Below are 51,288 nucleotides of genomic sequence, written 5' to 3' on the forward strand. Positions count from 1 at the left end.
CGGGGCCGCGGCGTTCCCGGGGACGGGCACGTACGGGAACGCCGGTCGGCCCTCGGGGCGAGGATCAGCGCCTGGCGCGATGACCGGTCGTCTCGGAACCGGCGTCGGCCAGGGACGCGGCGAGGAACCGACCCGTGACCGAGTGCTCGGCCTTCGCCAGGTCGGCGGGGGTGCCCTCGAAGATCACCCGGCCGCCCTCGCTGCCGCCCCCGGGACCGAGGTCGACGACCCAGTCCGCGTGCTTGACGACGTCGAGATTGTGCTCGATGACGATGACCGAGTTGCCCTTCTCGACCAGGTCGTCGACCAGGTGGACGAGGCTGTCGACGTCGGACATGTGGAGCCCGGTGGTGGGCTCGTCCATGACGTAGACGCTGCCCTTCTTCCCGAGCTCCGTGGCGAGCTTGATGCGCTGGCACTCGCCGCCGGAGAGCGTGTTCAGCGGCTGGCCGAGCTGGAGATAGCCGAGGCCGACCCGGTTGATGGAACGGAGGGTCGTGGCAACCTTGGGTTCGGTGAAGAACTCGGCCGCCTCGGCGGCGCTCATCGACAGTACGTCGTGGATGTTCTGCCCGCGCAGGGTCAGACGCAGGACGTCTTCGGTGAAACGCATCCCCGCGCACACCTCGCAGGTCGTGATCATCGGATCCATGAAGGCGAGGTCGGTGTAGATGATGCCGTGTCCCTGGCAGGTGGGGCAGGCGCCCTCGGAGTTGAAGCTGAACAGTGAGGGGCTGACCTGGTTCTCGCGGGCGAACAGCCTGCGGATCTCATCCATGATGCCGGTGTAGGTCGCCGGGTTCGAACGCCGGTTGGTGGTGACCGCGGACTGGTCGATGACGACCGCCGAGGGGTGTTGCCGCAACAGCACGTCGTGAATGAGCGTGCTCTTGCCGGAGCCGGCCGGCCCGGTGACGGCGGTCAGTACGCCGAGCGGAATCCGTACGCTGATGTCCTTGAGGTTGTGGGCCCGGGCTCCCGTCACCTCCAGGTGCCCCCTGGCCTCGCGGAACCGGTCCTTGATCGGGGTGATCCTGCGGAGGTACCGTCCCGTCGGCGTGTCCGCCTCGGTGAGGCCCCGGACGTCGCCCTGGTAGACGATCTCGCCTCCGTGGCGCCCGGCCCCGGGCCCGATGTCGATGACGTGTTCAGCCATCTCGATGATGTCGCGGTCGTGCTCGACCACCAGCACCGTGTTGCCCTTCCCGGCCAGTTCCATCAGGAGCCGGCTGAGCCGCTGCACGTCGCTGGGGTGCAGGCCGATCGTGGGCTCGTCGAAGATGTAGACCATGTCGACGAGCGAACTGTTGAGGTGCCGCACCATCTTGATGCGCTGCGACTCGCCGCCGGAGAGCGTGGACGTCTCGCGGTTGAGGCTGAGATATCCCAGCCCCAGTTCGACGAGGTGCTGGAGCCGCTCGATCAGACTGGCCGTCAGAGTGGAGACGGACGACCCGTCGACCTTCTTGACGGCGTCCATCAAGTCGGCGATCTCCAGGGCGGCGAGTTCGGCGATGTTCCGGCCGTTGATGCGGCACCCGAGCGCCTGCCGGCTGAGCCGCTGCCCCTGACAGGTGTCGCAGGGCCCCCGGGTGACGACTCGCTCCAGTGCCACCCGGTTCTTGGCGCTCATCTCGTCCGGCTCCTTGCGCAGGTAGAGCCGGTTGAACTTGTCCATCAGCCCTTCGTACTTGGAGTTGATCTTTCCGCCCTGCCACTCCAGAGCGATGGACCCCTGGGTCCCGTACAGGAACGCCTGCCACTCGCTCTCGGTGTAGTCACGGAGCTTCTTGTCGTTGTCGAAAAGGCCGGAATTGGCGTACAGCTTCCAGAACCACCCCCCCACATTGAAGGCGGGGTGCCGGATGGCGCCCTCGTTCAGCGACTTGGACCTGTCGAGCAGCTTGTCGAGGTCGACCTGCACCCGGTGGCCAAGGCCCTCGCAATCGGGGCACATTCCGGAGGGGTCATTGAACGAGAAGGCGTTCGAATGGCCGATCCAGGGCTTGCCCACCCGGGAATAGAGCAGCCGGAGCAACGCGTAGATGTCGGTGATCGTCCCGACGGTGGACCGCGCGTTCCCCCCGATCCGCTTCTGATCGATGATCACCGCAGTCGAGAGGTTCGCGATGTCGTCCACGTCGGGCTGGCCGTACTTGGGCAGGCGGTTGCGCACGAACGCGGTGAACGTCTCGTTGAGCTGCCGCTGGGATTCCGCCGCGATGGTGTCGAACACCAAGGACGACTTTCCGGATCCAGATACCCCCGTGAAGACGGTGACCATGTGTTTCGGCACCTCCACGGAGATGCCCTTGAGGTTGTTCTCACGGGCACCGATGATCTGAATAGCCTTCTGCTGCATGAGCGTCCTCACATCGACGGAAGCGAGCGGCCTCTCACGCTAGCGGCGATTGAGGTCAGATCCCGGCCGCAATGTCGACCAAGCCCGTCCCGGACGGCGCGATGGGACAGCGGACCGGTTGTGTTCCGTGACGCAGGGCCGGGGACGTCACCGGAATGCGCGGCGCGTTCCGGGTCAGGGCTCACGTGTCGATCGACGTACGCCGGAGGTCGGTCTCGATCCGTGAGGCCGTCGGCCTTGTCCGGCAGGAGCGGCCACGGACGCATCGACCAGCCGGCTCCCCCCGGGCTGCGTGAGATGCCCGTGAGACGTGAGAGGGCCTGGGGCGTGAGCGAGACACCACCGAACACCCTGCAATACCGCTTTGACGGGCCGGAAGACGCACCGGTCCTGATCCTGGGTCCCTCACTGGGTACCACATGGCACAGGTTGTAGAGACCGTCTATGGGCGTCCACGCCAGTCCATGGTGTGTGCGTTGTAGCAGGTCAGGGCATCGCCGTCCGGGGGCGTCGGTGTAGTTGGTGACAGACGCGTGATAGCGCCGGTGATAGACCGAGGCCCACCGGGGAGCAACCATTGGCGGGGCCTCTGCCCGGAGCCGTGAGACGAAGCCTCACCGGAGCGCTCCGGTGAGGCTTCGCCGTGAGATCGGCTGCGCTGGGCGCGCACGATGCGCTCGGCGCCACATGCGGTCGCGTTCCTGTGACGCTTTCGAGGCACCTCATTTGCGATCGCACCCGCCCAACCGTCCGGATTAGGAATCCGTGCCCCTCACGGCGCGCCTTGGTCGGACGTGGCTGGAGCGTGGACGGCAGGATCGCCTTCAGCTACGCGGATCTGCACCTCCAGCAGGGCGTTGTCCTCCCACTGGTTAATCGTTTGCAGCCGACGAAGCGAGCCGAGTTCGTAGTCAAGGACCAAGTCCGGTTCGTTGAAGCACATCGGCGTTGAAGCGACCACCACTTCGGCCTCGATGGCCTCGGGGCATTGAGTGGTCGGGTGAGGTAGATCAGAACTCCACGCGGGGTCGTTCGCTGATATCCCGACTGAGCAGGGTTCGAACGTCGGCTTCCGGAAGGCCGGAACGATTGATGAAATCGGCGAATGAGATACCCGTTGTTTCCATAAGTTCTAGTGCGCGCTGCAGGAGTACGGGGGCCTCTGGGTTTCCCAGCGGGCCTGGCTCTACTTTTCTCCACCCTCGAACGGACAACGCTTTCCATCCTTGAGCGTAGGTGTGTTCGCTCATGACGCCGAGCGTTTTTGCCCTGACCAAAAGGGCGGCTAGTGAGACATGCCATTTTGCCTTCAAGCGGAGAAATGCGGGCCAGTCGAGCCGCTCCGGAAGTTCGGATCTGACGTCGTCGGCTGGCATGAGGAACGCGGCAGCGAACTCGTGGGCTTGACTCTCAGTGACCTTGTCGCCAATTTTTCCAGAGTGGCCATGCAAGACCAGATGTCCTAGTTCGTGGGCCGCGTCGAAGCGGGAGCGGTCGCGCAGGCCCTTGTCGGCCCCCAGGGCAATAACGGGCCTGTCAGGGAAGTCGACACAGAATGCATCAACTTTTTCGACACCGACACGGAAGCGGACGACCACAACTCCGTTCATTTCCAGTAGTCGCACAACATCTTGAACTGGACCGCGTGGGACGTTCCAGTGGTTACGGACTTGGGCTGCCGCTTGTTCGATATCGGCGGACCGAAGGGGCTGTCCTTCGTCGATTGGGACGCGCGGCAGGTTGAGTTCGGGCAATGCGACGTGCTTTTCGAGCTCAAGCGTGATTTCCCGTGCGAGGTGCACGTAGGCGAGAGCTTGTTGACGATCTCGGGGAGAGGTGGATCGAAGACTGCGGAAGAACCCGTTGACCTGATCCTGCGCAGGGGGGCGGGCCGGAGCGGCGAAGAACGAGGGCGGCACCCGCAACGCGACCGCGAGCCGGCGAAGCGTCGATGTGGCGGGCTTGGTGTGTCCGTTCTCGAACTGACTGATCGAAGCCGCAGTGACGGCGCCGACCTCGCGGGCTAGCTGTACCTGGGTGAGCCCACGGAGTTCGCGTGCCATTCGCAGTCTGGCGCGATCGAACAGGGCTGCGATGTCGCCAGGGTCCAGTTGCGGGTCGTTCACGTCGCTCGTCTCCGGGCCAGTCGATGTCCACCGATCAGCGGACGAATCTCGATCTTGAATGTTCCGCTCGTATCTTAGGCATGCCTTTGTTACCGGACGGTCAAATCACGCGGCTTCCAGCAGACACGCCCGAGTGAAGTGTGTCGAGTTGCATCTCCGCCACATGGTGTACTCTCCCTGAAGCACGGAAGATCATGTTCAGATCTGAGGTAACCCATCAAGCGTGGGGGGACGGAGCTGAGGGGATGAGGGTTCAGGAGTGCGTGCTGGCGGATGAGGTGATCACCGCCGACTCGGCGGAGACCGCGCTGTGGGACGCCATCGTGGTGCCGGAAGAGATCAAGGAGCGGCTGCGCAACCAGACTGTGTTGTCGCTGCTCGTGCGACCTGACCTGCCGTTCGCGGTGACGGCGTTGCACGGCTTGTGCACGCTCTACGGCCCTCCCGGCACCGGCAAGACCACCCTGGCACGGGGCCTGCCGGCACAGGTCGCCCGCTATGTCCCCGGAGGCGCGGTCAGGCGGATCGAGATCAACCCGCACGGGCTGATGAGTGCCGAACACGGGCAGTCGCAGCAGCGGGTCAGCGAGTTGCTCGGCGAGTACGTGCCGGGTCTCGCGTCGGACGGCGTGCCGACCGTGGTGATCCTTGACGAGGTCGAATCGATGGCGGTCGCCCGCTCGGCGGCTTCACTGGCCGCCAACCCGGCCGATGTCCACCGCGCCACCGACGCCGTGCTCACTGCCTTGGATCTCAACGCCACCGAGCACCCGCATCTGTTCTTCGTCGCGACCAGCAACTTCACCACCGCCCTGGACGAGGCGTTCCTCTCCCGCTCCGACGCCGCTATCCTCGTCCCGCTTCCCGAGCCGGAGGCACTGCGGAGGATCCTGGCCTCCACACTGCTGACGCTGGCCGACAAGTACCCGGCCTTGGGCGCGCTGGCGCGCTCCTCGGCGATGGACCGCATCGCCGAAGCGGCTCACGGGCTGGACGGTCGCCGTACGCGCAAGGTGGTCTTCGAAGCTCTGGCTCAGCGGCTGGACACGGTGCTGGACCCCGGCAGCCTCACCGAAGACGACCTGGCCGCCGCAGTGCGCAACGCGGTCGCGGAGACGGGCGAGCCGGAGGTGTCCCGTGCGGCGCTCTAGGCAGGTGGCGGCCTCTCCCGTGCGCAGTGCCAGCGGAACCTGGGCGGTGATCATGGACCTCGTGGCGGATACCGTGGCCCAGTCCTCCACGCTGTCCCGCGACGAGGCAGTGCAGGCAATGTCGGCTGCCGAGGCGGTCGGGCGGATGCTGATCGCGGCAGATCACCTTCAGCGGCACCCGATCACCCTGGTCGCCGGCAAGGTGCACTGCGAGATAACGACCGTGTCCGGCATTGCGGCGCTGACGCTGGAGGAGAACCTCAACCCTGTCCCCGGCGCGACGGGCGCAGACGACTTTATGATCTACCTGCCATCCCCGGCCCCGTTCCAGGAGCAGGTGAAGGCAGCCGCTGACGGTCACGCCCGGTTGTCCGACGCTGTCCCGCCCGCTCCAGAGACGAAGGCTGCCCACTCCGGTCCGCTGATCGATCGTGAGGCTCTGCGACGGGCGGTGACTCAGCGATGACCTCCACCTACACCTACAGCTACACCCGTGCACACACCGCCACGCACCTGACCGACGTCATCCTCGGCACCATCACCGGCATCCTCGCCGACCTGAAGATCAGCGTGGACCCGCTGAGCCGGAACTGGGTGCAGAACGAGAACGCGATCAAGGCGTGGATCGAGGAGGGTAGCCTCGACGCGGTTGTCCTGGAGTGCCACCAGCCCTCAGGCGCCGTGGCACCAGTGATCGAGTTCCCGGTGTCCTACACCACCTCCGGCGATGGCAACGCCGAGTTCACCGCATCCCGTGCCCGAGCCGCCCGGTTCCGGGCCAAGCTCGACCGGGTGCCCACGGGCACCACTTACCGGCTGTTCTGCACCTTCAACGGGCCCCGCACTCCACAACCAGGTTGGGGCCCCGGCCAGCGGGCGAGTACCGACGGCTTGAGCGGCATCACCTTCGGCACCCTCGGCTCCGCCCCGCACGCCTCGACCGGTATGCGGTATTACCACAGCTGAGACGACGAGTAGGAGCACACCGCCATGGGATACATCGACGACGCTTTCGCCAACCTCAAGCACAACCTGGAGATCACCCCGACCGAGCAGAAGTTGGCGAAGGCACGGCACGAGGCCATCCGCGACTTCGTCCGGTCGCACTGGGACCTCGCCGACGACTTCCTCACCGGCAGCTATCGGCGCGACACCAAGACGAAGAAGCTCAAGGACATCGACATCTTCGTGGTCCTCGACGCCGACGGCTCCCAGGCCGGCTTCCGTGATCAGGCTCCCATCCAAGTGATCAACGCGCTGGAGACCCTGCTTCGTCAGAAGTGGAGCTCCGCCGCCCGCGACGGCATGGCCATCGTGATCCCCTACGGCCCCGACGACGAGGTCATGTCGATCGATGTAGTCCCCGCCTTCAAGCGAGACGACGGCGGCTACTACATTCCCAATCCCTCGGCAGGCGACTGGATCGCGACCAATCCCAAGCGCCATCACGAGCTGAGCATCGCCAAGAACGCCGACTGTGAAGGCAAGTACGTCCCCTTCGTCAAGATGGTCAAGGGCATCAACCGCGAACTCGGCGAGCCCGTTTCGCCCTCCTTCCTGCTGGAGGTCATGGCTCAGGCACTGGTGAAGCCGCCGATCGGGCGCTATCAGGACGAGATCGTGCTGTTTCTGGCTACCGCCGCCGAACGCATCGGTGACGAGTGGCCCGACCCCGCCGGCCTGGGCGGTAACGTCAACGCCGTCATGAACGCGACCCAGAAGCTCGCCGCGGCCAACGCGCTTAACCAGGCCCGCGCCATCGCGGAACGGGCGGTTGACCTGGAGGACGAGGAGCAGGAACGCGCCGCCTACGACGAGTGGAAGAAGCTGTTCGGGAACCGGATGACCAGGCCATGAACCTCTCTACCGACCCCGGCGGCATCCATGGGATCCCGCCTCGGGCCATCCACGAGCGGCAGCTCGACGACGACATGCTGCTCCTCCAGCGCGCCGCGTCGGCAAGCCACCAACGCGGCCAGCTCCTCGAAGCCGTGCGCGTTACCGCCGCTGTCGTGCTCGCCGCCGCCGGTGTCCTGATCACGCTGCTCGGTCACGGCCGGACAGCCGTCTCGATCGTCGGGTTCTTCTGGTTCGTCGTCTCCGCGTTCCTGCTCAAGGGCCTCGCCGGGAACACCGCCCGCAAGGGCGCCCTGCTCCAAGAGATGTTCGACACCGCCCTGTTCCACTTGCCGTGGCGCGTCACCGTTGCAGGCGACCCCATCCCCGAACCCGACGTCCGCCGTCTCGCGCGCAAGCTCCCCCGAGGCAGCGCGAAGGACAAGCGCATCACCGACGGCTGGTACGACCCCACCAACGGCGTCCACCACCCCTACGACGTGTTCATCGCACAGGAACAGAACCTCGCCTGGGACGCCCGCCTCCGCCGCCGCTACAGCTACCTCATCGCTACCGCCGCGATCCTGTGGGCCACCATCGGCCTTGTCGCCGGCCTAGTGGTTGCGGATGCGTCTCTGGGCGACACGCTTCTCAGCTTCTTTGTGCCGTCCTTGGCGGCTTATCAGATCGCTTATGAGATCTGGTCCGGCCAACGCAAGGTGGCCGACGAACGCGACCGACTCACCAAGGTCGTCAACACCGAGCTACACAACGGGCGCCCCGGCCCCGTCCCCGACGACGAATGGCACCGCCTACGGAACGTCGCACGGGACGTACAGGACGGCGTACTCCGCACCCGTCTGGACACCACCCGAGTACCCGAGTGGTTCTACACACGCTTCCGCGACGACGACGAACGCGACTTCGGCGACACCGCAAAAGGCCACCGTCTCCGTCTCGCCCAAAGTACCCCGCCACCGACATAGTGTGCGGAGTCGTCCAGGATCGCTTCCTGCGGGAACGGCGGACGCAAGGCGCGACCGGACTGGTCTACTGCTGGGCGATGGCCGCGCGAATCCGGTGGTCGACGCGGAGGTCGTGCACCAGGTGACCGAAGTACGTCACGCACTCTGGATGCTGTCGCAGCATCGCCGCCACCGAGCTGGCGGCGTCCGCGCTCAGGGTCGTCCACCAGGAGAAGACCTCGGCCTGGCCGCTTTGGTCGTCCAGGAGAGGGATCCATTCGAACGCGCCACCGCAGCACGCTTCCAGGAGATCGAGTTCCCTCAGTCGGGCCGCCTCCTCGGCGATACCGGCCAGCCACTTGACGGTGGCGTCGAGTTCCTCGAAACCGTGGGAGACGTCGGAACCGAAGAGTGTCGCCATCGCGGACACGACCTCGACCGCGCGAGCGGCGTCGGCCAGCAGATCCGTCATGATCGAGGCGACGGGAATTTTGATCAGCACGTCGAAGTAGAGAGCCGTGTCGTCGGGATGCGTAGCGGCCAGCGTCAGGAGGTCGGTCCCCGCTCCCGTCGACCTGGCGAGCAGTTCCCGCTGAAGGTGCTCGCCGCGTAGGGCAACGGGCTCCGTTGGCGCGTCCAGCTCATGTGCGACGAAGTCGAGGAAGGCGGACACCGTGGCCGGGCGTCGCTCCGGGTCCCTCTGGGTCGCCTCCCGGACGATCGCACGCCAGGGGCCCGACTTGGGGAGCAACGGGACGTTCACAAGGGGCGTCTCGCCCGCCGCGGTGTGCTTTCGAGGAGTGCTTCGGCTCCCCCGGACATCATCGTTGCGCAGTTCACCACGCAGCACGCCGCCCAAGTCCGGGGGACCGACCTGTGCGACGTCCTGCCACCCACGGTGGCAACGGCGCTGACGCGCTGCGACGGCGGCCCTCCAGCCGTGGCCCAAACGATTGGAGGCCCGCCAGGGCAGCGGCGGTCAGGCCGCGGAAGGAACCGTTGACCCGGACGGCGCCGGGGTGGGCAGCATGGTCAGCAGCATGACGCTCGGCTCGGTGGCGCGCACGGTGTGCGGAAGCCGCGCCGGCAGGTGGATCCAGCTCCCCGGCGTCGCCTCAGTCTTGTCCTCGCCCATGACGAGGTCGAGGCGGCCGCTCACGACCTGGATGACCACGGGGAGCGCGGAGGTGTGCTCGGTCAGTTCCTGGCCGGCGGCGAAAGCGAAGCCGACCACGCGCAGCCGGTCGTCGCGGTACAGGACGCGGCTCAGCGTGCCGTCTTCGGGAACGGTCAGTTCGGCGGCCAGGTCGGTGATCACGGTGGCTGTCATGGGGTACTTCCTCAGTGTTCGGTCGGGGTGGGGACGGCGATCAGGCTGATCGCGCCGAGGTGGGTGCGATGGCGGTGGAAGACGCGGCGCATGTGCAGCACGCGGCGCAGGGCGGCCGGGTCCCGCAGTGCGCGGCCGGTGATGCGCAGGGCGGGCAGCAGACCTTCGTCGGCGATGAGCCGGCGTGGCTCGAGCAGCGCCATCGGTGCTGTTCTGTGGGCGGTGACGGTGAAGCCCTCCTCCGCGAGGAGTTCACACCAGCCGGTGGGTGCCAGGGGGCGAGCGCCGACGTGGATGGCCTCCCCGAGGTCAGCGGTGATCCGGTCGGCGAGGGCCGGGTCGAGATCGTCGGGCAGCAGACACAGTTCGTGGATGGCGTACCGGCCGGTGGAGTCGTCGAGAAGACGGCGTGCTTCCCGTACGACGCGCCGCTTGGCCGGTTCCGGCTGCATCGTCAGCATCGCCTCGCCGTACACGACCGTGGCGCCGCCGTCCGGCAGCCCGGTGTCCGCGGCGTCCGAGCGCACGGCCCGCACCACGGTCGGGCCGGGGGTGGCGAGAGCGCTGAGCGCGGCCACGGCGGCCGGGTCGCGGTCGACGGCGGTGTAGGCGGCCGGGTGGCGGGTGAGGGTCAGCCGGGCTGTGGCTCCGAGGCCGGCGGCCAGTTCCACCACCCGCTCTTCCGGGTCCACGCCCAGGGTGTCGAGCATCCACCGGGTCAGCTCCACACCGCCGGGGCGCAGCACCCGTTTGCCCAGGCGGGCCAGCAGCCAGTGGCCGGGCATGCGGGCGGCGGGCAGTCCGTCGCCGGGGAGGGGAATGTGCGTCTGCGGGGCCCCTGGGGCCGTCGATGCCATGTTCGTGCCTCGCTCTCTGCCTGTACCGCTGTCACTTAGGTGAACCTAACTCCGTGTGGTGGCCGGGTGCGGGGGCCGAAGGTCCCGGCTGGGGGCCAGTGGGCCCCACGGCGGGGAGGCGTCGGCACGCTCAGGCATCGGTCCGGACGAGCAGCGGGATCACCCCGTAGCAGGGCGGCGAGAGAGCGGGCTCCTTATGATCCGTGCGGTTCAGCGTGCCTACCACGCCGGTTCTGCGGTCCCTCTACGCCTCGTGAAACAGGTCCGTGCTGAGGTAGCGCTCCCCGGTGTCGGGTAGGACGACGACGATCAGGGCTCCCTCGTGCCGGGGGAGGTGGGCGAGGGTGGTGGCTGCGTGGAGGGCGGCTCCGCCGGAGACTCCGGCGAGGACGCCCTCGGTGCGGGCCAGGCGGCGGGCCTGCGTCTGGGCGTCGGTCAGGGAGACGCGGCAGATGGTGTCGTAGACGTCGGTGTCGAGGAGGTCGGGGACGAAGCCGGCGCCGAGACCCTGGATGCGGTGCGGGCCGGGGGAGCCGCCGGACAGGACGGCCGACTTCGCCGGTTCGACTGCTACCACGGTGATGTCGGGGTTCTTCTCCTTGAGGACCTGTCCTACGCCGGTGACGGTGCCGCCGGTGCCGACGCCGGCCACCAGAACGTCGACCTGTCCGGCGGTGTCCTGCCAGATCTCCTGTGCGGTGGTGCGCCGGTGGGCGTCGGGGTTGGCCGGGTTGCGGAACTGCTGCGGCATGAACCAGCCGTGGCGCTCGGCCAGTTCGGTGGCCCGGGCGACAGCGCCGGTCATACCCTCGGCGGCCGGGGTGAGGATCAGTTCCGCGCCGTAGGCGCGCAGCAGGGCGCGCCGCTCGGTGCTCATGCTCTCGGGCATGGTGAAAGTGACCTGGTAGCCCAGGGCTGCCGCCACCATCGCCAGGCCGATGCCGGTGTTGCTGCTAGTGGGTTCGATGAGGCGGGTGCCGGGCCGGAGCGCGCCGGCGGCCTGGGCGTCCTCGATCATCGCGAGAGCGATGCGGTCCTTGACGCTGCCGCCAGGGTTGGCGGACTCCAGCTTGGCGACCAGGCGCGCGGGCAGGTCCGCGCCGTAGCGGTGCAGCGCCACCAGAGGAGTGCGGCCTATCAGCGCCGTGATCGAGGGCGCGATCGAGGGGTGTATCGCCGTCATGTCGGTCTTTCCTTCTCGTCTGCGGAAGTGAGGATCCTGGCGTTGGTCACCGTTGCTGTGCCGTGAGGGCGGGCAGCGGGGGCCGCCTGTGGGGCGTGGACGCGGGCGTGGGCGGGGACGTCGCGCAGGACGAGGGCATGCGCGCCGATGATCGTGTCGTGGTCGACGTGGACCGGGCCGAGCACGGTGGCGCCGACGCCGAGGACGACCCGGTCGCCGACGGTGGGATGCCGCTTGGCGGCCTTCGTGTCGGTCCACCAGCCGGTACCGCCCAGGGTGACGCGGTGGTACAGCATCACGTCGTCGCCAAGGACGGCGGTCTCGCCGATGACCACGCCCATGCCGTGGTCGATGAAGCGGCGCCGGCCGATGACCGCACCCGGGTGGATCTCGATGTCGGTCAACGCGCGGGCGAGCTGGGACAGCAGCCGGGGCAGCAGCGGCACACCGAGGCGGTACAGCCGGTGGGTGACCCGGTGGGTCCAGATCGCCCACAGGCCGGGATACAGCAGAACCTCGACCACGTGGACACCGTGCAGGGTGGGGTCCTTGCGGCAGGCCGTCCGGAGGTCTTCGAAGATCATGTGCGTCTTCCTGTGGGCTGGTCGCGGCATGGAGCCGGTGGGCGTGGCCGCGGGCACACCGGGCTCGACGGGGAACCGACGGGGGTCTGTCACCGCCATGACGGGCGCACGGGTGCACGGGTGCCGACCGGCGGTCGGTGCAGACCTCCGCAGACCGGAGCGGCCTCAAGACGCAGAGGGAAACGAGGGGACATCCTCCGCGTCGGGGGTGCAGGACGGGCAGTTGAACGCGGGGAACCGACATCGCGCCGATCCCTGCCGCGCAACGAGTCGACGCGCCCTCTCGTCCCGGGCTTTTGAAGCCGCCGCACTGGTGCCGATGTCCATGGCAGTGAATCTACGGTCCGCTCCCGGTGCGGCGCCCGGTCCGAAGCGCCTGGTGTGGGTGGGCCGTACGGCCCGGACCGCAACCCGTGACCCGGGGCCAACAGGCCCCGGCAAAGGGCTGTTCGGCCCGAGCGAACCCTTCTGCGATCCGGTGATGCTCATTCCCGGGATCGAACGGGAGGGAGCCACGGACCACCGCCTCCAATCTGCCGGCTGCACGTTCTCCATACAGAGGCCGCAGTTGGAGGCGGTGTCCTCCCCGCTCGGTCACCGTCCGGCCGCCTGCCACACCCGTCCCGGGCGGCCGGACGAGCCCTCGGCAGGCGCGGCGGCGCTGCGGAGTGCCGTGTTCGCCCGCGCTGGTGCAGCCTTCCCCTGTCGCACCGGCGCCACCGAGAGTGTCCTTAACCCGCCGTCTACCGGTGCCTGGCACGCGCTTGCCCCTCGGGGGACGGCTCCTCGCTGTGGGCCGACTGGGCCGAACTGATGGGGCCGAGAGGCCCATGCCTCAGGGCCGCGAGCCCCAGGCCCTGGCTAGATAGGTAAGGCTAACTTCACCTCGTTGGTGGTCTTTCGCTGGGCGGATTCGCTCGGCGCGATGGGGTTGGAGAGACACATGAGTGGCACTGATGGGGTGTTCGAGGAAACGGACGGCCGGGGGACCACCGTCATCGACACCCCGCCGCGCTCGTTGGCGGACCTGGCTCCCGGCGCCTGTGCCAGGGTGATCGGGGTCGTCGCCGACGGGGAGCCCGCCGTTGTCCGCCGGCTGCACGACCTCGGATTCACCCCTGGCACGGTCGTGGAGGTGGTACGCCGGGCACCACTGCGTGAACCCGTCCTCTATCGGGTCAGGGACTACGAGGTGTGCCTGCGCCGGGCGCAGGCACAGTGCGTGCACGTCAGCGGGGCGGAGCGGTGAGCACGGGCTGCCACGACGCCGGCGGCGCCGACGCGGCTCTGCCCCAGGCGCCGAGGATCGCCCTGGTCGGCGCCCCCAACTCGGGCAAGACCAGCATCTTCAACGCCCTTACGGGCCTGCGTGCCAAGACCGGTAACTACCCTGGCATGACCGTCTCCCGCTATGTCGGGACAGCCCGAACGGACCGCCACCGCCACCTGGTCGAGGATCTGCCGGGCACCTACAGCCTGGAGCCGATCAGCCCCGACGAGCAGATCACCGTCGACGGGCTGGACGGCCGACAAGGTGCCGACCGGCCGGTACGCGCTGCTGCTGGTGGTGGACGCCACCACCTTGCGGCGCTCCCTGGGGTTCGTTGCCCAGGTCCTGGCCCGCGGGCTGCCGGTCTGTGCGGTGGTGACTTTCACCGACGAACTGGCCCGCAGACAGGGCCGATTGGATATCGACGCGTTCGCTCAGGCGCTCGGCGTGCTGGTGCTGCCCGTGGTCGGCCACCGTGGGCTGGGCATCGCGCAGCTGCGTGAGCAGCTCACCACCTGGCGTACGTGGCCCGCCCCGGTCGTGGCTCCGCCCACCGAGGTGGGTGAGCGGGATGCCTGGGCGGAATCGGTTCTGGCTTTCGCCGGCTACCGGCCCCCGGAGCGTCACCGGATCACCCAGCGCGTGGATGGGGTGCTGCTGCATCCGGTGTGGGGAACGGCGGTGTTCTTCGCGGTGATGATGCTGTTCTTCCAGACCGTCTTCACCCTGGCCGCCCCGCTGCAGGGCTGGGTGGAGACGCTGTTCGCGTGGCTGTCGGACCAGGTGGACGCCCATGTCGGCCAGCCGTGGCTGTCCGGACTGCTGGGCGACGCCCTGATCGGCGGGGTCGGCGGCGTGCTGGTGTTCGTCCCGCAGATCGTGCTGCTGTTCCTGCTCCTGGCCCTGCTGGAGGGGGTCGGTTACCTGGCGCGGGCGGCCTTCCTGATGGACCGGGTGGTGGCCCGCTTCGGCCTGGAGGGACGCGCCTTCGTGGCACTGCTGTCGTCGTTCGCCTGCGCGATTCCCGGCATCATGGCCACCCGCACGCTCCCCTCGGCCAAGGACCGCCTGGCCACGATGATGGCTGCCCCGCTGATGACCTGCTCAGCCCGGCTGCCGGTCTACGTGCTGCTCATCGGCCTGCTGGTCGATCCGGCCGCGAAGGCAGGCCCGTTCGGCGCGCAGGGCCTGGTCATGTTCGGCCTGTACCTGCTGGGCGCCGTCTCGGCGATGCTGGCCGCCTGGGGGTTCAAGAAGCTCGGAGACCGCCACGGCCGCCCGGTGCCGTTCTTCATGGAGTTGCCGCCCTACCGGCTGCCCGCCCCGCGCGCGGTGATGGTGGCGATGTGGTCCTCCGCTCGCGCCTTCCTGCGCAAGTGCTCGACCGTCATCGTCGCCACCAGCGTCGTGCTGTGGCTGCTGCTGAACCTGCCGCTGCACACGGACGCGCAGCTGAGTGTGGCCGGTGTCGACAGCACCGACTCCGTCGCCGTGTCCGCCTACACCGTCGACCACAGTTACGCCGCCGGGCTCGGCCAGCTGGTCGCGCCCGTCTTTGACCCGCTTGGCTTCGACTGGCGCATCAACGTCGGTGTGCTGTCGGCCCAGGGCGCCCGGGAGACCTTCGTCGCCACCCTCGGACAGGTGGCCGCCGCGGAAGATCCCGAACGGCCGGAACAGGCGTTGGCGGCCATGACGTACCCCGACGGGCCCCACGCCGGGGAGGCGGTGTTCACCGCGCCCACCATCGCCGCACTGCTGGTCTACTTCGTGTACGCGCTGCAGTGCATGGCCACGGTGGCGGTCCTGCGTCGGGAGACCGGTACCTGGAGATGGCCGGCGATCGCCTTTGCGTATCTGACGGTCCTGGCCTGGCTGATGGCCTACCTGGCCCGGACGGTCACCATCCTGCTGGGCGGGTGAGCCACCGTGACGACGACCCCTCTGCACCCACAGCCGGTACCCGGCCGGCCCGACCGGCTGCGCTGGATCATCCCCGCCGGAATCCTCACCGGCACCGGCCCGCTCGCCGAGGTGCCCGCGCCGTTGGCCGCCCTGCTGACCGACGGCACCCTTGCCCGGATCATGGCGGAAGGCGCAGCCGTCGTCACCTGCCTCGGCCCGGACCGCACCTGGCCTGCGGAAGGCGCCCGGGTGCGCAGCGCACTGCACGCCGCCCTCGACCAACCCGCCGGATGGGTCCCGGTCGCCGGCACCGTCGATGTCGATGACACGCTGCTCTACGACGTGGCACGAGAGGTACTCGCCGGGGAGGTGGGCGACTTCGCCCGATCCCACGGCGGCGTCATCGACCTCGTCGACGTTCACGAGGGCATCGTCACCGTCCGCCTCGGCGGCGCCTGCCACGGCTGCCCCGCCTCCTGGATCACGCTCCACCAGCGCCTGGAACGCCACCTGCGGCGACGCCATCCCGGCCTGCGGGAAGTCCGCAACGCCGTCTCACTGGTGAGCCCGTTCGGTCGATAGTACGTCTCCCACCAGGCGTCCCCCTGACCGAGCCCGGTCTGCTGCTCGTCGAAGGCGGACCGGGGGCGGGCAGGGGCACCGCCGCCGAAGGAAGGCACGAGCACCGACCCCGACTGGTGCGTCACCCGCCGCCAGGCAGATGGCCGCCCCGGAGGCCGACGACAGCACACCGGGTAACCGTGTGCCCCTGCGCTCCTGACCGGGCAGAGAATGGCAGGGCCTGGGACGCAGGGACGTGGGTGTGCCTGGCCTGCGGGTAGAACTTGTCATGCGGCCCCGCCTCCGGGGCCCTGGTGGGACTTGGCCGTCCCCGGGCGGCCAAGTCCCCGAGCGTGTGGTTCACAGCTGTGATGGTGACGAGTGCGCCTGGAGACTGGTCCTTGCCCGTCCGGCTGTGGCGCCGTCGGGCGGGAAGGCGGCCATGGCGTCAGCTGTCGCCATGGCCGCGCAGCATCGCGGGGCCGTTGAAGTCCCGCGGCACTGCGTGCGTCCGGTTCTTCAGGGCCACCGGTATCGTCCGGTGTCGGTCGCGTGGCCGGGCACGTCGGCTGCAGGGACGGCTGTGGCCGTCACGTCCGCCGTCCGGCGTGCGAGGGTGTGCAGCAGCGGTGCGGTCAGGGTGAGGAGGCCGGAGACGGCTGCGAGGGGACTGGCCGGCAGGCCGACCAGGTGTCTGTCTGACGCCAGTTGAGCGAGCCCCGGTCGACTTCGAGGTCGATGCCCAGCTCGGCCTTCACCGCAACGGTCCATTCCCTCAGTACGTCGTCCATGATCGTTCTTCTTTCCTTCACGGAACTGTGCGCGCCTTGACCGGAGCGCTCAGGTCCCCTGCAGCAGGCTGCTCCAGTACGACCAGAAGCGGGTGAGGACGAGCAGTGCGATCACTCCGTACCAGGCGGCGAGCAGCATCCAGTGCGCGTCCCGGACGACCTCCAGCACACCCCGGGGCACGGAAACGATTCCCCGTTCCAGACAGTGCAGGGTCAGGTACCAGAACAGGCCGATGGTGGCGACCCAGACGACGGCGCAGTAGGGGCAGAGTTTGCCCAGCTCGTAGAGCGACTGCCCGATCAGCCAGTGCACGAACACCACCCCCGCCAACGCCCCGGTGTCCAGCCCGAGCCACAGCCGGCGGTGCAGGCGCGCCCCGGAGAGCACGGCGACACCGAGGGCGGTCACGGTGGCGAACGCTCCCAGGCCGAGCAGCATGTTGGGGAAGCCGAACAGGCTGCCCTGCTCGCTGGACATGACGCTGCCGCAGCTGACGACGGGGCTGATGTTGCACGGTGGTTGGTAGGACGGGTCCTTGAGGAGCCGCCAGTCGTCCACGGTGAGCTGGAAGGACGCGAGCCAGCCGACGATCCCGGTCAGGACCATCACCCATCCCGTCCGGTGGCTCGCGCCCACGGCGTACGCGGGCCGGGCGGGCGCGGCGTCCGGTGCGAGCACGGGCCCGGGACTCATGCGGTCCGCCGGGTGTCCGACGCCGACGGGGGCCGACCCGCTGCCGTCGGTGCTGTCGTCGGTGTGGCTCGCCGCCGGTAGACCAGGTAGGGCCGGGCCAGGTAGCCGATGGGGGCGCTCCACACGTGTACCAGCCGGGTGAAGGGCCAGGCCGCGAAGAGCAGGAACGCGGTCAGGGCGTGGAGCTGGAACAGCAGCGGTGCTCCCACGATGGCCTCGGGCTGGGGCTGGAGGACGAACAGGCCCCGGAACCAGACGGACACGGTTGCGCGGTAGTCGTAGCCGGCGCCGAAGACGTTGTGGGCGGCGGTGGCGGTGATGCCGAGCAGGACGGTGGCGGACAGCAGGGGGAAGAGGAGCTTGTCACTGCGGTCCGTGCCGAGGCGGACCTGGCGGGTCAGCAGGCGGCGGGCGCACAGCATGCCCAGGCCGGTGACCATGGCGACGCCGGCGACCGATCCGGCCCAGACGGCCGTGGTGTGGTAGGCGTGCTCGGTGATGCCGACGGCCTCGGTCCACGAGTCGGGAATGGCGAGGCCGACAACGTGCCCGGCGATGACCATGAAGGCGCCAAGGTGGAACAGTGGGCTGCCCCAGCGCAGCCAGCGGTGTTCCAGGAGCTGGCTGGTGCGGGAGGTCCAGCCGAACTGGTCCTGCCGGTAGCGCCAGACATGCCCGACGGTGAACACGGCGAGGCAGATGTAAGGGAGGGCGACCCACAGGAGCAGATCGGCGCCACTCGCCGAGGATGCGGCCAAGGGGGAGAACGCGGCGTTCATCGGGGGCCTCCTGTACGGCTGGTCGGGGCGGGCGGCACACGGGTCGGCGGGGCGGGCACCGGCGGCACGAAGGTGCCCGGTGGCGCGAACTCGCCCTCGCCGTAGGCGCCGTAGGGGTCGAGGCCGACCTCCTCGTTCGGCGGTCCCTCGGCGACGAGCTGGGCCACCGCCGCGCGGTCGGCCTCGGTGGCCGGCGGCAGCAGGGTGAGCAGTGCGGCCAGGACGTGCCGATACGGCGAATCGGCGTCGGTCAGCGCCCGGTGGATCAGTTCCAGCCCACGCCGGTGCTGGCGCAGCGGCGCCTCACCGGTGCGTGGACCGGCCAGGGCGGCGAACTCCAGCACGACCGGGAGGTGGTCGGGCAGTTCGCCGCCGTCGGTGTTCCAGCCGGCGGCGCGATAACGCTGGTTGAGGGTGAGGAGGGCCATGCCGCGGCGGCGGGTGTCGCCGTGCAGGTAGTAGGTGAGGTAGAGGCTGCTCCTGCGGCGCAGGTCGAACATCTCGACGTAGTGCCGCTCCAGCGCCTCGGGATCCTGTGCGGCGAACCAATCGGTGAACAGTGCCAGGTGTTCGGCTGCGGGCGTGGCCGGCAGGGCCTGCACTACGGTTGTCAACTCCGGCCGGGAAGCGGTGAGTTCGGCGTCGGGATATTGCAGGAGCAGCGACACGAGCCGCAGTGTCAGTGCTCGGCCCGCCGTCTCCTCGGGTGTGAGGCGGGGCGGGCGGCGTACGGCTGCCCGGACGCGGGTTCGGACGAGGGCGGGAATGGCTGTGGGCAGCGGGCTCACGGACGTCCTCCGGCAGTGTTGTTGCGGCGCAGGGTGGGGATACCGAGCATGACCTTGCGGGGTTCGGCCTCGCCGGACGTTTCGACGGGGCAGCGGTTCTCCATGGCGGTCAGCGCGGCGGCGTCCTCCTTGTGCGCGGCGGGGACGACGTAGCGGTCCTCGTACTTGGCGACGGCGAGCAGCCGGTGCAGGTCCTCGGCCTCCTGCGCGGTGAGACCGACGGCCTTGACCACGGCCTCGTCGCCCTCCTCGCCGAGGGTGCGCTCACGCATGTACGAGCGCAGCGCGGTGAGCTTCATCAGCACGCCGGCGACGACGTCGGTGTCCCCGGCGCTGAACAGCTCCGCCAGGTACTCCAGCGGGATGCGCAGCCGGGTGACGGCGGCGAAGACGTGGTCCGGGTCGTCCTGGTTGCCGCCCGCCGCGTCGACCGCGTCCAGCACGGGGGAGAGCGGCGGCACGTACCAGACCATCGGCAGGGTGCGGTACTCCGGGTGCAGCGGCAGCGCCACCTTGTACTTCGACACCAGCGCGTGGACCGGGGAGCGGCGGGCCGCGTCCAGCCAGTCCTCGGGTATGCCGGACGCGCGGGCGGCCGCGATCACCTCGGTGTCGGACGGGTCCAGGAAGACGCCGCGCTGGGCGTCCAGCAGGTCCTGCTCGTCGGGGGTGGCCGCCGCCTCACCGACGCGGTCGGCGTCGTACAGCAGCAGACCGAGGTAGCGCAGCCGGCCGACACAGGTCTCGGAGCAGACGGTGGGCTGTCCGGCCTCGATGCGCGGGAAGCAGAAGGTGCACTTCTCGGCCTTGCCGGTGGCGTGGTTGACGTACACCTTCTTGTACGGGCACGCCGTCACGCACATCCGCCAGCCGCGGCACTTGTCCTGGTCGACCAGGACGATGCCGTCCTCGACCCGCTTGTACATCGCTCCCGACGGGCAGGCGGAGACACAGGCGGGGTTGAGGCAGTGCTCGCACAGCCGGGGGAGGTGGAAGAGGAAGGTCTGCTCGAACTCGAACTTGACCTTCCGCGCCCACTCGCCCGACAGGTTGGGGTCGGCGCCGGCGTTCTGGGGGGCGCCGCCGAGGCCGTCCTCCCAGTTGGCGCCCCAGGTGATCTCGGTGGGCTTGCCGGTGAGGACCGAGCGGGGCCGGGCGACGGGCATGTCCGGTCCGGCGGGTGCGCTGATGAGGTTGTCGTAGTCGTAGGTGACCGGCTCGTAGTAGTCCTCGAGGGACGGCAGGTCGGGGTTGGAGAACAGCGACAGCAGCCGCTTGACCCGGCCCCCGGAGCGCAGCACCAGCCGGCCGCGCCTGTCGAGCATCCAGCCGCCCTTCCACTGCTCCTGGTCCTCGTAGCGGCGGGGGTAGCCGACACCGGGTTTGGTCTCGACGTTGTTGAACCAGGCGTACTCGACACCGGTGCGGTTGGTCCACGTCTGCTTGCAGGTGACCGAGCAGGTGTGGCAGCCGATGCACTTGTCGAGGTTCATCACCATCGCGATCTGGGCCATGACCCTCATCAGTAATCAACCTCCTGGGAGCGGCGGCGGATGACGGTGACCTCGTCGCGCTGGTTGCCGGTCGGGCCGTAGTAGTTGAAGGCGTAGGTGAACTGCGCGTAGCCGCCGGCGAGATGGGTCGGCTTGAGCAGCAGTCTTGTCAGAGAGTTGTGCATGCCGCCGCGCTTGCCGCTGACCTCGGTCTTCGGCACGTTCACATTGCGGTCCTGGGCGTGGTACATGTACACGGTGCCCTCGGGCATCCGGTGGGTTACCACGGCCCGGCAGGCGACGACACCGTTGCGGTTGTACGCCTCGATCCACTCGTTGTCCTTGACGCCGATCTTCTCGGCGTCCTGAAGCGACATCCAGATGACCGGGCCGCCGCGGGACAGGTCGAGCATGTACTTGTTGTCCTGGTAGTTGGAGTGGATCGACCACTTCGAGTGCGGGGTCAGATAGCGGACCGTGACCTCGGCCCGCCCGTCCTCGTGCAGCCACTCGTCGCCGTAATGCCGTGGGGTGTTCAACGGCGGTCGGTAGACCGGTAGTTGCTCTCCCAGTTCGGTCATCCAGTCGTGCTGGACGAAGAAGTGCTGGCGGCCGGTGAGAGTGTGCCAGGGCTTCTTGTGCTCGGTGTTGATGACGAACGGGGAGTAGCGGCGCCCGCCGGTCTCCGAGCCCGACCACTCGTAGGAGGTCATCACCGAGCGCGGCTGGGTACGGGTGTCGGCGAAGGTGATCCGCTCCGCCTCGCGTTCGGCGGCGAGTTCCACCAGGCCCTCGCTGCCGGTCTGCCGCTCCAGCTCGCGGAAGCCCTCGGTGGCCAGCCGGCCGTTGGTGGTGCCGGACAGGGCCAGGACCGCCTCGCACATGTCGGAGGCGGTGGCCAGCGACGGCCGGCCGGCGGCGATTCCGTCCCGGACGGTGCCGTTGCGCCGGCGCAGGTCCTCGATCTCCCGGTCGGGGTGGACGGTGACGCCCTTGGTGGTGGTGCCCAGGGTGTCCAGCAGCGGACCGACGGCCCGCATCTTCTGCCCGATCACGGCGTAGTCCCGCTCGATGACGACCAGCTTCGGCATGGTCTTGCCGGGAATCGGTTCGCACTCGCCGGTCTTCCAGTCCCGCACCACCCCGCCGGGCTGGGCGAGTTCGTCGGGGGTGTCGTGCAGCAGTGGCACCGCCAGGACGTCGGTGCGTTTGCCCAGGTGGTCGGCGGCCAGCTCGCTGAATTTGTCGGCGAGGGTGAGGAAGGTGTCGTAGTCGGTACGGGCCTGCCAGGGCGGAGCGATGGCCGGGGTGAAGGCGTGCACGAAGGGGTGCAAGTCCGTGCTGGACAGGTCGTCCTTCTCGTACCAGGTCGCGGCCGGCAGGACGACGTCGGAGAGCAGACCGGTGGAGGTCATCCGGAAGTCCATGGTGATCAGCAGGTCGAGCTTGCCCTCGGGCGCCTCCTCCCGCCACACCACCTCCTTCGGCCGGGACTCCGGCGGGGTCTCCTCGGAGCGGACTGCCGCGTCCGTGCCGAGCAGGTGCCGCAGGAAGTACTCGTTGCCCTTGCCGGAGGAACCCAGCAGGTTCGCCCGCCACACGGTCAGCACGCGCGGGAAGTTGGCCGGGTCGTCGGGGTCCTCGACGGCGAACCGCAGCCGACCGGACTTCAGTTCGTCCACGATGTGCTCGGCGACCGGCCGGCCGGTCCGCGCCGCCTCGTCCGTCAGGTCGAGAGGGTTGCGGTTGAAGCCGGGGTGGCCCGGCGTCCAGCCCAGGCGGACCGCCTGCGCCAGGCAGTCGGCGAAGCCCTTGCCCTTGAACCGCCCGTCCCCGAGCGGGGAGGCCAGCTCGTCAGGGCCGAACGCCTCGTAGCGCCACTGGTCGGAGTTCAGGTACCAGTAGGAGGTGCCCGCCATGTGCCGGGTGGGCCGCTGCCAGTCGAAGGCGAAGGACAGGTGCTGCTGCCCGGTGACCGGGCGGACCTTCTCCTGGCCGACGTAGTGGGCCCAGCCGCCGCCGTTGACGCCCTGGCAGCCGGTCATGGTCGTCAGCGCCAGGAAGGCCCGGTAGATGGTGTCCGAGTGGAACCAGTGATTCGTGCCGGCCCCTAGGGCAATCATCGAGCGGCCTTGCGTCCGCTCCGCGTTGCGGGCGAACTCCCGGGCAATACGAGCGGCCTGTTCGGCCGGGACCGAGGTGATGGATTCCTGCCAGGCCGGGGTGTACGGCTGCGACGGGTCGTCGTAGGCGAGCGGCCAGTTGCCGGGCAGACCGGGCCGGGCCACCCCGTACTGCGCCAGCATCAGGTCGAACACGGTGGTGACCAGCCGCCTGCCGATTCGGCGGACCGGTACACCGCGGATCATCGTCGAGCCGCCTTCGGTGGCTCCCTCGTCGAAGCGAGGCAGCGCCACCCGCACCGTGTCTTCCGCGCTGTTGATCAGGCTCAGCTCGGGCACGGTGTCGCCCAGGTCGAGGTTCCAGCTGCCCGCGCCGGACTTCGCCCAGCGGAAGCCGAGCGAGCCGTTCGGCACGACCGGTTCACCGGTCGCCGAGTCGAGGAGGACGGTCTTGGACTCGGCGTGTTCGGTGTCGTGTCCGAGGTCGGCGGCGGTCAGGAACCCGTCCGGGACGAGACCGCGCTCGTGCTCGCGCAGCGTCACCAGGAACGGTGCGTCGGTGAACTTGCGCAGGTAGTCCTGGAAGTACGGCACTTCCCGCTCGACCAGGAACTCGCGCAGGATCACATGCCCCATGGCCATCGCCAGCGCCCCGTCGGTGCCCGGGTGCGGGGACATCCACTCGTCGGCGTGCTTGACGTTGTCGGCGTAGTCGGGGCTGACGGCGACGACCTTGGTGCCGTTGTAGCGGGTCTCGGTGAGGAAGTGTGCGTCCGGGGTGCGGGTGACCGGGATGTTGGAGCCCCACATGATGAGGTAGCCGGCGTTCCACCAGTCCGCCGCCTCCGGCACGTCCGTCTGGTCGCCGAAGACCTGCGGGGAGGCGACCGGCAGGTCCGCGTACCAGTCGTAGAACGACAGCAGGGTGCCGCCGATCAGCGAGTGGAAGCGGGCGCCGGCCGCGAAGGATGCCATCGACATCGCCGGGATGGGGGAAAAGCCCGCGACGCGATCGGGGCCGTACTGCTTGACGGTGTGGACCTGGGCGGCGGCGACCAGCTCGCTGACCTCGTCCCAGTCGGCGCGCACCAGTCCGCCCTTGCCGCGCGCCCGCTTGTAGGCGCGGGCCTTCGCCGGGTCACCGGTGATCTCCGCCCACGCCGCCACCGGGTCACCGAGCCGCTTGCGGGCCTCGCGCCACAGCTTCAGCAGCGCACCGCGCACGTAGGGGTAACGGACCCGGCTGGGCGAATACGTGTACCAGGAGAACGACGCCCCGCGCGGGCAGCCGCGCGGCTCGTACTCGGGGCAGTCGGTGCCGATCGACGGGTAGTCGGTGGCCTGGTGCTCCCAGGTGATGATGCCGTCCTTGACGTACACCATCCAGGAGCAGGAACCGGTGCAGTTGACGCCGTGGGTGGAGCGCACCACCTTGTCGTGGGACCAGCGGTCCCGGTAGAAGCCTTCCCACTTGCCGTCGTTCTCGCCGAACACGGCGCGCCCGTCGTCCGACACCTCGCTGCGCGTGAGCAACCGCCGGGTGGCCAGCGGCCAGCCTTCACCGGCTCGCGGCGCCTGACGCCGTGCGTTCTGATCGTTCTCCATGACCCGGAACGCTAGGCGGCGCGGACCTCGGTGCACCTGGGGCATGCGGTCCCTGCTGGTTGACCTTCCGGCCCCGTACGGGCAGCCGCAATAGGGCCGAATGGCGTGGCGATGAGGCCCGGTCGGCCAGGGAGCTGGTGGGGACTGGCGTTGCATGCTGGGCACTGATCGAACCGCAGATGCCCCTCTGTACGACCGCATTCCGTGCCCGCCAGGCGGCCGATTCCCCCGTCCCCGGCTGCCGTGGGTGTAGCGCGTACGGCGCGTGGCGCCCGGTTCGGTCGGCCGTCCGGCCGCCGTCCGCGGCCGGACGCAGCATCAGCCTCCTGGCGCCAACACCCCGGAATGCTCTACACCCGCACCGGTCGGCCGAGCTGACCGTCACCTGCTGGAGACACCGTCATGAGCATGCTTACCCTCGCCTCGGCTCCTGAGGACGCCACGGCCCTTGAAAGCGCCGAGGCGCATCACGCTCGCCTGGCCGGGGAGCTGGCCGGCCGGGTGCAGATGCTGCTCACCGCCGTGGACCGAGACCCGATCGCCGCGGAGAAGATCCACGCCGGGCTCGTGTCCTTCTGTGACCGCTCGCTGCTGGCGCACGCCGCCGCCGATGAGGCCGCGCTCTATCCCGCTGCTCATGGCATGCCCGAGGCCCGGCTGCTGATCGAGAGCCTCATCGGCGAACATCGCTGCCTCACCTCCCTCGTCGCCACACTGCGCTCATCGGCAGGCCCGGCGGATGCGGCGGCCGACGCCCGGGCCCTTCAGGTGCTCTTCGAAGAACACGTGGCCAAGGAGAACGGCTTCGTGCTGCCCCTGCTCGCGATGACGCCGGAGGTTTCCCTGGCCGCGCTGCTGGCGGACATGCACCACCGGCTCGCGAACGACACCGACGACAAGAACGCCCAAGAAGACCAGGACATTGAGGAAGTACAGGACATGCGAGAAGGGCAGGCCGAGGAGACCGGCGGCTGCGGCGGGGTCTGCGGTTGCGGCGGCGCGGAGGAGATAGTGGAGCCCGAACTGGATGTGCGGGAGGTTCCGCACGCCCTGCGTCACGCGACGGTCTTCGGTGCCCTGGACGCTGTCCCGGCGGGCACCGCCATGGTGCTCATCGCCCCGCACGACCCGCTGCCGCTGCTCGCGCAGATCGAGCAGCGCAGCCCGGGAGCCTTCGCCGTGGAGTACCTGGAGCGTGGCCCCGAAGCCTGGCGGCTGCGACTCAGCCACCGCTGACCCCAGCCCCCGTACAAGTCGAATCCCAAGTTCAACAAGAAAGAAGGACAACACGCCATGGACGGATCACACGCCCGGGCGGGGGCCCTGCTCGCCACGGTCGGAATAGCCCTGTGCGTGGCCGGACCGGTCATGGTGCTGCGTGGTCGCAGCGGCAGGAAGGAGATCCGCACCGAGCTGGCCGCCCAGAAGATCACCTTCCCCGAACGCGGTCTGCCCGCCGAGCTCGCCACCCACGCCGGCCGACGCGTGGAAACCGGCCCCGAGGCGCACGCCTACGCCGAGTTGATCAAGGGTAATCTCGCCCATGCCACCGGCGGCCGTACCTACGCCGAGATCAGCACCGAGTGCAACGCCACCGGCGGTGAGGACGAGAAGCTCTCCGAGCTGCGCCAGACCGCGTTCATGGGCCAGTCCCTGCGCGCCTCACTGATGTCCGCCTACCAGGCATGGCACCTCACCACCCTGGTCACGGGCCTGGGCGCCGCACTGACCGGCCTGGGTGCCGCCCTGGTGGCCACCGCGGACGCGCTGACCTTCCGCTCCCCGAACCGCTCCTGAACCTGCGGCGGCCGACAGCGACGGGTTCCTTCCGTTCTGTCCGGGCTCGCACAAGGGCGCTCCCAGCCGGGCGCGGTCACGTCGTCCGCCGTCCTCCCGTACCTATCGTCGAGGGAGGACCTTCGGCCCCGTTCGTGAAGACCATCGGCCGCCGCGCCGACCACCGCCGCCGGTGGATGCTGACGGCGACCGATCCGGAGGTATCCCGTGCACGATCCTGTCGACCACCCTCGAGGCCGACTCCGCCGCTGTCGATCGCGGCGGTGGTCGCCCCGCACGGTCCGGCCCGGCCACCGTCCGGCTGCCCGCCTCGTCTGCCCTGACTCCAGGACGGCCGGGCACAGCCCCAGGACACTGGGGAGGGCTGTGCGATGAGCGCCCCCGCACATGCCATCCGCCGGCAACGGCACGACGCGGGGGAGCGGCCGTTCATCGTCATCTGGGAGTCCACCCGGGCCTGCCCGCTGGCCTGTCTGCACTGCCGCGCCGAGGCCGTGCCCAACCGCGACCCTCGTGAGCTGGACACCGCCGCCGCGAAGGACCTGCTGCACCAGGTGGCCGGCTTCGGGCAGCCGGCCCCGCTGTTCGTGATCACCGGCGGTGACCCGTTCCAGCGGCCCGACCTGACCGAGCTCATCGCCTACGGCCGGGACATCGGGGTCCGCGTCGCGGTGTCCCCGTCCGGTACCCCGACACTCACCGCTCAGCGGCTGCGGGAGCTGCACGCGGCGGGCGCGGTCGGGCTTTCATTGAGCCTGGACGGCTCCACCGCCGACCTCCACGACACCTTCCGCGGAGTCCCAGGGGTGTTCCGCTGGACCCTGGACGCCTGGGACACGGCGCGTGCCCTCGGCATGAAGGTGCAGATCAACACCACGGTCGCCCGGCACAACCTGCACGACCTGCCCGACATCGTCCGCCTGGTCGCCGAGCACGGGGCGATGCTGTGGAGCGCCTTCTTCTTGGTACCTACCGGCCGTGGCCGCCAACTCGGCGTCCTCACCGCAGCCGAGACGGAGGACGTCCTCAACTTCGTCTACGACGTGGGTCTGACCGTGCCCGCCAAGACCACCGAGGCCCACCACTTCCGCCGCGTCGCCCTGCAACGGCGGGTCCTCGCCGGTCATGACCATGTGCAGGTGCTCGGACTCGGTCCGCTGTACCGGGAGTTGTGCGAGCAGGCCGCCGTGCTGGGCTTGGATGCCGGAGCGCGCCGGGTGCGGCGCCCTCCTCTGGACGTCAATGCGGGCCGCGGCTTCGTCTTCGTCTCGCACACCGGCACCGTGCACCCGAGCGGCTTTCTGCCGCTGGGCGCGGGCAGCGTGCGTGAGACGCCGCTGACGGAGATCTACCGCACCTCGGAGCTGTTCACCGGGCTGCGCGACGCCGACCGGCTGGGTGGCCGGTGCGGTGCGTGCGAGTTCCGCCGGGTCTGCGGCGGTTCGCGGTCCAGGGCGTACGGCGTGACCGGCGACCCGTTCGCCGAAGAACCCTGGTGCGGCTATGTCCCCGGCTCCTTCTCGCACCAACGGGAACTGGCCGCGCTTCTGGAGGGCGGCGCTGATACGGAGGGCGGGCCGACTGGCCGGCCCGTGACCACGAACGCGTCGCATCCGGACAGCGGCGCGGGTTCGAACGAGCACCAAGGAGTGGCATGACCAGCATCACCCGTGAGCCTGACGGGACCGGCGACGTGAGCGGGGCCGGCAAGTACCCGAGCAGGTTCCGGGCGTCCGGCGTGAAGGCCCGTCATCTGCGCGCTCATGTCCTGGTCGTGGGGTGGCTGGGCCTGGCCCTGACAGCGGTCGGGGCGCAGGAGGTACTGCCGGTGGCCCGCTGGCTGGCGGTGCACATGTTCCTGCTCGGTGCCGTCACCACCGCCATCCTGATCTGGAGCGAGCACTTCGCTGTCGCCCTGCTGCACGCGAAGATCCCCGACGAGCGCTGGAGCACCACCCGGCTCGCGACGGCCAACCTCGCCGTGGCCGGGCTGCTCATCGGCGTGTGGGAGGCAACTCCCGTACTGACCGCCGTATCCGCTGTGCTGCTGGTGGCCACGGCCGCCGCCCACCTGGTGGTGCTGGTCCGCCTGGGGCGTGGCGCGCTCAACGGGCGGCTGAAGACGATCGTCTCCTACTACCGGGTGGCCACGGCCGCTCTGATCGCCGGTGCCGTCCTGGGTTGGCTGCTGGCCACCGGCGGTGCCGGCGGGCCCGACCGGTACGCTGGGCTGCGCCTGGCGCACATGCACGTCACCTTGCTCGGCTGGATCGGGCTGCCCGTCCTGGGCACGTTGTTCATGCTGTGGCCGACCGTGCTGGGTGTACGGATGAAGGACCGCACCACGAAGGTGTCCCGGCGGGTGCTGTGGCTCACCGGCAGCGGACTGCTGGTGGCCGTCACCGCACTGGCACTCGGCTGGCGCTGGCCGGCCGTGGCGGGCCTCGCCCTGTATGTGGAGGGAGCGGCCCTCGCCGTCCATCTGCTCATCCGTACCGTACGCGGCAACCGTCCCGTCTCCGCGGCGGCGGCCTGGATGCTCGCCGCGGCCGTCTGCTGGCTGCTGATCGCGGTGGCGGCGGACCTGGCATGGCTGGCCGCCCGGCCGCTCGCGGCGGCACAGACCGGGATCGACGCCCTGCTCCCGGTCCTGCTCATCGGCTTCGTCGCCCAAGTGCTGTTCGGTGCGCTCACCTATCTGCTGCCGGTCGTCCTCAGCAGCGGCCCCAAGGACCGTGCCGCCGTACGGGCGCTGCTCGAACGGGGCTGGCTGCCGAGGCTCGTGGCTCTCAACACCGGCGTCGCACTGGCGGCACTTCCGCTGCCCGGCCCCGCCGCCACGACCGGCCTGCTACTGGCCGCGCTGGCCGGAGCAGCGTTCCTCGCGCTCGCGGTGCCCGTACTCCTCCGCAGCGGCCGGGGGGCGTCGCCTGACGCGGGCGTGAACAGTGCGTCACGGCGTCCCGCCCTCTGGGGGACGGCGGCGGGCATCGTTCTGACAGTGCTGGCCGTGCTCGTGGCCAACAGCGGGGGAGACCCCGGCGGCCCGGCTGTCGCCTCGGGGGCGGGAGGCGGGGCCGCCACCGCGACGCGCACCGTCGACGTCACCCTGGCCGGCATGCGCGTCCGCCCGGCCCGGATCGAGGTCACCGCGGGCACCGCGGTGCGGCTGGAGATCACCAACGCCGACGCCCAGCGCCACGACCTCAAGGTCGAGGACGGCCCCTCGACCCCGATGCTCGGCAAGGGCGACAGCCACACCCTCGACCTCGGAACCCTCACCGAGGACCGCGAGGCGTGGTGCACCCTGCCGGGCCACCGGGCGGCCGGTATGACCATGGACATCGTTGTGCAGGACACCGCGCCGGGCGGCACGACCGGGCACGCGGCCGGGCACGACGGACACACCACAGCCGCCCCCTCCGCCGGCTTGGACCTCTCCGCCGACTTCTCCCGCGGATGGCAGGCACGCGACGCCGACCTGGCGCCGGCGCCCGGCGGCACGGTTCACAGAGCCGAACTGCGTGCCGCCCACACGACGGTGGAGGTGGCCCCGGGCGTGAAGCAGCAGATGTGGACCTTCGGCGGCACCGCGCCAGGCCCCACCCTGCGTGGCAAGGTCGGTGATGTCTTCGAGGTCACCCTCGTCAACGACGATCACGGCATGGGCCACGGCATCGACTTCCACGCCGGCGCCCTCGCCCCCGACAAGCCCATGCGCACCCTCGACCCGGGCGAGCGACTGGTCTACCGTTTCCGCGCCGAGAAGGCCGGCGCCTGGCTGTACCACTGCAGCACCTCGCCGATGCTCCAGCACATCGGCAACGGCATGTACGGCGCTGTCATCATCGACCCGCCGGGCCTGAAGAAGGCCGATCACGAATACGTACTGGTCTCCTCCGAGCTCTACCTCGGCACACCCGGCAGCACCGCCCAGGTGACCAAGATGCGCCAGAACACCCCGGACGCCTGGGCGTTCAACGGCGTCGCCAACCAGTACGCCCAGCAGCCACTGAAGGTGAAGACCGGCGAACGGGCCCGCTTCTGGGTGGTCGCCGCAGGTCCCAGCGACGGCATCGCCTTCCACGTCGTCGGCACCGTCTTCGACACCGTGTACAAGGAAGGCGCCTACTTGCTGAAGCCCGGCGACCCGGGGGGTGCACAGGTGCTGGACCTGGCCCCGGCGCAGGGCGGTTTCGTCGAGACGACGTTCCCCGAGGCCGGCCACTACGCCTTCGTCGACCACGACATGCGTCACGCCGAGTCCGGCGCACACGGCATGGTGGAGGTGAGCAAGTAGTGGACACCGTCGGCTGGTGGTCCCTGGTGCGGTTCACGCACGTCGCAGGCGCCGCCCTGTGGGTCGGCGGCCAACTCGCCCTTTCCCTGGTCATCCTGCCCCTGGCCCGCCACCTGCTCGACCCGGAGGCCAAGAACCACTTCACCGCGGCAGCCGGCCGCCGGTTCGGGATGCTGACCGGAGCGGTGTTCCTGCCCGTGCAACTGGTCACCGGCTGGGCCATGGCCTGGCACAAGGGAGTCACCTGGACCTCCCTCACGGAACCCGGCTACGGCCGCACGCTGGCGACCAAACTCGCCCTGTTCGTGCTGGTGATGCTCGCCGCGGCCGGACACGGAATCGCCCACGCCAAGGGCCGCGCCGACCTGGCCCGGGCCTTGGCTGTCGTCTCCCTCGTCGGCTCACTCGGCGTTGTCCTGCTCGCCACCGCCCTGCCCGCCACCTGACCGGTGCTCAGACGAAGAAGGAGGAGGCACCATGCGCACCCGAGCCGTACTGGACGCAGCCACCGTCGAGTCCCTGCTGGCGGCCGCCGTAGCAGCACCCTCGATCCACAACACACAGCCCTGGCGCTTCCGCCTCGACCCCGGCAACCAGGTGCTGGAGGTCCATTCGGCGCCGGAGCGCACCCTGCCGCTGACCGACCCGACGCACCGCGCCCAGTACCTGTCCGTGGGCGCCGCGGTGTTCAACCTCCGGCTCGCCGCCGTCCACCTGGGCCGGCGACCGGAAGTGAGGCTTGTGCCGGATGTGCACAACCCCGGCCTGCTGGCCGCCGTACGACTGACCGATCCCCTCGGCGCGGACAACCAGCCGCCCGACCCCGGCCTCCACGAGGCCATCGTGCGACGGCACACCAGCCGGATGCCGTTCACCGGCCGCCCGGTCCCCGAGCCGGTCGTGGCGGACATGGTGACGGCCGCGCACGCTGCCGGCGCGCGCCTACACATACCGGACATCGCCGGAACGCGGCGGCTGCTTGGCCTGACCGCCGCAGCCGAAGCGCGCAATCAGGCCAACGCGGACCGCACCGCCGAAACCCGGACCTGGATCACCGCACCAGGCCCGGACGCCCCTTACGGCATTCCCGTCACCTCCCTCGGTCCGCCCGATGCGGGCAAGCGGATGCCGATGCGGGACTTCACCGGCTCCCTGCCTGCCCTCCGACTGCCCGCCCTGTGGTTCGAACGCCACGTCCAGCTGGGCCTGCTCTGGACATCCCACGACCGCCGGGATGACTGGCTGCGGGCCGGCCAGGCCCTGCAGTACGTGCTCCTCACGGCGACCGCCCACGGGCTGCGCACGTCACTCCTGCACCAGGCCATGGAATGGCCCGATCTGCGGTCCGCGACGGCCCTCCCGCAACACAAGCGGTGCCATCCGCACATGCTGATCCGATTCGGATACGGACCGGGCGGCGGCCGCACCCCGCGAGCGCCTGGGCACAGCGCTGTTCGGCCCGCGACGCCGCCCGCAGTCGATCCCGACATGAGCTGAGCACGCGGGGGTCTCCCTGCGTCGTCCGCGGAACACGGCCGAGTGCAGTCGTCCGCCGCTCACTGCAAGTGCGGCCGGTCTGCCTGCACCTCAGCAGCCGGGGCTGCGCCTGGCGGCGGGCGCCTCGATCCATACGAATGTGTCGCACGCTGCTGGTCACACAGCGGCGGACTGTCCGTGGCAGCCACTGTGTGTTCGGCCGGATCGCTGAGCACGCTGGTCGTCTGCGCCGGCGGCGGAGGAGTTCCGGCCCAAGACCGAGGCCGCTGCCCGGTTTTGCGGAACGGACCGGCGGGCTGGCCGTGATCGGTGCCCTCGAACGCCGCATACGCCATCGTTCACGGGACGTCGGGACGCTCGTACGACCTGAACTCACCATCGGATGACCGTCGGTGAACCGGCGAGCCGGACGCCGGGACCGTCGGCTTCCTGGCAAGGACCAGTGACCCCTGCTGTCACCGTCCCGCGGAACGAACACTTGAAACAGCCTGAAGGAGGTTCTCCATGATCCGCACCCTCACCGTAGGACTGGATGGCTCGCCGGCGAGCCTGGCAGCTGCCGACTGGGCCGCGTGCGAGGCGCAGCTCCGGGACCTGCCCTTGCGGCTCGTGACCGCGTGGGAGTGGCAGCCCCCCGCCTATGCGCCGGCGACCGGACTCGGTGTGCCGGTGCCTTCGAGTGGCCTCCAGCGGGCATGGGCACAGCGCCTGCTGGACGAGGCGCGGACCCACCTCGCCGAACGCCGTCCCGGGCTGCGGATCGACGCGGACGAGATCTCCGGGCTGCCCGTCCCGGCTCTGCTGACGGCCGCCGAGGACGCCGAGCTGCTGGTACTGGGGTCTCGGGGACTGGGCAAGGTGGCGGGATTTCTGCTCGGTTCCGTCTCCCTCTCCGTCCTGGCCTCGTGCGAGCGGCCTGTCGTCCTTGTCCGAGCTGCCGAGCACGGCGAGCAGGAACCGCTGCCGGAGCCCTCCGTACGCGGACTCTCCGCCGGTGCCGACGACCGCGATGTCGTCCTCGGTCTCGACCTGCACGAACCCAGCGGCGCGGTGATCGACTTCGCGTTCGACGCGGCTTCGCGGCGCGCAGCACGCCTACGGATCGTTCACGGTTGGACGCTGTCGCCCTACTACTACGGTGGCGCACTCATGCCAGACCTGAATGACGGCATGGCCACACGGATCCGGCGCGAACTGTCCGACGTGCTGCGACCGTGGCAGGAGAGGTACCCCGCCGTGGAGGTCAGCACGCAGGCCACGGTCGGTGGTGCGGGTCGTCACCTGGTCGACGCCTCCCACGACGCCGCTCTCGTGGTCGTGGGCCGACAGATCCGTCGGGCGGCAGTCGGTGCTCATATCGGGCCGGTGACCCAGGCGCTGCTGCACCATGCCGCCGCTCCGGTAGCGGTGATCCCGCACGACTGACCGGAAGAGGTGCGCAGAACAACGCACGTCCTCAGGAACACTTCGGCTCGATTGACCGGCGCGGCGGTCGGGGAGGACATGGACCCGGCCGCGCCTGCCCCCGGTCCGCCGCCCCGCATGGGAGCAGGCGGCAGAGAAGCGCTACAAGGCCGGGTGAACTGTCCGTCGCCACGATCGCGTCCCGTCCTGAGGGCGGGTTACACGGGCTGCTGCCTGGACCACCACCGGATCACCCGGCCCGGTTCGTCGGCCGGGGCCGACCTCCGCACAGCCGACGACCGTCCTGCGCGGGTCAGGGCTTCGAGGAAGGCGGTCCGGGTGCCGGTGTGGTGCGCCGGCCGGACATCCTCCAACGCCCGGCTGAGATAAAGCCACTCCGTAGCCCCGGTCGTGGGCGGGGCGAATCAGTACCAGTGCCGGAAGCACATCTGCCTCCGTCGTCGGTATGCGCGCGGGTATCGCCGGCGTTCAACGCCTCAACCCGGGCTGAGCCGTGCACATCCCCTGTTGCTCTGCTGCTGGAACTGAGCGTCATTCGGACCGCGTTGAGCCTGATCGGCGCGGTCCCCGGACGCTTCGCCCTGACGCCCGTACCACTGTGCCCGCTGGGGGACTCGCCTTGGGCGACGGTGGACTCGCGCCGGTTCCGGCGGCCCGTACGTTTGTCAGCACCGGCGCCGCGATCTGACTGATCCTCCTGCTGCTGACTCTCGGTGTGGACTTCACCGCCCGGGAGTTCACGGTCAGCCTGCGCCGTCACCGGTCCTCCGCGGTCGTGGACCTGGCCATCAACGCCATCCCTGGCGCCGTGGCCGGATGGCTGCTCGGTCGCGATGGTGGTCCGCAACGACCTGGACCGGTACCGGCTGGTCATGGACGTCATCGACCGCGTTCCCGGTCTCGCGGTGCGTGCGGAGGCCGTGCGTCAGGAGGTGGAGGACGCCCGGTTGCGCCACCACGCGTACATCCGCGAGCACAGTGGCGACCTGTCCGAGGTCGCCGACTGGTCGTGGGACGGCTGACAGAAGCCGGCGGGGCCCCGGACCGCGGACATTCGATCCGCCGTCCGGGCTCCATTGATTCCCGGCAATCAGTTCCGAGTCCTTGGTAACCGCGTCGTGGCGACGCGTCCGTAGGACCTCTTCCCCCGACGCCGCGGAATGCGGGCGAGTAACGCCCGCAGAGCGCTGTCCGACGCCCGTCAGTGGGACGAGCCGAACCGTCGGTCCAGGCGCTCGACGAAGGTTCGTCCGCCTCGCACAGGTCGTGTCGCGGGTGTCGGTGTGTCGTAAGGAGAGCCAGGACCAGGCGCTCGACGGGCAGCATGGTCCGGCAACCTGTGCGCCGGGATCCATCGGACCCGCACGTACACCGACGTCACCCGGCATGCAGAAGCCGCCGTACGGAAACCTGGCAGCTTCCGTACGGCGGCTTCTGTCGTGGCGACGACCGGCCCCGTGTTCAGCCGTGGTAGGCCGTGCGCATGATCTCCTGCATGTCGTCCAGCATCGGCATGCGGGGGTTGGCGGGCGCGCACTGGTCCTCGTAGGCGTTGAGGGCCTGCTGGGGCAGAGCGTCGAGGAAGGCGCGCTCGTCGACGCCGAGGGCCTGGAACGTCGGCTCGATGCCCACGGCGTCGCGCAGGCGCTCGACGGCCGCGGCGAGGGATTCCACGCCCTCGGCCGGCGTGGCGGCGGGCAGGCCGAGGGTGCGGGCGATGTCCTGGAAGCGTTCGGGGGCGCGGTAGTTCACGTACTTGGGCCAGCCGGTGAGCTTCGTGGGGACGGTGCCGTTGTAGCGGATGACGTGGGGGAGCAGGACCGCGTTGGTGCGGCCGTGCGCGATGTGGAAGGTGGCACCGAGGGTGTGGGACATGGCGTGGACGATGCCGAGGAAGGCGTTGCCGAAGGCCATGCCGGCGATGGTGCCGGCGTTGTGCATCTTCTCCCGGGCCTCCGCCGCGTCTCCACGGTTGTTCACCGATGCCTCGATGTTGCCGAAGATCAGGCGGATGGCGTGGAGGGCCAAGCCGTCGGTGAAGTCGTTGGCGTAGACGGAGACGTACGCCTCGATGGCGTAGGTGAGGGCGTCGAAGCCGCTGTCGGCGGCGAGTGCCGGGGGCAGGGCGGTGGTGAGGAGGGGGTCGACGATGGCCACGCTGGGGGTGAGAGCGTAGTCGGCCAGCGGGTACTTCTTGCCGGTGGCGGGGTCGGAGATGACGGCGAAGGGGGTGACCTCGGCGCCGGTTCCGGAGGTGGTGGGCACGCACACCAGGCGGGCGAGCTTTCCGAGGGTGGGGAAGCGGAAGGCGCGCTTGCGAGCTGGAAGACCTCGGCGAGGTCCTGCCGGGTTGCCGTGTGCCGGCAGGGCCACCATCACGAGCTTGCTCGGAGTCGAGCCTTCGGGCCGTCGACTGGGCGGTGTCGGCCTGGTCCGCCAGCGATCGGGACCATCGGTTTGTCAGCTCGGGCCGGTCGGCCCATGTACGTCCGGGCGTGCGGCGGTGGCAGCCTGGAGGTGCAAGGGCCCAAAGACGGGCTTGCCCAGGGGCTTGGGGGAGCCTCGGAATGGAGGACGCGGTGTCGGCGCAACCGCTCACCAGGGAGACGGTGACTGCCCTGGTCCACGACGCCACAGCTGCACCGTCTCTGCACAACGCGCAGCCGTGGCAGTTCCGCTGCTTCCTCGGCAGCCGAACCCTTCATGTGCGCTCGGATCCTCAGCGTGCCGTACCGCGCACCGACCCCCACGGCCGTGCCCTCCACCTCGGGTGCGGCGCCGCGCTGATGAACCTGCGCGTCGCGGCCGTGCACGGCGGGTGGTATCCGGGAACGCGGCTGCTGCCGGAGCCTCGGGACATCGAGCTGCTCGCCTCCGTACGGCTGGCAGTCCTCGGGAGCGGAGTGGGAGCCCTCGGCGCGCTGTATCCGGCCATTCGCACTCGGCACACGAGCCGGTACCCGTTCGAGGAGACGGAGATCCCCGATGCCGTACGGGCTGTTCTGATAGACGTTGCACGCGACGAAGGCGCCTTGCTGGCCTTCCCCACCGGATGGCACCTGCAGGAGGTGCTGGAGCTGGCCCAGGAGGCTGAGGCCCGCAACCTCACCGATCACGGCATCGGCGAAGATCTGCAGCAGTGGACCCACGGCGGTGTCCCGTTCTCGGACACAGCCGCCGCAGGAGTACCGGAATACGCGTTCGGTCCGTGCAAGCTCAGTGGGAAGGCGCCGATGCGCGACTTCTCCGGTGGCCGACCGGTGCCAGGCCGTGCCGCTGCCGAGTTCGAGCACCGACCTCACCTCGCCTTGCTGAGCACTGCCCGAGACCGCCCGGAGGACTGGTTGAGTGCCGGCCAGGCGATGGAGCGCGTTTTTCTGCTGGCCACCCTGAAGGGCCTGTCCAGTTCCTTCGTCACCCAAGCCCTGGCGTGGCCCGACCTGCGCCGGGCCCTGCGTGATCCGGCGACGGGCACCGGGTATGTGCAGATGATCCTGCGCCTCGGATACGGACCGCCAGGCCCCGCGACACCGCGTCGCCCCATGCTGGATGTACTCGACATCGAGCCCTGACCAATCACCCCTCGGCCGACATCAGGTCATGGTAAGGAGCCGTGGGACTCGGCTCACGTAGGCAGGTCCCGCCCCGGACCGCGTCGACTCGCGGCGGATGCGCCCCATCGAGGGCCAGGCTGGCGCTCCACGGGCTGTCACCTGGCGCGGGCGTCGTTCCGCCGGGGACGGGGGAGCCCTTCGCGGTGGCCGATCTCGACGCCCGCGCCTCCTCCAATGATCACTGCGGGACCCTCTGCACGAGAGGGGCGGGTGGACCCGGATGAGGGCTGTTGAGGGCCTTGCGTGGCGCGGTCGCGTCCCGGAGTGCCTCTGGTGCGGAGGCGCCGTCGGCATACGCACCTGCGGCGGCGCCCTGGGTTCCGTGAGACGCCCGGAACCCTCGGGCGGACACTGGAGTGTGGCTTGTCGGGCGCGGCCGATCGCCGTCGTGACCGTGGTGCCGGCACGGCCACGGCTTGGCTCATCGGGGTACACGTCGATGCAGACCCGCGGCGCGTCCGCGGCGAGTGAGGAGGACGCCATGGCTTCGCGACAGCCTGATGAGAAGACCGTGACGGGGCTGGTGGCCGAGGCCGCCGCGGCGCCGTCCATGCACAATGCGCAGCCATGGCGTTTCCGCTTCCTGACCAGTGAGCGTGTTCTGTTGCTGCGTGCCGATCCCGAGCGGGTCATGCCCCGGTCCGATCCCGACAACCGTGCCCTGCTCATCGGCTGTGGGGCGGCACTGTTCAATCTGCGCGTCGCCACCGCGCACGCGGGCCTTCTCCCGGAGGTCCGGCTGCTGCCCGACCCGCAGGACCCACTCATGCTCGCTGCCGTTCATCTGGCTGACGAGGTGGGGCGCCTGCGGGACGAGGAGCTGGCGCGGTTGCACCCGGCGATCCGCCGGCGGCACACCAGCCGCCATCCCTTCGCCGAGAAGGACATCCCCGAGAACGTGCGGGCCACCCTGCAGGACGCCGCCGAGCTGGAGGGGGCAGTGCTCCTCTTCCCCGGACCCTGGCACTCCGAGACCGTGCTCGACCTGATCCACGACGCCGAGAACCGGGACACCCTCAACCCGGAGACGAGCGAGGACCTGGTCCGCTGGACCCGGCTCGGGCTGGAGGCGGACACGGCCGTCGACGGCGTTCCCGAGTACGCGTTCGGGCCGCGCAAACGGGACGGCAAGGCCCCCGTGCGGGACTTCGCCGGGCGCCGGCGTGTAGCGGACCGCGGAACCACCACGTTCGAGCACAGCCCGCACCTGGCCCTGCTGAGCACCCCTGGTGACGGGCCGGCCGACTGGTTGCGTGCAGGGCAGGCGCTGGAGCGTGTCTTGCTGGAGGCGACCCTGGCCGACCTGGCCACCTCCCTGACGTCGCACGCGCTGGAGGACCGGGCGCTGCGACTGCTGACCCGCGACCCGGCGTCGGGCGCGGGCCAGGTGCAGATGGTGCTGCGCCTCGGGTACGGTCCCAGGGGCCCGGCCACGCCCCGCCGCCCGGTACGGGACATTCTGGAGATCGTGTAGTCGGACCGCCCCGGCTGCGCGGCGCTGTTCTACGCGAGCCGGTGGCCTCGTCGGGAATCGCACTCGGCCCAGGCCCGGTCCCACTGCGTCCTGCGACGCATATCCAGCCGTGCCTGGACAGCCCACCGGATGTCTGCACCAGCACGCACACGCCTGCCGCGGCGGCGCCGAAGGCGGCTCCCGGAAGTGGGCCCGGGCCGGAGCGGGCGGCGCGGGGCGAAGGCGGCGCGTCGCTGATCAGGGCAGGGCACGCGGCCGGGAGGCGGTCACGTTAGGGAAGGCCCACCGGTTCCGGACGGCTCCGGGGCGGGCAGCATGGTCAGCAGCATCCGACTTCACCGGTTCGGCAGGCACACTGCTGGCCGGGGCGGCCGGGGCCGCGTTCCTCGCCCTGGTGGCGCGCGTGCTGGTGCGCAGCGGAAGGGGTCTTCTCCGGGGCGAGGACCAGACCGACGTCGCGCGGCGGCCCGATCTGTGATGCCGATGCGGGACTTCATCGGCGCTGTCAGGTCTGCGCCTGCCCGTCCTTCGGTCGGAACGCCACGTTCAGCCGGCCTTGCTATGGACGCCCCACGACCGGCGCGAGGGCTGGCTGCGAACGGGCCAGGCTCTGCCGTACGTCGTTGCTCACGGTGAGGGCCCGCGGGCTGCACACCTCACTCCTGCACCAGGCCATGGAATGGCCCGACCTGCGGGCGGCCACCACCCTGCCGCGGCACAAGCGGTGCCGCCCCCACGTGCTGATCCGTTTCGGTTACGGCCCGGACAGCGTGCGTACGCCCCGTGCGTGCACGAACGTCGTACCTGATGCACTGGAGTCGGAGGGCGGGGTACCGGGCCGGCGGAGTGACGCCGCGCCGTCGTCCTGAAGCCACTGCCTACGCCGCTGGGCGGCCTGCCCGGGTTCGAGGTGTCAAGATCCCGCAGCAGCTACTCGCTGTGCCTCATTGCGGGCCGGGCGTTCCTCCGAGTTCGCGCCCGGTGACCATCTCGGACTCGATCCGTACGAACACCGACTCCCGCAAGGGCATCCAGGAGCTGGGGCCGGTCTGCGACAGGCGCTCGTGCTCGGCGGGGTCGGTCACTACGGTGGCCCGTCCGGTGACGACCACGCTCCAGCCGGACCGGGCTGCCGCATCGAACTCGTCCGCTTCGAAGGCGACCACGACATTGCGCACGGCGTGGACGAGATCCGAGGCCGGCGAGGTGCACAGCAGGACGGAGGTGTCCGTGTCCAGCGAGAAGTTGATAGGGAGGACCGCGGGCAGTGCCTGCCGGGTGTACACCACGCGGCCGACCGGCACCTTGGCCAGCAGGCGCAGGCACTCCTGCCGGTCGAGTGCGCGAAAGCCGTCTGTCTGGGACATCGGTCCATCGTCTCCCGTCGGCGACGGGTGGGGTAGGGCCGACCGGCCCCACCCCACAGTGCGACAGCGGCTGCACGTCGGCGGTCTCGGGTATACGGAGCCGTGAGAGGGACGGACGGGTCCGGACCCGGGGCTGTCCGGCTCTCTGCAGGGCCTGATGGCCCATGCCGCTGGTGAGCCCGGATGCGGACAGTGGTTCCGGGACGCCGCTGGGCAAGCATATGGCCTGCCGTGCGCATGCGATTCCGATGGCGCCGTACCACCATGCATACGAAAGGGACGGACAACATGGTCCAGCCGTTGAAGTCGAAGGGCGACAGCTCACCGTCAGGTGCTCCGGTATCCCGCCAAGCGTGGCTGATGCTGGCCCTGGCCACGATCGGTTTCGCCGTGAACTTCTGGGCGTGGGCACTGCTGAGCCCCCTGGGCCCACGGTTCAAGGACAGCCTCGACCTGTCGTCGTTCGAGCAGTCACTCCTGGTGGCGGTGCCCGTCGTGGTCGGCTCCCTGGGCCGGATCCCGGTGGGCGCCCTGACCGACCGGTTCGGTGGGCGGGTGATGTTCCCGATCGTGTCGGCGGTCACCATCGTGCCGGTGCTCTACCTGGGCCTGGCCGGGCACTCCTCCCTCGCCGCGTTGCTGGTAGGAGGGTTCTTCCTCGGCATCGGCGGCACCGCCTTCGCCGTCGGCGTGCCCCTCGTCAGCGCCTGGTTCCCGCCCGAGCGGCGGGGCCTGGCGATCGGCGTCTTCGGAGCCGGCATGGGCGGCACCGCGATCAGCGCCCTGACCACCGTGAAGCTCGTCGATGCGGGCAGCATGTCGACTCCGTTCCTGATCACCGCCGCGGTGCTCGCCGTCTACGCCGTGGCCGCCGCGCTGCTGCTGCGTGATGCGCCCGGACGCACTGTGCCGACCGAGCCGCTGGGACGCCGTCTGGCCGCCACCGCTCGCCTCGGCATCACCTGGCAGGCGTCCGCGCTGTATGCGGTGGCCTTCGGCGGCTACGTCGCCTTCTCGGTCTACCTGCCGACCTACCTCAAGACCGGCTACGGCCTGACCCAGGCTGACGCCGCGAACCGCATGGCCGGCTTCGTGCTGCTCGCGGTGGCCATGCGCCCGGTCGGCGGCTGGCTGTCCGACCGCCTGGGACCGGTCCGGGTGCTCGCCGGATCGCTGGCCGTGGTCGTCGCCGGAGCGGTCGTGCAGTCGTTCACCCCGGGCCTGGCTCCGGTGGGCACGATCGCCTTCCTGGCCATGGCCGCCGCGCTCGGCGCGGGCAGCGGGGCGACCTTCGCCCTGGTGGCTCTCCTGACTCCGGCGAACAAGGTCGGCTCGGTCACCGGCGTGGTCGGCGCCGCGGGCGGCCTGGGCGGCTTCCTCCCGCCGCTGGTGATGGGCTCGCTGTACGGAGCTTACGGAACGTACGCGGCCGGTCTCGTGCTGCTCGCGATCGTGGCCGCAGCGGCGCTGGCCTTCACCCTCACCGGTGTCCGCACCGCAGTCCACGGCGGCGACAGGGCTTCAGGGGCCGGCCGTGGGCATCGGCACCGCACCGAGCACACCACCGTGTGAGAACACCGGCTGAGAGCGACGGACCGAAGAAGTAAGGAGCATCACCGGTGTGCGAGTACTGCGGCTGCCAAGCGCTGGAGACCATCGACGAGCTGGCTCAGGAGCACGAGCGGGTGGTGACGCTCATCAGCCGCGTACGTGATGCCCGGCGTGACGGAGCGATCGCCCGTATGGCCGAGCTCGCGCGTGAGATCACCTCTGTGCTGGGCCCGCACACCCAGGTGGAGGAACACGGCTTGTTCCCCCCGATGGCTGCGGAGTTTCCGGAGCAGATCGCCGCGCTGGAGGCCGAGCACCGCCGCATCGAGTCGGTTCTGGGTGAAGCGGACGGACCCTTCCTGACCGACCCGGGCTGGCCGGTCCGACTGATCGAAGCCCTCGACCTGCTGCGCGAGCACATCCTCAAGGAGCAGGACGGCGTCTTCCCGGCCGCGCTCGCCACCCTTGACCCCGATGACTGGGAAGTGGTGGAGAAAGCGCGCGCGGAGGCGGGCAGCGGCCTGCCCCGGCCGGGTGCCTGACCGCTCGGTGCTGCGGCGGTCGGCTGCAGGTGCTCACGGCCCACCGCCAGACAGAACCGGCGGTGGGCCGTCCCTGTACCGCGGATCGACCGACCGGACTGCCCTGTTCGCTCAATACTTCCCGGCATGGCCCTGCGAGCCCGGGGAACTGCTTTGGTGGGCAGACGATCTCCATTGCTGTTGTGGTGCGGCTGTTGACCTTTCGGGGGAATGTGGTCGTAGAGTCGTGTGCGGTGTAACCGATCATCATTCGAACGGGCAGGCATGCCCGGAGTGGAGTGGCGCGGTGAGCACGGAGACCGGCGCGGTACGGCCTCAGGCGGGCATGGACGGCGAGCTGGCGGAGGCGCTGGTGCGCAGTCGCCGCTTCTTCAGCAGAGCCGAGGTCTCCGAGGACCTGCGCTCGCTGCACCGCAAGGGCGGCCGTCAGGCGGACGAGTTCTACCGGGACCGCTGGTCGCACGACAAGGTGGTGCGCTCCACCCACGGTGTGAACTGCACGGGCTCCTGCTCGTGGAAGGTGTATGTCAAGGACGGCATCATCACCTGGGAGGCCCAGCAGACCGACTACCCGTCGGTCGGGCCGGACAGCCCCGAGTACGAGCCGCGGGGCTGCCCCCGGGGCGCCGCCTTCTCCTGGTACACCTACTCGCCGACCCGGGTCCGCTACCCGTATGTGCGCGGCGTGCTGCTGTCGATGTACCGCGAGGCCAGGGCGCGGCTGGGCGATCCGGTGGCGGCGTGGGCGGACATCGTGGGCGACCCCGAGCGTTCCCGCCGCTACAAGCGGGCCCGCGGCAAGGGCGGTCTGGTACGGGCGACGTGGGCGGAGGCGGCGGAGATGGCCGCCGCCGCTCATGTGTACACCATCAAGCGGTACGGCCCGGACCGGCTGGCCGGGTTCTCCCCGATCCCCGCCATGTCGATGGTGTCCCACGCCGCGGGGGCCCGCTTCTACTCCCTGCTCGGCGGGGTGATGCTCTCCTTCTACGACTGGTACGCCGATCTGCCCGTCGCCTCGCCGCAGGTGTTCGGCGACCAGACCGACGTACCGGAGTCCGGCGACTGGTGGGACGCCGGGTATCTGATCATGTGGGGCTCCAACCTGCCGGTGACCCGCACCCCGGACGCCCACTGGATGGCCGAGGCCCGCTACCGGGGCCAGAAGGTCGTCGCCGTGTCGCCGGACTACGCGGACAACGTGAAGTTCGCCGACGAGTGGCTGGCCGCGCAGCCCGGCACGGACGGCGCGCTGGCGATGGCCATGGGGCACGTGGTCCTCAAGGAGTTCTTCGCCGACCGGGAGACCCCGTACTTCACCGACTACGTCAAGCGGTACACGGACCTGCCGTTCCTCGTGACCCTGGACGAGGCGACCGGGGACGGGGCGGAGCCGGGCACGTACACGCCGGGCAAGTTCCTGACCGCCGCGGACCTCGGCGGCGCGCACGCCCGGACCGAGCACGCGGAGTTCCGGACGGTCCTGCTGGACGAGGCCACGGGCGCGCCGGTGGTGCCCAACGGCACCCTCGGCGACCGCTTCGGCGACTCCGGCGCCGGCAAGTGGAACCTCGACCTCGGTGACACCCGACCCCTGCTGTCCGCCGAGGGCGGCGAGGAGCCCGCGGTCGCCGTCACCCTGCCCCGCTTCGACGCCCCGGACGGCGGCGCCGCACGGCTGCGCCGCGGCGTACCGGTGCGCCGGGTCGCCGGACGGCTGGTGACCACGGTGTACGACCTGCTGCTCGCCCAGTACGGCGTGATGCGCGAAGGGCTGCCGGGGAACTGGCCCACCGGCTACGACGACGCGAGCGAGCCGTACACCCCGGCATGGCAGGCCGCGATCACCGGGGTGGACGCGGACCGGGCGGCGCGGATCGCCCGCGAGTTCGCGGCCAACGCCGAGGACTCCGAAGGCCGTTCGATGATCATCATGGGGGCGGGGACCAACCACTGGTTCCACTCCGACACCATCTACCGGGCGTTCCTCACCCTGACCACCCTCACCGGCTGTCAGGGCGTCAACGGCGGCGGCTGGGCGCACTACGTCGGCCAGGAGAAGGTCCGCCCGATCACCGGCTACTCGACGATCGCCACCGCCTCCGACTGGAACCGTCCCGCCCGCCAGATGATCCAGACCGCCTACTGGTATCTGCACAGCGACCAGTTCCGCTACGACCCGTTCTCCGCGGACACCCTCGCCGCGGCGGGCGCCGGCGGACCGTTCGCCGGGAAGAGCACCGCGGACGTCATCGCGGCCTCGGCCCGGATGGGCTGGATGCCCTCCTACCCGACCTTCGACCGCAACCCGCTGGACCTCGCGGACGAGGCCGAACGCGCGGGCCGCTCACCGGCCGACCACGTCGTGGACGAACTCCGGGCCGGGCGGCTCGGCTTCGCGGGCGAGGACCCCGACGCACCCGAGAACTTCCCCCGGGTGCTCACCGTGTGGCGGGCCAACCTGCTGGGCTCCTCGGCCAAGGGCAACGAGTACTTCCTCAAACACCTGCTGGGCACCGACTCCTCGGTGCGTGCCACCGAGGCCCCGCCCGGCGCCCGCCCCCGGGACGTGGTGTGGCGTCAGGAGGCACCTGAAGGCAAGCTCGATCTGCTGCTCACCCTCGACTTCCGCATGACCAGCACTACCGTCTTCTCCGACATCGTGCTGCCCGCCGCGACCTGGTACGAGAAGTACGACCTGTCCAGCACGGACATGCACCCCTTCGTGCACTCCTTCAACCCGGCGATCGCCCCGCCCTGGCAGACCCGTACCGACTTCGACATCTTCCACACCCTGGCCAAGGAGTTCAGTCGCCAGGCCGCCGGCCACCTCGGCGTGCGCAAGGACCTGGTGGCCGCGCCGCTGCTGCACGACACACCCGACGCGATGGCCAACCCGCACGGCAGGGTGCGGGACTGGAAGGCGGGGGAGTGCGAGCCGGTACCGGGCCGCACCATGCCGAAACTGATCACCGTGGAACGCGACTACGGTGCCGTCGCCGACAAGATGGGCGCCCTCGGCCCGCTGCTGGACTCGCTGGGTGCCACCACCAAGGGCGTCACCTTCAAGGTCGAGCGTGAACTCGAATACCTGCGGCACAAGAACGGCACCGTGCGCGGCGGAGCAGCCGACGGCCGCCCCTCGATCGCCCGTGACTCCCACGCGTGCGAGGCGATCCTCGCCCTGTCCGGCACCACCAACGGCCATCTCGCCACCCAGGGCTTCCACACCCTGGAGGCCCGCACCGGCACCCGGTTGGCCGATCTGGCCGCCGAGCACGAGGGCAAGCGGATCACCTTCGCCGACACCCAGGCCGCCCCCGTCCCGGTCATCACCTCGCCCGAGTGGTCCGGCTCGGAGACCGGCGGGCGGCGCTACTCGCCGTTCACCGTCAACGTCGAGCGGTCCAAGCCCTGGCACACCCTCACCGGCCGCCAGCACTTCTACCTCGACCACGACTGGATGACCGCCCTCGGCGAGCAACTCCCCGTGTATCGGCCACCATTGAACATGCACGCGCTCTTCGGTGAACCGCGCCTGGGTGAGACGGGCGAACTCGGCGTAACCGTCCGGTACTTGACCCCGCACAACAAGTGGTCGATCCATTCCGAGTATCAGGACAACCTCTTCATGCTGTCCCTGTCCCGGGGCGGTCCGCACATCTGGATGAGCACCCAGGACGCCGCGAAGGTGGGGGTGAGGGACAACGACTGGATCGAGGCCGTGAACCGCAACGGCGTCGTCGCCGCCCGCGCGGTCGTCTCGCACCGCATGCCCGAGGGCACCGTGTACATGTACCACGCCCAGGACCGGCTCATCGACGTCCCCCGCACCGAGACCACCGGCCGGCGCGGCGGCATCCACAACTCCCTGACCCGCCTGCTGATCAAACCCAGCCATCTCATCGGCGGCTACGCCCAGCTCTCCTACGCCTTCAACTATCTCGGCCCGACCGGCAATCAGCGCGACGAGGTCACCGTCATCCGCCGCCGCACCGACCAGGAGGTGACGTACTGATGCGCGTCATGGCCCAGATGGCGATGGTGATGAACCTCGACAAGTGCATCGGCTGCCACACCTGCTCGGTCACCTGCAAGCAGGCGTGGACCAACCGCACCGGCGTCGAGTACGTGTGGTTCAACAACGTGGAGACCCGGCCCTGCCAGGGATACCCGCGCCGCTACGAGGACCAGGAGCAGTGGCGCGGCGGCTGGGAGCTGAACAGGAAGGGCCGGCTCGCGCTCAAGGCGGGCGGCCGCTTCAAGAAGCTGATCACCATCTTCGCCAACCCCGTACTGCCGTCCCTGGACGACTACTACGAGCCCTGGACGTACGACTACGAGACCCTCACCAACGCCCCGTTGCAGGAGCACACCCCGGTCGCCCGCCCCAAGTCCCTCATCACCGGCAAGGACATGAAGATCTCCTGGTCGGCGAACTGGGACGACGACCTCGGCGGATCCTCCGAACACGGCGACAAGGACGTCCTGCTCGACCAGGTCTCGGAGAAGATCAAACTCGAGTTCGAGCAGACCTTCATGTTCTACCTGCCACGCATCTGCGAGCACTGCCTCAACCCGTCCTGCGCGGCCTCCTGCCCCTCCGGCGCGATCTACAAGCGCGAGGAGGACGGCATCGTCCTCGTCGACCAGGACAAGTGCCGCGGCTGGCGGATGTGCGTGACCGGATGCCCGTACAAGAAGGTGTACTTCAACCACCGCACCGGCAAGGCCGAGAAGTGCACCTTCTGCTTCCCCCGCGTCGAGGTCGGCCTGCCCACCGTCTGCTCCGAGACCTGCGTCGGCCGGCTGCGCTACATCGGGCTCGTCCTCTACGACGCCGACAAGGTGCTGGAAGCCGCCTCCACCCCCGACGACACGGACCTGTACGAGGCCCAGCGGGGCGTCTTCCTCGACCCGAACGACCCGGACGTGGTCGCGGCGGCGGAAAGGGCCGAGATCCCGCGGGACTGGATCGAAGCCGCGCAACGGTCCCCGATCCACGCCCTGATCAACACCTACAAGGTGGCGCTGCCGCTGCACCCGGAGTACCGCACCCTGCCCATGGTCTGGTACATCCCGCCGCTGTCCCCGGTCGTCGACGCCGTACGGGACACCGGCCGGGACGCTGAGGACCACGGCAACCTCTTCGCCGCGGTCGACGCCCTGCGCATCCCCGTCGACTACCTGGCCCAGCTGTTCACCGCCGGCGACCCGGCACCCGTGGACGCGGTGCTGCGCCGGCTGGCCGCCATGCGCGCCTACATGCGCGACATCAACCTCGGCCGCGAACCGGACGGCTCCATCCCCGAGTCCGTCGGCATGGGCGAGGAGCAGATGTACGACATGTACCGGCTGCTCGCCCTCGCCAAGTACGACGAGCGGTACGTCATCCCGCCCGCCCACGCCGAACAGGCCCACAGCCTCGAGGAGCTGGCCACCGAGTGCAGCCTCGACTACGAGGGCGGCCCCGGCATGGGAGGCTCCGGCCCCTTCGGCGAAACCTCCGGCGGCGCCGCCCCCATCGCGGTGGAGAACTTCCACGCCCTGCGCAGCCGGCAGACCTCCGATACCGCCGCCGCTCCCACTGACAAGGCCGGCCGCGTCAACCTCCTGAACTGGGACGGCAAGGGTTCCCCGCCCGGCCTGTTCCCGGACCAACCATCCGACGGCAGCAGCACCGACGGGAACAGCGGCGGGGAGGTCGAGCCGAAGCCATGAAAGCCCTCAAAAGGAAGATCACGCGCACAGACCGCACAAACTCCTGGCACCCCTACGCCTGGCAGACCCAGTCCCTGCTGCTCGCCTACCCCGACGAGCAGTTCGAGCAGCGCCTGACCCTGGCGGGCCGGGTCGCCGCCACCCTGCCCGAAACGGTGGCCCGCCCCCTGCTCCGCTTCACCGCGCACGCAGAGCAGACCGCCACCGCCGACTTGACCACCGCCTACGTCGCCACCTTCGACCACCGCAAACGCTGCTGCCCGTACCTCACCTACTACGCCCATGGCGACACCCGCAAACGGGGCCTTGCCCTGCTGCGGCTGAAGCAGACCTACGCTGCGGCCGGCTGGCGCCTGACCGACGACGAACTGCCCGACCACCTCGCCGTCGTACTCGAATTCGCCGCGACAGACCCGGCCACCGGAGCGCGCCTGCTCACCGAACACCGCGCCGGACTGGAGCTGCTGCGCTTGGCCCTGAACGACGACGACTCGCCCTGGGCACACGTGCTGGACTCCGTCTCGGCCACCCTTCCCGATCTCGCCGGCGACGACCGCGAAGCCGTCCTGCGTCTCGCCGCCCAGGGCCCGCCCGAAGAACAGGTCGGCCTCGACCCGTACGCGTCGTCCCCCGTGTTCCTGCCCGACCCTGTCGTAGGAGGTCCCCGATGACCGCGCCGGCGCAATTCCTCACCCTGGCGGCGGAGGCAGGCACCGGCGGCATCCTGCTGTGGGTCGCCCTGCCCTACGTCGCCATGGCCGTGTTCGTCCTCGGCCATGTCTGGCGTTACCGCTACGACAAGTTCGGCTGGACCACCCGCTCGTCCCAGCTGTACGAACGGCGCCTGCTGCGCATCGGCAGCCCGCTGTTCCACTTCGGCATCCTCGTCGTACTCCTCGGGCACATCGGCGGACTGCTCATCCCGAAGAGCTGGACCGAGGCGGCCGGCGTCAGCGAGCACACCTACCACATCGGCGCGGTCGTCCTCGGCACCATCGCCGGTGTCGCCACGCTCGGCGGAATCGCCATCCTGATCTACCGCCGCCGCACCGTCGGCCCGGTCTTCTCCGCCACCACCCGCAACGACAAGGCCATGTACCTCTCTCTGACGGTGACCATCGTGCTCGGCCTGGCCGCCACGGTGGCCGCGAACGTCGTGGGCGGAGGATACGACTACCGCGAGACCATCTCCCCGTGGTTCCGTTCCATCTTCTACTTCCAGCCCGACCCGGACCTGATGACCGGCACCCCGGTCCTCTTCCAGCTCCACGCGATCAGCGCCCTGCTGCTCTTCGCCGCCTGGCCCTTCACCCGGCTCGTCCACATGCTCACGGCGCCCCTGGGCTACCTCACCCGCCCCTACATCGTCTACCGCAGCCGCGACACCCGGCTCGGCTCCCGTCCCCCGCGCCGTGGGTGGGAACGCGTGGGGTGATGAAAAGAACCGGATTGCTCCGGGTCACGACCGACGAGCCGTCCTCTGCTCGGGCCGGCCCTCCCCATCGTCGCGCCGCAGCCCGGGCAATGGGGAGGGCCCACCGCTTCTCGCGGTCCTCGATCCCGCGGTGCGTAGCTCCCGACTGTTTCTCCGCGTTCCCGAACAGGCCCGCTCCATCACCGTCAGAACATTACGGGCTGCTCCGCGCGCGCATCGGGCCTCGCGGTCTTTCGTCATGAGCCGAACAGGGCACGGCACGACCCGTGGTGTCCAGGGGCCGGCGTGCCGTACGGCCGGCACAGGGCCGGTCGGCCCTGTCAGTGGCCGGTGGACCCCGTGACAACGAGGTGGTGTCAGGGGTGGGCTGGAGAGGAGAGCCAAGGCGTTCGATCGGAGGAGGCACGATGAGTGGTCTGGTGGTCGTGGGTGTGGACGGGTCGGCGTCGAGCCTCGCTGCGGTGGAGGCAGCGGCCCGGGAGGCGCGGGCACGTGGAGCGGGGCTCAGGGTGGTGCACGCGTTCAGGCCAGCAGGTCGAGAGCAATCTGCACGATCTCCAGCCAGACCTTGTTCTGGGCGGTCCGGTGCAGGGGCAGATTCCGCAGGCCGGTGGCCCGGGCGGCCCGGATGCGGTCCTCCGCGCGGGCCCGCAGCCGGTGTCGCAGCTCGAGTTCGGCGATCGGCCGGCCGGCGGTATTGGTCGCGAAACAGGTCAGCCGCATGCCGTCCGCGTCCGTGAGCCTCAACTGGGCTCCGGGATGCGGTCGTTCCTTCCTCACGATCAGCCGCATGCCCTTCGGCCAGCCGTCCAGGACGTCCCCGGTGAGCTCGGCGACCCATGCCCCGTCCCGGACCTCGCCGTCCGCCTCGACGGCCGGTGTCCAGGCCGAGGGCGGCACCCTCAGGACATGCTGGTGGATCGCGTCGGTGATCACCATGCCGACCGAGTAGGACAGCCACCGCCCCCGCCGGGCCAGCCAGGCCACGAAGTCGTGGGTGCCGCCCGCGGAGTCCGTGCGGACCAGGGTCTGCCGCCCGCGCCGGTAATTCTTCGGCAGCTGGGCCAGGGCCAGTTGGGTGGTGGTGATGTGGTCGGCGGCGGTGTTCGATCCCGCGTTGCCCGGCCTGAGCAGGCCGGCGACCGGCTCCCCGGTGCCGCCCTGCCCGTGGTCGACGAACGCCATCAACGGATGATGCCCCCAGGTCCGCTTCCAGGTCGGCGCCGCGTCCTCCTTGTCGGAGTGCGCAACCACCAGCACCCCGTCGAGGTCCACGGTCACCGTCCCGCCCGCATCTGGCGCGTGGTTGTCGGCCAGCTTCCAGACCCGCCCGCGTGCTTCGGCCCGGGCAGAACGGATCGCTGTCAGAGCCTTCTCACCGGAGGCTGCGAGGGCATCGACGAGGCGGGAGACCGTCGGGTCGGAGGCGACCGGCCCGAACACGGCAGGCTCCGCCCGCAGCACGCCGACATCCGCGAGGCAGTCCCCGACCAACGCGACCGCCAACGCGACATCCAGCAGGACCTTCCCGGGGTCGTGCACGGCCCGCGGTTTCCGCCACGGCGACAGCGCCGCGGATACCGCCTGGTCAAGGCCAGACTTGCGGACGGTCTCGACCAGCAGCACGCTCCCGGCCTGCGAGACCACCGCCCGTCCGCTGCCCTTGGTGCGGACACGCGGGTACGACCCGATACGCTTCTTCACCTGGAGAGTGCTTCTTTCATTGCTACGACCTGGACCCTAGACAAGTCCCATCGTTGCAGGTCAGGAGCACTCTCCGCTTATTTGATCAAGCCTCGGACAACTCGCCCCGTGAAAGCGCGAGGTTAGCCTCGAAGTTTCGTGACGGGCCGCCGACGGAGTCGGCGGCCCGTTTTCGTGCTGTGGGCTGAGGCGGGGCAGGGCGAGTGCCCGAGTGTCGTCTCGGGGTGGCGCCGGGTTCCACTGCTCCGGGTGGGGAAGGGCTGTCGTAGGGACGGGTGGATCTGCTGGTCAGCCAGGGTTCGGCAGGAGTGCGAGCCGTTCGAGTGCGGCGGTGATGTGGCGGGTGAAGGGCCAGTGCCGGGCCAGGCGGAGGATCCGCCGGCGGCCGGTGGTCACCAGCTGTCCTGCCGCGGAGAACAGGCGAAGCCGCAGGCGGCGGGGTTCCCAGAGACGGGCCT

39 protein-coding genes and 5 pseudogenes are annotated in these 51,288 nt (G+C 69.9%); 26 read left to right on the forward strand and 18 right to left on the reverse strand.

Annotated features, from left to right (window positions below; all coding sequences use genetic code 11):
• Nucleotides 1-64 precede the first annotated feature (64 nt).
• From AC02VZ_RS05915 to AC02VZ_RS05925, 3 genes are all read right to left on the reverse strand, one after another.
• Nucleotides 65-2,362, reverse strand: a complete 2,298-nt coding sequence (locus tag AC02VZ_RS05915; protein WP_476474710.1) for an ATP-binding cassette domain-containing protein — start codon at nt 2,360-2,362, stop codon at nt 65-67.
• A 772-nt stretch (nt 2,363-3,134) separates the two neighbouring features.
• The gene (locus tag AC02VZ_RS05920) at nt 3,135-3,326 is read right to left on the reverse strand and encodes a hypothetical protein (RefSeq protein ID WP_476474711.1); all 192 of its coding nucleotides are present in this window, start codon (nt 3,324-3,326) and stop codon (nt 3,135-3,137) included.
• Between the two features lie 46 nt (nt 3,327-3,372).
• Entirely contained in the window at nt 3,373-4,488 is a 1,116-nt protein-coding gene (locus AC02VZ_RS05925) for a helix-turn-helix domain-containing protein (RefSeq protein WP_476474712.1), read from the reverse strand.
• Between the two features lie 263 nt (nt 4,489-4,751).
• Here AC02VZ_RS05925 and AC02VZ_RS05930 point away from each other — a divergent pair, with 263 nt between their 5' ends.
• Genes AC02VZ_RS05930 through AC02VZ_RS05950 form a run of 5 tightly spaced genes read left to right on the forward strand, consistent with a single transcriptional unit; the run spans nt 4,752 to nt 8,461 of the window.
• Nucleotides 4,752-5,639 carry an AAA family ATPase gene (locus AC02VZ_RS05930; RefSeq protein WP_476474713.1) on the forward strand — a complete coding sequence of 296 codons (888 nt, stop codon included), beginning with the start codon at nt 4,752-4,754 and terminating at the stop codon, nt 5,637-5,639.
• A 19-nt stretch (nt 5,640-5,658) separates the two neighbouring features.
• Nucleotides 5,659-6,105, forward strand: coding sequence for a hypothetical protein (locus tag AC02VZ_RS05935; protein WP_476474714.1), 447 nt, complete (start codon nt 5,659-5,661; stop codon nt 6,103-6,105).
• Nucleotides 6,102-6,605, forward strand: coding sequence for a hypothetical protein (locus AC02VZ_RS05940; protein WP_476474715.1), 504 nt, complete (start codon nt 6,102-6,104; stop codon nt 6,603-6,605). Before AC02VZ_RS05935 ends, AC02VZ_RS05940 begins: the two co-directional genes overlap by 4 nt.
• A 24-nt stretch (nt 6,606-6,629) precedes the next feature.
• Nucleotides 6,630-7,496 (forward strand): CBASS oligonucleotide cyclase, encoded by an 867-nt coding sequence (locus tag AC02VZ_RS05945; RefSeq protein WP_476474716.1) that lies wholly within the window; start codon nt 6,630-6,632, stop codon nt 7,494-7,496.
• Nucleotides 7,493-8,461: an S-4TM family putative pore-forming effector gene (locus tag AC02VZ_RS05950; RefSeq protein WP_476474717.1), complete on the forward strand. Its 969-nt coding sequence runs from the start codon at nt 7,493-7,495 to the stop codon at nt 8,459-8,461. The genes AC02VZ_RS05945 and AC02VZ_RS05950 overlap by 4 nt, the downstream gene beginning before the upstream one ends.
• 64 nt (nt 8,462-8,525) lie before the next feature.
• Here AC02VZ_RS05950 and AC02VZ_RS05955 read toward each other — a convergent pair whose 3' ends face one another.
• From AC02VZ_RS05955 to epsC, 5 genes are all read right to left on the reverse strand, one after another.
• The gene (locus AC02VZ_RS05955) at nt 8,526-9,203 is read right to left on the reverse strand and encodes a hypothetical protein (RefSeq protein WP_476474718.1); all 678 of its coding nucleotides are present in this window, start codon (nt 9,201-9,203) and stop codon (nt 8,526-8,528) included.
• A 216-nt stretch (nt 9,204-9,419) separates the two neighbouring features.
• Nucleotides 9,420-9,770, reverse strand: a complete 351-nt coding sequence (locus tag AC02VZ_RS05960) for a cupin domain-containing protein (RefSeq protein ID WP_432058310.1) — start codon at nt 9,768-9,770, stop codon at nt 9,420-9,422.
• A gap of 11 nt (nt 9,771-9,781) precedes the next feature.
• The gene (locus AC02VZ_RS05965) at nt 9,782-10,627 is read right to left on the reverse strand and encodes a class I SAM-dependent methyltransferase (protein WP_476474719.1); all 846 of its coding nucleotides are present in this window, start codon (nt 10,625-10,627) and stop codon (nt 9,782-9,784) included.
• A gap of 244 nt (nt 10,628-10,871) precedes the next feature.
• On the reverse strand, nt 10,872-11,810 hold the full coding sequence (gene cysK, locus AC02VZ_RS05970) for a cysteine synthase A (protein WP_476474720.1): 939 nt from the start codon (nt 11,808-11,810) through the stop codon (nt 10,872-10,874).
• Nucleotides 11,807-12,394, reverse strand: coding sequence for a serine O-acetyltransferase EpsC (epsC, locus tag AC02VZ_RS05975; protein WP_476474721.1), 588 nt, complete (start codon nt 12,392-12,394; stop codon nt 11,807-11,809). The genes cysK and epsC overlap by 4 nt, the downstream gene beginning before the upstream one ends.
• A 943-nt stretch (nt 12,395-13,337) precedes the next feature.
• Between epsC and AC02VZ_RS05980 the strand changes: the two genes are divergently transcribed.
• The 4 genes and pseudogenes from AC02VZ_RS05980 (at nt 13,338) to AC02VZ_RS05995 (ending at nt 16,151) form a co-directional block, all read left to right on the forward strand.
• Nucleotides 13,338-13,643 (forward strand): FeoA family protein, encoded by a 306-nt coding sequence (locus tag AC02VZ_RS05980; protein WP_432058314.1) that lies wholly within the window; start codon nt 13,338-13,340, stop codon nt 13,641-13,643.
• A pseudogene (locus AC02VZ_RS05985) lies at nt 13,640-13,855 on the forward strand (FeoB small GTPase domain-containing protein); the annotation flags it as partial. The gene AC02VZ_RS05980 and the pseudogene AC02VZ_RS05985, both read left to right, overlap by 4 nt.
• Entirely contained in the window at nt 13,806-15,587 is a 1,782-nt protein-coding gene (feoB, locus tag AC02VZ_RS05990; RefSeq protein WP_476474722.1) for a ferrous iron transporter B, read from the forward strand. The pseudogene AC02VZ_RS05985 and the gene feoB, both read left to right, overlap by 50 nt.
• 6 nt (nt 15,588-15,593) lie before the next feature.
• Complete coding sequence (locus AC02VZ_RS05995) at nt 15,594-16,151, forward strand: NifU family protein (RefSeq protein ID WP_476474723.1); 558 nt, start codon at nt 15,594-15,596, stop codon at nt 16,149-16,151.
• Between the two features lie 614 nt (nt 16,152-16,765).
• Here AC02VZ_RS05995 and AC02VZ_RS06000 read toward each other — a convergent pair.
• Genes AC02VZ_RS06000 through AC02VZ_RS06025 form a run of 6 tightly spaced genes read right to left on the reverse strand, consistent with a single transcriptional unit; the run spans nt 16,766 to nt 24,403 of the window.
• On the reverse strand, nt 16,766-16,921 hold the full coding sequence (locus AC02VZ_RS06000; protein WP_432058317.1) for a hypothetical protein: 156 nt from the start codon (nt 16,919-16,921) through the stop codon (nt 16,766-16,768).
• Between the two features lie 49 nt (nt 16,922-16,970).
• Nucleotides 16,971-17,600, reverse strand: a complete 630-nt coding sequence (locus AC02VZ_RS06005) for a vitamin K epoxide reductase family protein (protein ID WP_432058318.1) — start codon at nt 17,598-17,600, stop codon at nt 16,971-16,973.
• Between the two features lie 11 nt (nt 17,601-17,611).
• The gene (gene narI, locus AC02VZ_RS06010) at nt 17,612-18,394 is read right to left on the reverse strand and encodes a respiratory nitrate reductase subunit gamma (RefSeq protein ID WP_476474724.1); all 783 of its coding nucleotides are present in this window, start codon (nt 18,392-18,394) and stop codon (nt 17,612-17,614) included.
• A complete protein-coding gene (narJ, locus tag AC02VZ_RS06015; protein WP_432058320.1) occupies nt 18,391-19,182 on the reverse strand; it encodes a nitrate reductase molybdenum cofactor assembly chaperone in 792 nt (263 codons plus the stop codon). Before narJ (AC02VZ_RS06015) ends, narI (AC02VZ_RS06010) begins: the two co-directional genes overlap by 4 nt.
• Complete coding sequence (narH, locus tag AC02VZ_RS06020) at nt 19,179-20,705, reverse strand: nitrate reductase subunit beta (protein ID WP_476474725.1); 1,527 nt, start codon at nt 20,703-20,705, stop codon at nt 19,179-19,181. The genes narJ (AC02VZ_RS06015) and narH (AC02VZ_RS06020) overlap by 4 nt, the downstream gene beginning before the upstream one ends.
• Nucleotides 20,705-24,403: a nitrate reductase subunit alpha gene (locus AC02VZ_RS06025; RefSeq protein ID WP_476474726.1), complete on the reverse strand. Its 3,699-nt coding sequence runs from the start codon at nt 24,401-24,403 to the stop codon at nt 20,705-20,707. The genes narH (AC02VZ_RS06020) and AC02VZ_RS06025 overlap by 1 nt, the downstream gene beginning before the upstream one ends.
• Before the next feature lie 402 nt (nt 24,404-24,805).
• On the opposite strand from AC02VZ_RS06025, the gene AC02VZ_RS06030 reads away from it, so the two are divergent.
• The 8 genes and pseudogenes from AC02VZ_RS06030 to AC02VZ_RS06065 form a co-directional block, all read left to right on the forward strand.
• Entirely contained in the window at nt 24,806-25,639 is an 834-nt protein-coding gene (locus AC02VZ_RS06030; protein WP_476474727.1) for a DUF2249 domain-containing protein, read from the forward strand.
• A 57-nt stretch (nt 25,640-25,696) separates the two neighbouring features.
• A complete protein-coding gene (locus AC02VZ_RS06035) occupies nt 25,697-26,200 on the forward strand; it encodes a hypothetical protein (protein ID WP_432058324.1) in 504 nt (167 codons plus the stop codon).
• A gap of 371 nt (nt 26,201-26,571) precedes the next feature.
• Complete coding sequence (locus AC02VZ_RS06040; protein ID WP_476474728.1) at nt 26,572-27,858, forward strand: TIGR04053 family radical SAM/SPASM domain-containing protein; 1,287 nt, start codon at nt 26,572-26,574, stop codon at nt 27,856-27,858.
• Nucleotides 27,855-30,500 (forward strand): multicopper oxidase domain-containing protein, encoded by a 2,646-nt coding sequence (locus AC02VZ_RS06045; RefSeq protein WP_432058326.1) that lies wholly within the window; start codon nt 27,855-27,857, stop codon nt 30,498-30,500. Before AC02VZ_RS06040 ends, AC02VZ_RS06045 begins: the two co-directional genes overlap by 4 nt.
• On the forward strand, nt 30,500-30,946 hold the full coding sequence (locus tag AC02VZ_RS06050) for a hypothetical protein (protein ID WP_432058327.1): 447 nt from the start codon (nt 30,500-30,502) through the stop codon (nt 30,944-30,946). Before AC02VZ_RS06045 ends, AC02VZ_RS06050 begins: the two co-directional genes overlap by 1 nt.
• A gap of 31 nt (nt 30,947-30,977) precedes the next feature.
• On the forward strand, nt 30,978-31,997 hold the full coding sequence (locus tag AC02VZ_RS06055) for an Acg family FMN-binding oxidoreductase (protein WP_476474729.1): 1,020 nt from the start codon (nt 30,978-30,980) through the stop codon (nt 31,995-31,997).
• Nucleotides 31,998-32,501: 504 nt separating this feature from the next.
• A complete protein-coding gene (locus AC02VZ_RS06060) occupies nt 32,502-33,422 on the forward strand; it encodes a universal stress protein (RefSeq protein ID WP_476474730.1) in 921 nt (306 codons plus the stop codon).
• An 833-nt stretch (nt 33,423-34,255) separates the two neighbouring features.
• Nucleotides 34,256-34,444, forward strand: a pseudogene (locus AC02VZ_RS06065) (phosphoketolase family protein); the annotation flags it as partial.
• A gap of 439 nt (nt 34,445-34,883) precedes the next feature.
• Here AC02VZ_RS06065 and AC02VZ_RS06070 read toward each other — a convergent pair.
• A pseudogene (locus tag AC02VZ_RS06070) lies at nt 34,884-35,741 on the reverse strand (iron-containing alcohol dehydrogenase); the annotation flags it as partial.
• A gap of 248 nt (nt 35,742-35,989) precedes the next feature.
• On the opposite strand from AC02VZ_RS06070, the gene AC02VZ_RS06075 reads away from it, so the two are divergent.
• Together AC02VZ_RS06075 and AC02VZ_RS06080 are read left to right on the forward strand one after the other, a co-directional pair.
• Complete coding sequence (locus AC02VZ_RS06075; RefSeq protein ID WP_476474731.1) at nt 35,990-36,994, forward strand: Acg family FMN-binding oxidoreductase; 1,005 nt, start codon at nt 35,990-35,992, stop codon at nt 36,992-36,994.
• 523 nt (nt 36,995-37,517) lie between these two features.
• Nucleotides 37,518-38,510, forward strand: coding sequence for an Acg family FMN-binding oxidoreductase (locus AC02VZ_RS06080; RefSeq protein WP_476474732.1), 993 nt, complete (start codon nt 37,518-37,520; stop codon nt 38,508-38,510).
• Between the two features lie 944 nt (nt 38,511-39,454).
• Here AC02VZ_RS06080 and AC02VZ_RS06085 read toward each other — a convergent pair.
• Nucleotides 39,455-39,877 (reverse strand): pyridoxamine 5'-phosphate oxidase family protein, encoded by a 423-nt coding sequence (locus AC02VZ_RS06085; RefSeq protein ID WP_476474733.1) that lies wholly within the window; start codon nt 39,875-39,877, stop codon nt 39,455-39,457.
• 360 nt (nt 39,878-40,237) lie between these two features.
• On the opposite strand from AC02VZ_RS06085, the gene AC02VZ_RS06090 reads away from it, so the two are divergent.
• The 7 genes and pseudogenes from AC02VZ_RS06090 to AC02VZ_RS06120 all read left to right on the forward strand — a co-directional run.
• A complete protein-coding gene (locus AC02VZ_RS06090) occupies nt 40,238-41,449 on the forward strand; it encodes an MFS transporter (RefSeq protein WP_432058337.1) in 1,212 nt (403 codons plus the stop codon).
• A 47-nt stretch (nt 41,450-41,496) separates the two neighbouring features.
• Nucleotides 41,497-41,970 carry a hemerythrin domain-containing protein gene (locus tag AC02VZ_RS06095; protein WP_476474734.1) on the forward strand — a complete coding sequence of 158 codons (474 nt, stop codon included), beginning with the start codon at nt 41,497-41,499 and terminating at the stop codon, nt 41,968-41,970.
• A 325-nt stretch (nt 41,971-42,295) separates the two neighbouring features.
• Nucleotides 42,296-45,988 carry a nitrate reductase subunit alpha gene (locus AC02VZ_RS06100; RefSeq protein ID WP_476474750.1) on the forward strand — a complete coding sequence of 1,231 codons (3,693 nt, stop codon included), beginning with the start codon at nt 42,296-42,298 and terminating at the stop codon, nt 45,986-45,988.
• Nucleotides 45,988-47,691 (forward strand): nitrate reductase subunit beta, encoded by a 1,704-nt coding sequence (gene narH / locus AC02VZ_RS06105; RefSeq protein WP_476474735.1) that lies wholly within the window; start codon nt 45,988-45,990, stop codon nt 47,689-47,691. Before AC02VZ_RS06100 ends, narH (AC02VZ_RS06105) begins: the two co-directional genes overlap by 1 nt.
• Nucleotides 47,688-48,362, forward strand: a complete 675-nt coding sequence (narJ, locus tag AC02VZ_RS06110) for a nitrate reductase molybdenum cofactor assembly chaperone (protein WP_432058335.1) — start codon at nt 47,688-47,690, stop codon at nt 48,360-48,362. Before narH (AC02VZ_RS06105) ends, narJ (AC02VZ_RS06110) begins: the two co-directional genes overlap by 4 nt.
• Nucleotides 48,359-49,126 carry a respiratory nitrate reductase subunit gamma gene (gene narI / locus AC02VZ_RS06115; protein WP_432058336.1) on the forward strand — a complete coding sequence of 256 codons (768 nt, stop codon included), beginning with the start codon at nt 48,359-48,361 and terminating at the stop codon, nt 49,124-49,126. The genes narJ (AC02VZ_RS06110) and narI (AC02VZ_RS06115) overlap by 4 nt, the downstream gene beginning before the upstream one ends.
• Nucleotides 49,127-49,533: 407 nt before the next feature.
• Nucleotides 49,534-49,704 (forward strand): annotated as a pseudogene (locus AC02VZ_RS06120) (universal stress protein); the annotation flags it as partial.
• On the opposite strand, the pseudogene AC02VZ_RS06125 reads toward AC02VZ_RS06120, so the two are convergent.
• Both AC02VZ_RS06125 and AC02VZ_RS06130 read right to left on the reverse strand, forming a co-directional pair.
• Nucleotides 49,652-50,830, reverse strand: a pseudogene (locus AC02VZ_RS06125) (IS1380 family transposase); the annotation flags it as partial. The pseudogenes AC02VZ_RS06120 and AC02VZ_RS06125 overlap by 53 nt on opposite strands.
• Before the next feature lie 288 nt (nt 50,831-51,118).
• Nucleotides 51,119-51,288 (reverse strand): transposase (locus tag AC02VZ_RS06130; protein ID WP_476474751.1); only part of this gene is annotated, 170 nt, incomplete at its 5' end.

This window comes from Streptomyces sp. 3-6 (assembly GCF_056323165.1).

Coding starts and splice junctions, on each gene's coding strand:
- AC02VZ_RS05950 (WP_476474717.1), top strand. CDS start 7,493: ATGAACCTCTCTACCGACCCCGGCGGCATCCATGGGATCCCGCCTCGG.
- narJ (WP_432058335.1), top strand. CDS start 47,688: ATGAAAGCCCTCAAAAGGAAGATCACGCGCACAGACCGCACAAACTCC.
- AC02VZ_RS06045 (WP_432058326.1), top strand. CDS start 27,855: ATGACCAGCATCACCCGTGAGCCTGACGGGACCGGCGACGTGAGCGGG.
- feoB (WP_476474722.1), top strand. CDS start 13,806: ATGTCGGGACAGCCCGAACGGACCGCCACCGCCACCTGGTCGAGGATC.
- AC02VZ_RS06030 (WP_476474727.1), top strand. CDS start 24,806: ATGAGCATGCTTACCCTCGCCTCGGCTCCTGAGGACGCCACGGCCCTT.
- AC02VZ_RS05945 (WP_476474716.1), top strand. CDS start 6,630: ATGGGATACATCGACGACGCTTTCGCCAACCTCAAGCACAACCTGGAG.
- AC02VZ_RS06090 (WP_432058337.1), top strand. CDS start 40,238: ATGCTGGCCCTGGCCACGATCGGTTTCGCCGTGAACTTCTGGGCGTGG.
- narI (WP_432058336.1), top strand. CDS start 48,359: ATGACCGCGCCGGCGCAATTCCTCACCCTGGCGGCGGAGGCAGGCACC.
- AC02VZ_RS06000 (WP_432058317.1), bottom strand. CDS start 16,921: ATGGACGACGTACTGAGGGAATGGACCGTTGCGGTGAAGGCCGAGCTG.
- AC02VZ_RS06040 (WP_476474728.1), top strand. CDS start 26,572: ATGAGCGCCCCCGCACATGCCATCCGCCGGCAACGGCACGACGCGGGG.
- AC02VZ_RS05980 (WP_432058314.1), top strand. CDS start 13,338: ATGAGTGGCACTGATGGGGTGTTCGAGGAAACGGACGGCCGGGGGACC.
- AC02VZ_RS06055 (WP_476474729.1), top strand. CDS start 30,978: ATGCGCACCCGAGCCGTACTGGACGCAGCCACCGTCGAGTCCCTGCTG.
- AC02VZ_RS05965 (WP_476474719.1), bottom strand. CDS start 10,627: ATGGCATCGACGGCCCCAGGGGCCCCGCAGACGCACATTCCCCTCCCC.
- AC02VZ_RS05940 (WP_476474715.1), top strand. CDS start 6,102: ATGACCTCCACCTACACCTACAGCTACACCCGTGCACACACCGCCACG.
- AC02VZ_RS05960 (WP_432058310.1), bottom strand. CDS start 9,770: ATGACAGCCACCGTGATCACCGACCTGGCCGCCGAACTGACCGTTCCC.
- epsC (WP_476474721.1), bottom strand. CDS start 12,394: ATGATCTTCGAAGACCTCCGGACGGCCTGCCGCAAGGACCCCACCCTG.
- AC02VZ_RS06080 (WP_476474732.1), top strand. CDS start 37,518: ATGGCTTCGCGACAGCCTGATGAGAAGACCGTGACGGGGCTGGTGGCC.
- AC02VZ_RS05915 (WP_476474710.1), bottom strand. CDS start 2,362: ATGCAGCAGAAGGCTATTCAGATCATCGGTGCCCGTGAGAACAACCTC.
- AC02VZ_RS06085 (WP_476474733.1), bottom strand. CDS start 39,877: ATGTCCCAGACAGACGGCTTTCGCGCACTCGACCGGCAGGAGTGCCTG.
- AC02VZ_RS06035 (WP_432058324.1), top strand. CDS start 25,697: ATGGACGGATCACACGCCCGGGCGGGGGCCCTGCTCGCCACGGTCGGA.
- AC02VZ_RS06060 (WP_476474730.1), top strand. CDS start 32,502: ATGATCCGCACCCTCACCGTAGGACTGGATGGCTCGCCGGCGAGCCTG.
- narH (WP_476474725.1), bottom strand. CDS start 20,705: ATGAGGGTCATGGCCCAGATCGCGATGGTGATGAACCTCGACAAGTGC.
- AC02VZ_RS06025 (WP_476474726.1), bottom strand. CDS start 24,403: ATGGAGAACGATCAGAACGCACGGCGTCAGGCGCCGCGAGCCGGTGAA.
- AC02VZ_RS06100 (WP_476474750.1), top strand. CDS start 42,296: ATGGACGGCGAGCTGGCGGAGGCGCTGGTGCGCAGTCGCCGCTTCTTC.
- narI (WP_476474724.1), bottom strand. CDS start 18,394: ATGAACGCCGCGTTCTCCCCCTTGGCCGCATCCTCGGCGAGTGGCGCC.
- AC02VZ_RS06075 (WP_476474731.1), top strand. CDS start 35,990: ATGGAGGACGCGGTGTCGGCGCAACCGCTCACCAGGGAGACGGTGACT.
- cysK (WP_476474720.1), bottom strand. CDS start 11,810: ATGACGGCGATACACCCCTCGATCGCGCCCTCGATCACGGCGCTGATA.
- narH (WP_476474735.1), top strand. CDS start 45,988: ATGCGCGTCATGGCCCAGATGGCGATGGTGATGAACCTCGACAAGTGC.